At 69.6% G+C, this 54,282-nt stretch carries 56 protein-coding genes, 1 pseudogene and 1 riboswitch (1 of these 58 only partly in view); of the genes and pseudogenes, 24 read left to right on the plus strand and 33 right to left on the minus strand.

The genetic code is table 11. The annotated features are described in order from the left end of the window. From GA0111570_RS06760 to GA0111570_RS06770, 3 genes are all read left to right on the plus strand, one after another. Positions 1–310 (plus strand): transposase (locus GA0111570_RS06760; protein ID WP_139283169.1); only part of this gene is annotated, 310 nt, incomplete at its 5' end. A 40-nt stretch (positions 311–350) separates the two neighbouring features. Continuing rightward, positions 351–1,640 carry a rhamnosyltransferase WsaF family glycosyltransferase gene (locus tag GA0111570_RS17310; protein ID WP_139283170.1) on the plus strand — a complete coding sequence of 430 codons (1,290 nt, stop codon included), beginning with the start codon at positions 351–353 and terminating at the stop codon, positions 1,638–1,640. Next, positions 1,637–2,530: a glycosyltransferase gene (locus tag GA0111570_RS06770; RefSeq protein ID WP_092608321.1), complete on the plus strand. Its 894-nt coding sequence runs from the start codon at positions 1,637–1,639 to the stop codon at positions 2,528–2,530. The genes GA0111570_RS17310 and GA0111570_RS06770 overlap by 4 nt, the downstream gene beginning before the upstream one ends. A 61-nt stretch (positions 2,531–2,591) precedes the next feature. Here GA0111570_RS06770 and GA0111570_RS06775 read toward each other — a convergent pair whose 3' ends face one another. The 6 genes from GA0111570_RS06775 to GA0111570_RS06800 form a co-directional block, all read right to left on the minus strand. Further along, positions 2,592–3,641: an O-antigen ligase family protein gene (locus GA0111570_RS06775; RefSeq protein WP_139283171.1), complete on the minus strand. Its 1,050-nt coding sequence runs from the start codon at positions 3,639–3,641 to the stop codon at positions 2,592–2,594. Positions 3,642–3,934: 293 nt separating this feature from the next. Continuing rightward, positions 3,935–4,411, minus strand: coding sequence for a hypothetical protein (locus tag GA0111570_RS06780; protein WP_175557369.1), 477 nt, complete (start codon positions 4,409–4,411; stop codon positions 3,935–3,937). A gap of 176 nt (positions 4,412–4,587) precedes the next feature. Then, complete coding sequence (locus GA0111570_RS06785) at positions 4,588–5,391, minus strand: hypothetical protein (RefSeq protein WP_092608329.1); 804 nt, start codon at positions 5,389–5,391, stop codon at positions 4,588–4,590. Continuing rightward, on the minus strand, positions 5,388–6,386 hold the full coding sequence (locus tag GA0111570_RS06790) for a glycosyltransferase (protein WP_092608332.1): 999 nt from the start codon (positions 6,384–6,386) through the stop codon (positions 5,388–5,390). The genes GA0111570_RS06785 and GA0111570_RS06790 overlap by 4 nt, the downstream gene beginning before the upstream one ends. Then, a complete protein-coding gene (locus GA0111570_RS06795; RefSeq protein ID WP_092608335.1) occupies positions 6,383–9,283 on the minus strand; it encodes a WecB/TagA/CpsF family glycosyltransferase in 2,901 nt (966 codons plus the stop codon). The genes GA0111570_RS06790 and GA0111570_RS06795 overlap by 4 nt, the downstream gene beginning before the upstream one ends. Continuing rightward, positions 9,280–9,903, minus strand: a complete 624-nt coding sequence (locus GA0111570_RS06800; RefSeq protein ID WP_092608338.1) for an acyltransferase — start codon at positions 9,901–9,903, stop codon at positions 9,280–9,282. The genes GA0111570_RS06795 and GA0111570_RS06800 overlap by 4 nt, the downstream gene beginning before the upstream one ends. Before the next feature lie 420 nt (positions 9,904–10,323). Here GA0111570_RS06800 and GA0111570_RS06805 point away from each other — a divergent pair, with 420 nt between their 5' ends. Further along, positions 10,324–10,608 (plus strand): hypothetical protein, encoded by a 285-nt coding sequence (locus tag GA0111570_RS06805; protein ID WP_139283172.1) that lies wholly within the window; start codon positions 10,324–10,326, stop codon positions 10,606–10,608. An 88-nt stretch (positions 10,609–10,696) separates the two neighbouring features. Here the strand turns inward: GA0111570_RS06805 and GA0111570_RS06810 are convergent, their stop codons facing one another. From GA0111570_RS06810 to GA0111570_RS17645, 9 genes are all read right to left on the minus strand, one after another. Beyond that, a complete protein-coding gene (locus GA0111570_RS06810) occupies positions 10,697–11,524 on the minus strand; it encodes a ZIP family metal transporter (protein ID WP_092608344.1) in 828 nt (275 codons plus the stop codon). 219 nt (positions 11,525–11,743) lie between these two features. Beyond that, positions 11,744–11,920, minus strand: a complete 177-nt coding sequence (locus GA0111570_RS17640) for a hypothetical protein (RefSeq protein WP_175557370.1) — start codon at positions 11,918–11,920, stop codon at positions 11,744–11,746. 142 nt (positions 11,921–12,062) lie between these two features. Beyond that, positions 12,063–12,839: a sulfite exporter TauE/SafE family protein gene (locus GA0111570_RS06815; RefSeq protein WP_092608347.1), complete on the minus strand. Its 777-nt coding sequence runs from the start codon at positions 12,837–12,839 to the stop codon at positions 12,063–12,065. Next, the gene (locus GA0111570_RS06820; RefSeq protein ID WP_092608350.1) at positions 12,839–13,156 is read right to left on the minus strand and encodes a rhodanese-like domain-containing protein; all 318 of its coding nucleotides are present in this window, start codon (positions 13,154–13,156) and stop codon (positions 12,839–12,841) included. Before GA0111570_RS06820 ends, GA0111570_RS06815 begins: the two co-directional genes overlap by 1 nt. A gap of 18 nt (positions 13,157–13,174) precedes the next feature. After that, positions 13,175–14,551 (minus strand): MBL fold metallo-hydrolase, encoded by a 1,377-nt coding sequence (locus GA0111570_RS06825; RefSeq protein WP_092608353.1) that lies wholly within the window; start codon positions 14,549–14,551, stop codon positions 13,175–13,177. Positions 14,552–14,742: 191 nt separating this feature from the next. Further along, positions 14,743–15,894, minus strand: coding sequence for a 2-iminoacetate synthase ThiH (thiH, locus tag GA0111570_RS06830; protein ID WP_092608356.1), 1,152 nt, complete (start codon positions 15,892–15,894; stop codon positions 14,743–14,745). Continuing rightward, positions 15,891–16,679, minus strand: a complete 789-nt coding sequence (locus tag GA0111570_RS06835; RefSeq protein WP_092608359.1) for a thiazole synthase — start codon at positions 16,677–16,679, stop codon at positions 15,891–15,893. The genes thiH and GA0111570_RS06835 overlap by 4 nt, the downstream gene beginning before the upstream one ends. Further along, a riboswitch (TPP riboswitch) is annotated at positions 16,678–16,782 on the minus strand. Its footprint overlaps the gene before it by 2 nt. A gap of 47 nt (positions 16,783–16,829) precedes the next feature. Continuing rightward, complete coding sequence (locus GA0111570_RS06840; protein WP_092608362.1) at positions 16,830–17,423, minus strand: SOUL family heme-binding protein; 594 nt, start codon at positions 17,421–17,423, stop codon at positions 16,830–16,832. 50 nt (positions 17,424–17,473) lie between these two features. Next, positions 17,474–18,088: a hypothetical protein gene (locus GA0111570_RS17645; protein ID WP_175557371.1), complete on the minus strand. Its 615-nt coding sequence runs from the start codon at positions 18,086–18,088 to the stop codon at positions 17,474–17,476. A 117-nt stretch (positions 18,089–18,205) separates the two neighbouring features. Between GA0111570_RS17645 and GA0111570_RS06850 the strand changes: the two genes are divergently transcribed. The 3 genes from GA0111570_RS06850 to GA0111570_RS06860 all read left to right on the plus strand — a co-directional run bounded on the left by GA0111570_RS06850 (position 18,206) and on the right by GA0111570_RS06860 (position 20,864). Continuing rightward, positions 18,206–18,556 carry a DUF3024 domain-containing protein gene (locus tag GA0111570_RS06850; RefSeq protein WP_092608365.1) on the plus strand — a complete coding sequence of 117 codons (351 nt, stop codon included), beginning with the start codon at positions 18,206–18,208 and terminating at the stop codon, positions 18,554–18,556. Positions 18,557–18,731: 175 nt separating this feature from the next. Then, positions 18,732–20,114, plus strand: coding sequence for an Nramp family divalent metal transporter (locus GA0111570_RS06855; protein WP_217634062.1), 1,383 nt, complete (start codon positions 18,732–18,734; stop codon positions 20,112–20,114). A gap of 144 nt (positions 20,115–20,258) precedes the next feature. Beyond that, a complete protein-coding gene (locus GA0111570_RS06860; protein WP_092608368.1) occupies positions 20,259–20,864 on the plus strand; it encodes a hypothetical protein in 606 nt (201 codons plus the stop codon). Positions 20,865–20,933: 69 nt separating this feature from the next. Here the strand turns inward: GA0111570_RS06860 and GA0111570_RS06865 are convergent, their stop codons facing one another. From GA0111570_RS06865 to GA0111570_RS06890, 6 genes are all read right to left on the minus strand, one after another. After that, positions 20,934–21,164 carry a DUF5652 family protein gene (locus tag GA0111570_RS06865; protein WP_217634063.1) on the minus strand — a complete coding sequence of 77 codons (231 nt, stop codon included), beginning with the start codon at positions 21,162–21,164 and terminating at the stop codon, positions 20,934–20,936. Positions 21,165–21,275: 111 nt separating this feature from the next. After that, positions 21,276–22,928 (minus strand): ABC transporter permease, encoded by a 1,653-nt coding sequence (locus GA0111570_RS06870; protein ID WP_139283173.1) that lies wholly within the window; start codon positions 22,926–22,928, stop codon positions 21,276–21,278. Next, positions 22,925–23,854: an ABC transporter ATP-binding protein gene (locus tag GA0111570_RS06875; RefSeq protein ID WP_092608371.1), complete on the minus strand. Its 930-nt coding sequence runs from the start codon at positions 23,852–23,854 to the stop codon at positions 22,925–22,927. Before GA0111570_RS06875 ends, GA0111570_RS06870 begins: the two co-directional genes overlap by 4 nt. Before the next feature lie 355 nt (positions 23,855–24,209). After that, the gene (locus GA0111570_RS06880; protein WP_092608374.1) at positions 24,210–24,800 is read right to left on the minus strand and encodes a YdeI/OmpD-associated family protein; all 591 of its coding nucleotides are present in this window, start codon (positions 24,798–24,800) and stop codon (positions 24,210–24,212) included. A gap of 47 nt (positions 24,801–24,847) precedes the next feature. Continuing rightward, a complete protein-coding gene (locus GA0111570_RS06885) occupies positions 24,848–25,273 on the minus strand; it encodes an HIT family protein (RefSeq protein ID WP_092608377.1) in 426 nt (141 codons plus the stop codon). Beyond that, positions 25,270–25,635 carry a winged helix-turn-helix transcriptional regulator gene (locus GA0111570_RS06890; protein WP_092608380.1) on the minus strand — a complete coding sequence of 122 codons (366 nt, stop codon included), beginning with the start codon at positions 25,633–25,635 and terminating at the stop codon, positions 25,270–25,272. Before GA0111570_RS06890 ends, GA0111570_RS06885 begins: the two co-directional genes overlap by 4 nt. A 95-nt stretch (positions 25,636–25,730) precedes the next feature. Between GA0111570_RS06890 and GA0111570_RS06895 the strand changes: the two genes are divergently transcribed. The 5 genes from GA0111570_RS06895 (at position 25,731) to GA0111570_RS06915 (ending at position 30,125) form a co-directional block, all read left to right on the plus strand. Continuing rightward, on the plus strand, positions 25,731–26,579 hold the full coding sequence (locus GA0111570_RS06895) for an NAD(P)H-binding protein (protein ID WP_092608383.1): 849 nt from the start codon (positions 25,731–25,733) through the stop codon (positions 26,577–26,579). An 87-nt stretch (positions 26,580–26,666) separates the two neighbouring features. Continuing rightward, positions 26,667–27,269, plus strand: coding sequence for an aminoacyl-tRNA hydrolase (locus GA0111570_RS06900; protein WP_092608386.1), 603 nt, complete (start codon positions 26,667–26,669; stop codon positions 27,267–27,269). 66 nt (positions 27,270–27,335) lie between these two features. After that, positions 27,336–28,199, plus strand: a complete 864-nt coding sequence (locus tag GA0111570_RS06905; protein ID WP_092608389.1) for an alpha/beta fold hydrolase — start codon at positions 27,336–27,338, stop codon at positions 28,197–28,199. Positions 28,200–28,468: 269 nt separating this feature from the next. Next, complete coding sequence (locus GA0111570_RS06910) at positions 28,469–28,942, plus strand: SRPBCC family protein (RefSeq protein ID WP_092608392.1); 474 nt, start codon at positions 28,469–28,471, stop codon at positions 28,940–28,942. A 1-nt stretch (position 28,943) separates the two neighbouring features. Then, on the plus strand, positions 28,944–30,125 hold the full coding sequence (locus tag GA0111570_RS06915; RefSeq protein ID WP_092608395.1) for an alcohol dehydrogenase catalytic domain-containing protein: 1,182 nt from the start codon (positions 28,944–28,946) through the stop codon (positions 30,123–30,125). A 39-nt stretch (positions 30,126–30,164) separates the two neighbouring features. Here the strand turns inward: GA0111570_RS06915 and GA0111570_RS06920 are convergent, their stop codons facing one another. The 6 genes from GA0111570_RS06920 to GA0111570_RS06945 all read right to left on the minus strand — a co-directional run bounded on the left by GA0111570_RS06920 (position 30,165) and on the right by GA0111570_RS06945 (position 34,222). Then, positions 30,165–30,662 carry a DUF427 domain-containing protein gene (locus tag GA0111570_RS06920; protein WP_092608398.1) on the minus strand — a complete coding sequence of 166 codons (498 nt, stop codon included), beginning with the start codon at positions 30,660–30,662 and terminating at the stop codon, positions 30,165–30,167. A 67-nt stretch (positions 30,663–30,729) separates the two neighbouring features. Continuing rightward, positions 30,730–31,353 (minus strand): DNA-3-methyladenine glycosylase I, encoded by a 624-nt coding sequence (locus GA0111570_RS06925; protein ID WP_092608401.1) that lies wholly within the window; start codon positions 31,351–31,353, stop codon positions 30,730–30,732. Positions 31,354–31,391: 38 nt separating this feature from the next. Beyond that, positions 31,392–31,955: a methylated-DNA--[protein]-cysteine S-methyltransferase gene (locus tag GA0111570_RS06930; RefSeq protein ID WP_092608404.1), complete on the minus strand. Its 564-nt coding sequence runs from the start codon at positions 31,953–31,955 to the stop codon at positions 31,392–31,394. A gap of 24 nt (positions 31,956–31,979) precedes the next feature. Further along, a complete protein-coding gene (locus tag GA0111570_RS06935) occupies positions 31,980–32,183 on the minus strand; it encodes a CDGSH iron-sulfur domain-containing protein (protein WP_092608407.1) in 204 nt (67 codons plus the stop codon). Beyond that, a complete protein-coding gene (locus GA0111570_RS06940; RefSeq protein WP_092608410.1) occupies positions 32,176–33,147 on the minus strand; it encodes a glycosyltransferase family 2 protein in 972 nt (323 codons plus the stop codon). Before GA0111570_RS06940 ends, GA0111570_RS06935 begins: the two co-directional genes overlap by 8 nt. Further along, complete coding sequence (locus tag GA0111570_RS06945; protein WP_092608413.1) at positions 33,134–34,222, minus strand: iron-containing redox enzyme family protein; 1,089 nt, start codon at positions 34,220–34,222, stop codon at positions 33,134–33,136. The genes GA0111570_RS06940 and GA0111570_RS06945 overlap by 14 nt, the downstream gene beginning before the upstream one ends. 188 nt (positions 34,223–34,410) lie before the next feature. Here GA0111570_RS06945 and GA0111570_RS06950 point away from each other — a divergent pair, with 188 nt between their 5' ends. The 7 genes from GA0111570_RS06950 to GA0111570_RS06980 all read left to right on the plus strand — a co-directional run bounded on the left by GA0111570_RS06950 (position 34,411) and on the right by GA0111570_RS06980 (position 41,883). Further along, positions 34,411–35,415 carry an alpha/beta hydrolase gene (locus tag GA0111570_RS06950; RefSeq protein WP_092608416.1) on the plus strand — a complete coding sequence of 335 codons (1,005 nt, stop codon included), beginning with the start codon at positions 34,411–34,413 and terminating at the stop codon, positions 35,413–35,415. Next, positions 35,412–36,902, plus strand: coding sequence for a condensation domain-containing protein (locus tag GA0111570_RS06955; protein WP_217634064.1), 1,491 nt, complete (start codon positions 35,412–35,414; stop codon positions 36,900–36,902). Before GA0111570_RS06950 ends, GA0111570_RS06955 begins: the two co-directional genes overlap by 4 nt. After that, positions 36,899–37,588 (plus strand): DUF6320 domain-containing protein, encoded by a 690-nt coding sequence (locus GA0111570_RS06960; protein ID WP_092608418.1) that lies wholly within the window; start codon positions 36,899–36,901, stop codon positions 37,586–37,588. Before GA0111570_RS06955 ends, GA0111570_RS06960 begins: the two co-directional genes overlap by 4 nt. 127 nt (positions 37,589–37,715) lie before the next feature. Beyond that, positions 37,716–39,785 (plus strand): multicopper oxidase family protein, encoded by a 2,070-nt coding sequence (locus tag GA0111570_RS06965; protein ID WP_092609203.1) that lies wholly within the window; start codon positions 37,716–37,718, stop codon positions 39,783–39,785. Between the two features lie 3 nt (positions 39,786–39,788). Beyond that, positions 39,789–40,304 (plus strand): methyltransferase family protein, encoded by a 516-nt coding sequence (locus GA0111570_RS06970; protein WP_092608421.1) that lies wholly within the window; start codon positions 39,789–39,791, stop codon positions 40,302–40,304. Between the two features lie 79 nt (positions 40,305–40,383). Then, positions 40,384–41,253 (plus strand): 4,5-DOPA-extradiol-dioxygenase, encoded by an 870-nt coding sequence (gene ygiD / locus GA0111570_RS06975; RefSeq protein ID WP_217634065.1) that lies wholly within the window; start codon positions 40,384–40,386, stop codon positions 41,251–41,253. Between the two features lie 105 nt (positions 41,254–41,358). Next, entirely contained in the window at positions 41,359–41,883 is a 525-nt protein-coding gene (locus GA0111570_RS06980; RefSeq protein WP_092608424.1) for a 2'-5' RNA ligase family protein, read from the plus strand. 39 nt (positions 41,884–41,922) lie between these two features. Here the strand turns inward: GA0111570_RS06980 and GA0111570_RS18260 are convergent, their stop codons facing one another. From GA0111570_RS18260 to GA0111570_RS07000, 4 genes are read right to left on the minus strand one after another with little or no spacing between them, the layout of a single operon-like run. Then, on the minus strand, positions 41,923–43,902 hold the full coding sequence (locus GA0111570_RS18260; RefSeq protein WP_092608427.1) for a permuted SH3 domain-containing protein: 1,980 nt from the start codon (positions 43,900–43,902) through the stop codon (positions 41,923–41,925). Between the two features lie 54 nt (positions 43,903–43,956). Further along, a complete protein-coding gene (locus tag GA0111570_RS06990; protein ID WP_092608430.1) occupies positions 43,957–45,183 on the minus strand; it encodes an ABC transporter permease in 1,227 nt (408 codons plus the stop codon). After that, positions 45,183–45,872: an ABC transporter ATP-binding protein gene (locus tag GA0111570_RS06995; protein WP_092608433.1), complete on the minus strand. Its 690-nt coding sequence runs from the start codon at positions 45,870–45,872 to the stop codon at positions 45,183–45,185. Before GA0111570_RS06995 ends, GA0111570_RS06990 begins: the two co-directional genes overlap by 1 nt. After that, positions 45,869–47,101, minus strand: coding sequence for an efflux RND transporter periplasmic adaptor subunit (locus GA0111570_RS07000; RefSeq protein WP_175557372.1), 1,233 nt, complete (start codon positions 47,099–47,101; stop codon positions 45,869–45,871). The genes GA0111570_RS06995 and GA0111570_RS07000 overlap by 4 nt, the downstream gene beginning before the upstream one ends. A 213-nt stretch (positions 47,102–47,314) precedes the next feature. Between GA0111570_RS07000 and GA0111570_RS07005 the strand changes: the two genes are divergently transcribed. Beyond that, positions 47,315–48,847: a molybdopterin-dependent oxidoreductase gene (locus GA0111570_RS07005; protein ID WP_092608439.1), complete on the plus strand. Its 1,533-nt coding sequence runs from the start codon at positions 47,315–47,317 to the stop codon at positions 48,845–48,847. A 213-nt stretch (positions 48,848–49,060) separates the two neighbouring features. Beyond that, positions 49,061–49,684, plus strand: a complete 624-nt coding sequence (locus tag GA0111570_RS07010) for an NADPH-dependent F420 reductase (RefSeq protein ID WP_092608442.1) — start codon at positions 49,061–49,063, stop codon at positions 49,682–49,684. A 96-nt stretch (positions 49,685–49,780) separates the two neighbouring features. On the opposite strand, the gene GA0111570_RS07015 is transcribed toward GA0111570_RS07010, so the two are convergent. Continuing rightward, positions 49,781–51,001: an NAD(P)/FAD-dependent oxidoreductase gene (locus tag GA0111570_RS07015; RefSeq protein WP_092608445.1), complete on the minus strand. Its 1,221-nt coding sequence runs from the start codon at positions 50,999–51,001 to the stop codon at positions 49,781–49,783. Between the two features lie 100 nt (positions 51,002–51,101). After that, complete coding sequence (locus tag GA0111570_RS07020; RefSeq protein ID WP_092608448.1) at positions 51,102–52,199, minus strand: hypothetical protein; 1,098 nt, start codon at positions 52,197–52,199, stop codon at positions 51,102–51,104. A 405-nt stretch (positions 52,200–52,604) separates the two neighbouring features. Between GA0111570_RS07020 and GA0111570_RS18400 the strand changes: the two are divergent. The 3 genes and pseudogenes from GA0111570_RS18400 to GA0111570_RS07030 all read left to right on the plus strand — a co-directional run. Then, positions 52,605–53,306: pseudogene (locus GA0111570_RS18400) on the plus strand (HNH endonuclease family protein); the annotation flags it as partial. Positions 53,307–53,333: 27 nt separating this feature from the next. After that, the gene (locus tag GA0111570_RS18405) at positions 53,334–53,537 is read left to right on the plus strand and encodes an excalibur calcium-binding domain-containing protein (RefSeq protein WP_425438614.1); all 204 of its coding nucleotides are present in this window, start codon (positions 53,334–53,336) and stop codon (positions 53,535–53,537) included. A gap of 49 nt (positions 53,538–53,586) precedes the next feature. Beyond that, positions 53,587–54,282: the 5' portion of a competence/damage-inducible protein A gene (locus tag GA0111570_RS07030; RefSeq protein ID WP_092608454.1), read on the plus strand. It continues 36 nt past the right edge of the window; 696 of the gene's 732 nt are visible here — the first part of the coding sequence; its start codon is at positions 53,587–53,589; its stop codon lies off the right edge, out of view.

Below are 54,282 nucleotides of genomic sequence, written 5' to 3' on the forward strand. Positions count from 1 at the left end.
CGCCTACCGGCAGCCGTCACGGGCCGAGGGCAAGAACATGTTGGATGCGCTGATCGCCTCGATCTCCAGCGGGGTCCCGAAGGTGCTGGGTGAGGTGATCACGCTGGGACGGACACTGAAACGCCGCCGCACCGACGTCCTGGCCTACTTCGACCACCCCGGAACCTCGAACGGTCCCACCGAGGCGATCAATGGCCGGCTGGAACACCTCCGCGGCACCGCCCTCGGCTTCCGGAACCTGGTCCACTACCGGCTACGAGCACTCCTGGACACCGGCGGATTCAGACCCCGACTCCACTCTCTTCTGTGAAGAGCCCGTCATCTCGGCCGGTCCGGAGAAAGGGACAAGAATGACCAGCTGGGACAACTTACAGAAGCTCCGCCGGAAGCTCCGAGAGGAGGGGACGGGCACGACCGCTCGCCGCCTTGGCCACCGTGCGGCGCAGTGGCTCGACAGCCGAGTCGACGCCGAATCGTTGGCATTTCCACTGCTGACCGAGGACATTCGGTGGGAGAACGGCCGAACCGAGACCCTCACCCGGCCCCAGCGCGTGCCCGTCGCGCCTGACGGTGCCGCAGGCCTGCATCTCGGTTGGGTCTGCGTGCCGCCTGCCCTAGGGTCAGGTGGCCACACGACATTGTTTCGAATGGTGCGGATGGCAGAACGACTGGGATATCGGTGCACCCTGTTCCTTTACGACACGACAGGTACCTCGGTAGATCACCACGCGGCCGTAATTCGGCGCGGTTGGCCCGACCTGCGTGCAGACGTCAAGAGCGCCCGTCCGGCCATCTCAGGAGTCGATGCCGTCGTGGCCGGGTCATGGGAAACTGCCCATGTCGTTGTCAGCCGTTCGCCCGAGTCCATTCCGAAGTTCTACTTCATCCAAGATTACGAACCCTTCTTCTACGCGCGTGGTCCGCTATGGACGTTGGCCGAGCATAGCTACCATCTCGGATTGACGACGATCGCGCTGGGCCAGATGGTCGCCGGTTCCTTGCGCACCTTCGCCGAAGTGGAGCCGCATCTCGTCGTGCCGTTCGGCTGCGATACCGACACGTATCGACTGCGGACAGGGGACGAAGAGCCTCGTGCACGTGAGGGGATCGTCTTCTACGCCAAGCCGGGCGCCGCGCGGCGGGGCTTCTCCCTTGGTCGGGACGCGCTGAGGCACTTCCATCGCGAGCATCCCGACGTGCCCATCCATGCAGTAGGGGATACGCCATCCGGCTCGCTCGGTTTTGACGTCATCTCCCATGGATCGCTCGCGCCGTCGGACCTGAATGAGCTGTACAACAGCGTCCAGGCAGGACTCGCCCTGTCGTTCACGAACATCTCGCTGGTCGCCGAGGAGATGCTGGCGGCCGGGGTCGTTCCGGTCGTCAATGAATCGGCGATGGCCCGTGCGGACCTGCCCCAATCCGGCCCCGTGTGGGCGATACCCACGCCCCAGGGTATATCAGATTCCTTGTGGACGACAGTGAGCACGCCACGGTCGGATGCGGATATTCGCTTCCTTTCACAGAACGCCCGGCAGGGGTGGGATGCGACGGCTAGTCGTGTCGTCGAATTCATTGCCGGCTCCGTTGATCCCTCGGTTCGACCACTTCTTTGCGCAAGTGTTGGAGGAGACCGATGATCCTCGACAATGCCGTCCACAAGGCGGGAGACGCCGAGCCGACCGGTCCTGTGACCATGCCGGATCCCGCACGTTATGACCACTTCCTCGTAACACGGTTCAACGTGCGTAGTTTCTATCATTCAGGAGAACCGACCGAGGCATGGCTGCGAGAGCGCCTGGAGCTGTTCCTGACCTTCTGCCTGCCTTCCGTCGCAGGACAATCCTCCGGAAGATTCACGTGGCTGGTCTTCTTCGACGACCAGACGCCGGCCTGGTTCCGGGAGCTTGTCGAAGCGAGGTCAGGGAAGGTATTCGAGGCTGTATACGTGACCGGCTACTTCGATCACCACACGGTGTCTCGAGAGGTCGGTCTCAGGGCAACTGCACCGTTCATCATCACTACCCGACTGGACAACGACGATGCTCTCTCACGGGACTTCATCAGTGTGATCCAGCAGCAGTTCGCCGAACAGGACTTCCAGTTCATCAATCTCACGAGCGGGGCGCAGTTCGCGGATGGTCGCTACTACCTGCGGCCGTATACCAAGAATCCCTTCCTCAGCCTGATCGAACGTAACGAGGGCGATCTGCGGACGGTCATGGTGGAGCACCATTACCGGATCGACCAAGCCGGTCCGGTGCGTAACGTGAGGACTTGGCATCCGCAATGGCTGCAGATTGTGCATGGTGGCAACGTGCTGAACGAGATCGTTGGGCTCCGTGTTCCTGCCCGGTCCGTGACGCCGTACTTCTGCGGCGACCTGCCACAGCAGGATGCCTGGGGCGACTTGCTGACCGGGATGCTTGCCACCTCTCTACGCATAGCGCTGCGCCTCCTGCGGAAACCGCAGAGGCTTCGAGAGTTGGTCTCAGTGATCAGGGCACACGCAGTACCGTCCGGCCGATGACGTCCGCTCGGCGCCCCCGCCGAAGCGTTCCGCTCACGCCCGCCGTCGTCCGCAACGACGTTCATCTTTGGGCCGGAGCCGCAGCCTGCGGGGGGATCGCAGTATCGCTGGCCGGTAAGGCGCTCAGGGTCCCAGCTAATCCGATGTAGAGGAAGAGGAAGCCTCCGGGCATGATGAAAGCGAGGCCATCGAAGAAGAAGAGGAGCGTGACATTGGCACCGATTCCGGCAGCGAGTGCCGCACCGATCAACCTCGCCTCGGGGTCGTTTCGGCACCGTAGGGGCCGGAAGCCTTCGACCATTGCGGCCAGCACCACCAAGCCCAGAGCGAAGAGGCCGAGGAGGCCGAGCTCGATGAGCACCAGTAGGAACTGATTGTCCAGGATCAAATTGTTCGGCAAAAAGGTTCCGAAGCCTCGGCCAACCAGGAGATCCCGGCTCGCGATGTGCAAGGCGGGTAGCAGGCTCGCCGACCGGGACTTGGTACTCGGGTCGTTGAGGGCGCCGAACACCAGCCCTCGGATTGTGCCCAACATGCCTGGGACCGTGAAAGCGATCGCTACAGTCACGCCGGCACCGGAGAGCATCGCCATGATCCTCGCCCGGGGCGGCAGACTGGGCAGTATTAGCAGTACGCCGACCGCCAGCCCAATGAGAGCAGAACGTGATACAGACACCATGAGTGCGGCCACGATCGCCACCGGCGGGATGAGGGAGCGCAGAGGACGGCGAGCGAAGCGTGGAAGCACAGCTGCGATAGCCAGCGGCAGTGTCGCCGACAGGACAACGGCGTACTCGAGTGGATGTGCAGCAGTGCCCGCCGCTCGCGAGAATCCCGCTCTGGTCTGAACGGATGCGAACTCGCCACTGACAACGAATCCCGGCAGGGACAAGCGATCCACAACAGGGTCACCGGTCACGAACTGCACCAGCCCCAAGGCAGCCATCGCGACACCCAGGACGGCAATCCGGTGCACCAGAGTCCGCAGCTGGTCACGGGTACGGACGCCATCGAGGGCCACCAGGGCGATTCCCAGCCAGCTGCACATCCGGAGGATGCCGGAATCTGCAACGGTGACCTCCTGGGGAGGAATGCCCTGGAGGACATTCACTCCGTAGCTCAGTAGAACGGCCCCGCCGACCGCTGCGATCCCGGCCCGGATCCTAGGTGATCCGGTGCAGACGTCATCGGCCGCTTGCAGGCGGTGGAAGAGCCACCATAGGAATCCGGCGAGGCCCCACACCGTTGAGGGGCGCCCTAGGGATCCCAAGGCCGGAATGGTGAGGAATGAGGGGATAGCGCACAGGAGGAGGAGGTAGATCGTCAAGAAGGTGACCGCGTCGAAGCGGGGGAGGAGCCCCGGCGAGCGCGGCGGCGGGTCGTCCGCCCTGCGACCCGCCGCCGTCATGACCGGCGTCTCTCGCGGTGGGGGCGGAGGCGTTCCATGGCGACGGACAAGCTCATGCCTGCGACACCTCCAACCAGTAGCACAGCCATGCCGCCCTTCAGGGCTCCGGATCGCGTAGGTCCGAATGAGTCCACCGCCGCGTTCTCGACCGGGGCCTCCATCGTGATGAAGTCTTTCGGATCGGCTCCGACAGATCGCTGCAGATCCTCCGTGATAAGGGTCAGATCCGTTGCCAGCGAGACCAGGCGAGCCTTGACCGCCTCGGGACTCGTATCGATGACCTGGACCACCAGCACCGGCCGATTGAACGACACCTGCCACTGGTTCCCGGCATCGGCGAGCATGACGGATACGCCCTCGCGGATGTTGTTTCCTTGGAGAGTGGCGGTGGGGGAGGACACATCGACCACGTCATGTTCGGCTGCATATCGCCTCTGGACAGCTCCAGTGAAGTTGATGAGGGTGGCTGCCATGCCATCTTGTAGCCCGGAGACCGCTGCACTACCGGGGGCAAGGAAGACGAACTCCGTCCGCGCGGTGTAGTACCGCGGACTGGATGCCAAGGAGACAGTGAGACCGGCTGCCAGAAGGGGCGGGACGACGGCAATGTACCACCATCGCCAGAGGATCCGAGCGATATTCGCGACGGTCATGAGAGGGAGCCCTTGCCGGCGGTCACGGGAGCCTCCAAAGCCCCTGGCATCTCCGATCCAGGCGGGCTGCTCCGAACATCGGCCGGGGCCGGGCTCTGGGGGACGATGTTCTCCCCGTCCATACCCCGCTCCACCGCCTGGGCTCCGAGATCCGAACGCCTGATGTCAGGTACGGGTGAACCGGGAAGAGCCGCTCGACGCGGGCGGCGCCGCAGGATGACCCCGTCCAGCATGCTGGTCATGATGAGGGTGCCAACGCCTCCCGCGCCTGCCACCACCAGAGCCATGCGCAGGCGCGCCTTCGTGTCCATGGAGGGTTCTGGATCTGCGACCAGGAGCATGGTTCGAATCTTGAGACCGTCAGACAAGCCAACCTTGTTTTGCATGGCAGCCAGAGTGGTCTCGACACTTGTCAGCGCCTCGGACTGCATCGAGGAGACTTCGTGCGGGTCGCCACCGGTCACCACGATGTGTACCACTGGAGCACTTGTGGTCCGGTCGGGCTCGACGGAATACTCGCTGCCGGGATGCCGGTGAGTTATGGGATCGACGACGTCGGCCGCTGAGGAGAGCTGGGTGAGAACATCCAAGGCCTGCCCCATGCCGCCCAAGTAGAGAAACGGGTTCCCATTCTTTCCCACGGACTCCGAAGGCGGCATCAGGAGCACGCGCGCCTCCGAGGTGAACCGCGGTGGTATCGCTTGGTAGGTCAGGTAGGTGCCCGTCATGGTGACAAGGAGGCCTATCAGAACGATGTACCACCGTCGCAGGAGGACCCGCATGGAGTCCTCGAAGTTCATCGTCCCCTCCGTGTCTGATCGGGAGCCTGCTCTGGGGCCCGGGGAATCCGGGGAGTGGAGCCCTCCGGACGCGGAACAGAGAAGTGCCATCCGCGGTGCTTCCAATGCTCAAGGTGGTCCTTGGCCGTGGTCAGTCCTTCAGTGCCGGCCAACGCGAGCACAGCCCTCTTGGCCACGCCACGAGCCATCTCACGCAGCACTCGTACGGGCCGCCCCACGGCGATATCCCGGGCAAGGACGGCGGGCCCAGGAGAAGTCAGGTCATCCAGTAGCCCGGGAAAACGCGTTCGATGACCGTGCGGTGATACAAGGCTTCCCTGAACGCGGTTGCTGACGTTCGTGCCATGGATCACCTGCAGCCAGCCGGCCGGGGAACCGACGAATCCTTCATCCATCGTCAGGTGAAGACGGTTGTGCCAATCCGTCCAGCAGGTGACAGGGTCTGTCCACTCCTCCAGGACTGAGCAGAACGCGTTACGAGGGTCGTGCCGCCTGTAGACCAGATCGCCCTGGCGGATGAGTCCGTTGGGAACGTACATGGCGATTCTTCGAGCCTCGTTGTCGTCCTGGGTCCAAGAAGATTGGATAGTGGCGGCTGCGCGCTGGAGATGATCAACGAAGTCGACGGCCAGTGCGTCGTCGTTGTCCAGATTGGTGGTGAGCAATGCGGCTCGCGTTGGTCCTGAAATGATCTCGCGGAGATCAGTGCGCAGGTCCTCCGCCGAGATCTTGGTGCGCAAGATGGGATGGAACAGGCCATCGCGTCCCCAGTCGTGCAGCCAGCTCAGTAGCCAGGACGGGCTCTCTGGATCGAAGTAGACGATCCAATGGAAATTCCGGTTGTCCTGGTATGCGACCGATGGTTGGCAGAAGCGCTCGAACAGCGCCACACGCTGCAGGAGCCACCCATCCTGCGCGCGGATGAGGCTCTCCGGGCCGGGCGTAGGCACGTTGAACCGGGTCAGCAGGACGTGGTCGACGCACGATCCGTTCATAGCCTGCCTCGTTCTGTGGGCTGGGGCCGCCGGGTGCTGTCGTCCCGCTCCCACTCGGTGACCGGCCCATCGGGGCCATTGTTACGCTGGCGGACCCGAGGAACTGCGGCCAGAACCGCATACGCCAGCGCCTCGCAGCCACTGACCGGGCCATGGACCGATCGCAGCAACTCCCATGTCGTCGATGTCACGGTGTCGAGAGGGGGCGGAACATCCCTAGCTTCGTCACGGCGAGTGTCTGCCTTCTGCTGCGTCCACAGCTCTGCCGGCCCCCGTTGGTTGCGCCGCAGCACCTTCAGCAGGGACGCCACGTCCTGCGGTGTCCGTACGGGAACGGGGGGAGCGGGGACGATCATCTTCTCGTCATCCTCGAAGGACTGGTCAACGAAGTAGTCGTCGGCCGTGACCTCCGGGAACTCCCCGAAGCGGGCATGTCCCTCCTCGCTCAGCCCGAAGACCCCGGCGCCCCAAAGCGCCTGGTTCGTGCTGGGCAGCCGGCGGCGTGCCCGGTAGTAGGAGCGGACCGGCCAGCTCGCCGTCCCCACGTCGTAGCGGAAGGCCGGTCGGGCGGCGAGTACAGGCCCGCGGAGGTGCTCGAGAAGCGTGCGCAGCGTCGTCGGAGTGATCTCGGTGTCGGCGTCCAGGTAGACGCGGGGCCAAAGGGTTGCATGGGAATCTCCCACGTTCAGGGCGGTTGTTTTGGAGGGCACGTCGATCTCGATCACCCGGACGCCCGGCACGGCAGCGGCGAGGGCCGCGGTGTCGTCGGTGCATCCGTTGCAGACGACGATCACCTCGACCAGGCCGGTGCGAACCACCGGTTCGATCGAGGACAGGGTCCGGCTGATCACGGCGGACTCGTTGTGGGCCGGGATGATCACGGAGCCGTGGGGGAAGTCGGTGAGGACGTGCACCGGTTCGGTGCTCGCCGTGGGGCCGGGCAACGTGTCCCAGCGGCCCTCGTCGGCCACCACGGCCAGGACGCCGCGACGGTCCCGCCGGTGGACCCGCAGGGTCTCACCCAGGACCACGCCCGCCCAAATGGCCGCGGGGACCCGGCCACCATGGTACTTGCGGGCATAGCGGACCACGTTAACCGCCATCAGCGCCGTCAACTCGGGGGAGGTGCCCGAGCCCGACCCGAGGTGCACCATCGTGGCTTTTGGCTCGTACCAGGCGACGAACCCGAGGTCACGGGCGCGGCGGAAGTAGTCGGTCTCCTCCGAGTACAGGAAGAACCGCTCGTCCCACTCGCCGATCCGGCGGGCGGCAGCTGCGCGGACCATCACCGCTGCCCCTGTTGCCCAATCGATCTCGTGGCCGAACTGGTAGCTCTCCGGCGCCAGGTCCGTGCCGGCCAAGGCCGCGGGCCGTTGCCTCCACCTCCTGCCGAACGCGGCGTCCCCCATGATGGTCCCCGGGCTCGGCTCGCGGTACAGGGACGGCTGGACGTTCCCGTCGCCATCGACCAGGCGGGGGACCACCAGGTCCGCCATACCGGACCGAATGACCGACAGCAGCGCTGCGATCGCGCCGGGCAGCACCTGCAGGTCGGGATTGAGGACCAGGAGCGCCTCGGCCTCACCGGCGGCGCGGGCCGCGACATTGATGCCCGCTGCATACCCGAGGTTGCCTCCGGTGGGGGTGACGATGACGTCCGAGTGCCTACCCAGCACCTGCAGGGTCGCGTCGGTGGACGCGTTGTCCGCCACGACCACCCGGAGCCGTAGGCCGGTGGCCTCCCGACGGAGGCTCTCGAGCAGGGCATCGATGTGGTCGGCGCTGTTGAAAGTGACCACCAGGACCGCGACGTCGGCCGCCAGGCCGGGCGCGGCGAACGTCCCGTCCGGCCTGGGCGGCTCGGTCGTTGGCGACCCACCGACCGCTGCGGCCTCCGGTCGCCGAGCGGATCGGGGGGGATCCGGGGTAACGGGGGGTGGCGAGACGGCCGGTGGATCGGTCTGGGGGAGCAGCGCGCTGTGGCGCCGCAACTGGAGCAGCCCAGGCGGGTCGTCCAGGAGATACCGCTTCGCGAGCCGGCGGGGCTCGCGGGCGAGTCGCCATGCCCACTCCAGACCGTGGTCGCTGGCGACCCGCGGAGCGCGCTGGATGGCGTCGGCGAGGAAGTCGACGACCGCTCCGAAGGCGAGCAGGACGTTCGCCCCGGTCGCCGGGCCGTAGCGGGAGATCCACAGTTCCTGGCGCGGTTTGCCCAGGCCGACGATCAGCAGTTGCGGCCCGGCGGCGGCAATGGCGGAGGCGAGCCGCAGCGAGGCCGCGTCATCGGCCAGCTCGGACCTGTCGGGGGACCACATGCCGGCGACGACGAGCCCGGGACGGGTCCGCGTCAGTCGGCGGGACAGCAGGCGCTGGACCACGTACGAGCCGCCGACGAACCCCACCGAGACACCTGCCTGTTCGGCCGCGTCGAGGAGGGGCTCGGCCAGGTCGCTGCCCGCCAGCCGCGGCCAGGGACGGCCGCTCAGACGTGATGACTGCGCGACCAGTGGTGCCCCGTCGAGCAAGGTCAGCCACTCGAGGGGACGGCGGGCGCCGTCCACGTCGGTGCTGGTGGGATGCAGGGAATCGCCCAGCACATGGCGCCACCGGCCGGTCTCCCCGAACTGCACGATGTGGTCCAGGTTGGCCGAGATCACGGCCAACGGTGGGTCCACCAGGGCGCGCGACGGACGGTCGGCCGCAGCGGGCTGGGCCGCCCGCTGGACGATGGTCGCGACGGCGTCGGCCTGGTCCATCAGGTCGACCACGACGCCGGCCAGTTCCACCCGCGGGTGGGTACGGGCCCGGTCCGCCCGGGTCCCGTCGTCCTCGGGGGTCTCAGTGCCCGGCCGCACGTCTCGCGTGGCCGCCGGGCGCTCACGTACGGTCGTCGTCATGCCGTCGGCTCCAAGCCGTTCCCGGTCTCGCGGTAGAGCCGGCCGGTCGCGGGGCAGCGCCAGCCGTCCTCCTCCTGGACCAGGGGGTGTCCGGCTTCGCCGACCCAGCCGACCTGCCGGGCGGGGACGCCGACCACGATCGCGTACGGGCGGACATCACGGGTCACCACGGCTCCGGCCGCCACCATGGCCCAGGCCCCGATCGTGACCGGTGCCACGCACACCGCCCGCGCGCCGATGGAGGCACCGGTGTCGATCGTGACGGCCACCTCCGACCAGTCATCGGCGGACTTCAGGCTGCCGTCAGTGTTGACCGCCCGGGGGAACAGGTCATTGGTCAGTACCGCCGCCGGGCCGATGAACACACCGTCACCCAGCCGCGCGGGCTCGTAGACGAGGGCGTAGTTCTGCAGCTTGCAGTTGCGACCCAGGACCACCCCCGGTCCGACGTACGCCCCCCGGCCGACCGTGCAGCCGGCGCCGAGGACGGCGCCCTCGCGGATCTGCGCCAGGTGCCAGATCACCACGTCGGGGCCGAGGTCGGCATCCGGCGCCACGTCAGCACTCGGCTCGATCCGCGCCCCGACGTACGGTGCGCGCTCCGTCTCCACTGATGTCATCAGTCACTCCCGGGCTGTCCCGATCCAGCTGGGGTCCTCGCCAGTCCCATGCTCGGAGCGGCGGGCCAGATGGTGATTTCAACGTAGGTCCGGGCCGAGGCGGGGGCAACGGAAAACGGAGCCGGGAAGCCGAATCGGGGGGTGAACGAGTACCGCACGAGCAGGACCACGTAGGCGCTGCCGGGCAAGTGCGCGTGGACCACGCGGACAGGGGCGACCGGCGGTGCCGAGGCAGGGAAAGACCTCTCTGGCAGTGCCGTTGCCAGCGCCCTAGCCTGATGGCGGATGGGAATCACGGGCGCCGGGGCGTGTCCCACCCCCTGACACGTCCCGGCGACCACACCGGTCAGGGCACGGCCAAGCTCGCGAGCACTGTCGAACGCGGGTCGGCCGGCCTCGTGACCGGGAGAGGAAATCGTGATGCGCATCCTGACGAGAAGTCTTCGGTACGCCCTGGGAACAGTTGCAGTCGGGGCCGCGATGCTGGCGTCGACGGCGGTGGCCCATGCCCAGCCGTTCGCCGGGGGCTATCCGGGCACCTGGGGCCAGGAGGTCAAGGCGTGCAACCTGAGCGCCTGCTATCCCGGCGGCACCGACCGGGGAGACTACGTCAACTCACAGGCCCGTGATGATTCCGGCCGTGGCTACGCGCAGGAGATCCAGGACCTGGCCAATCCGGGTCGCGCGCTTCCCTCGCCGTTCTGACACGCGTTGGCGCCGCTCCCCTAGGCTTGGTTCTCATCGTCCTGACCACCTGACAGTTCGGGCGCGGTCATCGCCGAGGGTGTGGCGCTCAGGCTCCGGCGAGGGTCACGACCGCATCGGTGGCGAAGCCGAGGAGCAGTCCCACGAGAACGCCCCAGGTGGTGGTGATCTTCATGTTCTGGCGACGCGCGACGGCGAGCAGTTCGATCACGACGTAGAGGATGGATCCCGCGGCCAGCGAGAGGAACCCGACGCTGACCAGGTCGTTGGAGAACTGCTGGCCGACGATCGTGCCGAAGAACGTCGGACCACCGCCGATCAGGCCCAGCAGGGCGAGGTACTTCCAGGAGGGACGTTCGTGCTGGGCGGCCATCGGGGCGACGATCCCGAAGCCCTCGGTGCCGTTGTGGATGGCGAAGCCGATGACCAACAGGATCGCCAACTGGGTCGCGCCGGTTGCGGCGCTGTTGCCGATCGCCAGCCCCTCGGCGAAGTTGTGCAGGCCGATCCCCACGGCGATCATCAGCGAGAGCGTGTGGGCCGTGGAGAGGGGCGCAGCGGCGACCCCGGACGCGGTCGCGGCACCGGGACCCTCGGGACGTGGGACGGGCCTCGCCCGTCGGGCCACCCAGCGGTCGAAGTGGACCAGGCCGACCAACCCGGCGGCGAGCCCGATCGCGAAGACGGCCGAGGATCCGACGACGGCGGTGACGTCCTTGTCCCCGAGGCCCTTGTCGATGGGCTCCCAGGCGTGCGCCAGCACGTCCCACAACAGGAACAACAGGATGCCGACCGCCAAGGCGTTCAACCAGACCCGGGTCCTGGGTAGCGCAGCCCTGATCCGTCCCAGGGGAAGTCCGAGGAAGATGGTCAGTCCGGCGATCAGGCCGAGCACAACCACGTGGGTGGCGCTCATCAGGCATCCTTTCGAGAAGGTCAGTTGAGCCAACCTATCCGTCGAGGCGGGCCAGGTCCATGGCAGCCCAGGGATCAGCCCACCCGCCACTGGGTACACCGGCAGGATCCCGCCCACGAGACTTTCGTGGACGGGATCCTGTGCGCAGGACCGAGGCCGAACGCCGAGGTCGTGCGCGTGGTCCGGGCGCCCCTCGTGCAGCGGAGGGGCGAACGGCGCTCAGCCGAAGATGCGACCGAAGATGCCGGTCGGCCTGGCCGCGGCGATCTCCTCGGCCGTGTGCTGGCCGTTGCACCACTGGCCCTTCGGCACCGAGGCCTTGACCTGGGCGACGTGCTGGCCGCAGCCGGCCCAGGTGGTCTTGCCGCAGACCTTGCAGCTGACGGGACGACACATGGTGGTACCTCTTCCTTCTTCTGTGGAACCGCCCGAGGGCGGTGCAGGGACCGGGCGCCGGTGGCGCTCGGAGTCGTGGTGATCGGGTGGGTGGGCAGTGGTGGGTGCTCGAGCCGGCGGTCCCGACTCGGGCTGGGGATGGTCAGCTGAGAAGCGTGGGCACGTTCATCGCCCCGATGTAGCCGGCGAGGGCCACCAGCATGACGATGAAAGCGCGGGTGAGCGTACGGGCGGGGACTCTGGACGTGATCCGCGAGCCCAGCAGTGAGCCGACCACCGCGAAGACGGTGAAGCCGCCGATGACGACCCAGTCAAGCTCGACCCCGTTGCCCAACCGGAAGGCCAGGGCGGTGCCACTGTTGATCGCGATCACCAGCAGGGAGGTGCCGACGGCCGCCGGCATCGCCAGGCCCATCGCCAGCACCAGGGCGGGGACGACGGCGAAACCGCCGCCGATGCCGAAGAAGCCGGTGAGCAGGCCCACCCCGCTGGCCGCGAGCACCAGGCGCAGGGGCCGGGGCCGCGGCTCGACGGCTGCGGCGGCCGATGTCCCGGTGCGGCGGTGGCGCCGCCACATCAGCAACGCCACCACCAGCATCAGTACGGCGAAAGCCGACATCAGCACGGCCGAGGGGAGGCCGACCGCCAGCTTGGCCCCCAGGAACGAGCCGAGGACGCCGAGGATGCCGAAGATGACGCCGCGGCCCAGCCGTACGTTGCCCTTGCGCTGGTGGGGAACCAACCCGACCAGTGAGGTCAGACCGATGATGATCAGCGAGGCCGTGGTCGCGGTCGTGGGGGACTGGCCGAGCAGGTAGACCAGGCCCGGGACGGCGAGGATGGACCCGCCGGCGCCCAGACTGCCGAGAGCGGTGCCGATCAGCAGGCCCAGCGGGATGACCCAGAGCAGTTCCGTCATCAGCGGCTTCGCGGTCCGGTGACGTACTCGCGACCCTCGGCGATCCACCCGCTGGTTCCGCCGTCGACGCTGACCGCGTCGAAGCCTGCCGCCTGGAGGATCGAAGCGCCCGACAGGCTGCGCTTGCCGCTGGCACAGATCACGTACACCGGGCCGCGCCGCGGCAGCTCGTCGGTACGTCGGGTGAGCTCGCCGAGCGGGATGAGCACGGCCCCGGGCACGTGGCCCTGCTCGTACTCGTGCGGTTCGCGGACGTCGATCAGGGTGGCCCCGGTGGCGTACGCCCCGGCCAGGTGGGAGTAGTCGCAGGTCTTCATGGTCGTGCTCCTCTCGGGTCAGGCGTTCGCGGTCGCGGTCTCGATGGCACCCCAGCCGCCGAGGACGTCGGAGACGTCCTCGTAGCCGCGCTGGCGCAGCCAGCTGGCGCCCACACTGGAGCGATAGCCGCCGGCGCAGTGCAGCAGGACCGGGCGCTGCGGGTCCAGCTCGCGGTAGCGCTTGGGCAGTTCGGCGAGCGGGATGTGGCGGGCGCCGTCGACGGTGCCGTTGACCAGCTCGCCGACATTGCGGATGTCGACCAGCTGCACCTCGGGATCCTTGATCGCCTCGAACATCTGGATAGCGGTCAGTCGGCTGGACTGCTCGGCGGACTGAGGGTGCTCGACCAGGTAGGTCTCGACGTCGGGGAGGTAGCCCACGCAGCGGTCGAAGCCGATCCGTGCCATCCGCAGGGCGGTCGCCTGCTCCTGGCCGGGATCGGCGACGACCACGAACTCGCGCTCGTGGTCGATCACCATGCCGGCAGTCTCCGCCATCCGGCCGCCGAAGCCGACGTTGACCGAGCCTGCCAGGTGCCCGGCCGCGAAGTCCATCGGGTCGCGCGAGTCGAGCACGGCAGCGCCCGACGCGATCACGGCGGCCAGCTCCTCGGCATCCAGGGGCCGGATCTCGGCGCCCAGGTCACGTACGGGCCGCTGCGAGCGATTGACGATGGCGTCGTGCACGAAGTACGCCGGCGCGGACGGCTGGTCGTCGGTGACCAGGGCGGCGAACTCCTGCTCGCTCATCGGCCGGCAGGCATAGTTGAACAGCCGCTGCTGGCCGATGGTGGAAGACCGCTCGGTCGACAGGTTCTTGCCGCACGCCGAGCCTGCCCCGTGGGCAGGGAAGACTCGGACCTGGTCCGGCAGGCCCATCAGCTTGTGCTGGACCGAGTCGTAGAGCTTGGTGACCAGCTCCTCCTGGGAGACACCGATGGAGGCCAGCAGGTCGGGGCGGCCGACGTCGCCGATGAACAGCGCGTCGCCGGTGAGGACACCGTACGGCACCTCGTCTGTGGCGTGCTCGTAGACCAGGACACTGATCGACTCCGGGGTGTGGCCAGGGGTGCTCATGATCTCCAGCTCGAGCTCGCCGAGGCTGATGCGCTCACCGTCGGCCAGCGGGCGGAAGTCGAAGTCCGGCCGGGCGACCTCGCCGTAGCCGATCCAGGCGCCGGTCGCGCGGGCGAGCTCCAGGTGGCCCGACACGAAGTCGGCGTGGAAGTGGGTGAGGATGACGCCCTCGATGGCCAGACCGGCCGCCTTGGCGTCGGCGAGGTACTCCTCCACGTCACGGCGAGGGTCGACGACGACCGCCCGGCCGGTGGTCGGGTCCCCGACCAGGTAGGAGGCGTGCGAGAGGCAGTCCAGGTAGTACTGGGTGAAGTGCATGGGATGGTCTCCTTCGGTGAGGGGGCTCACACTCGTGCGCTGACGTCACCCAACATACATACCCCCTGGGGTATCTATCAAGCCCCGCGTTCCGAGAGAACGCGGAGCTGTCTGCTGCGGGGCCAGATCCCCGCCCCGAACAGGGCCGAACCGGTCAGACGACGCCGTGCCGGCGGACTGGGGAGGGCGCCTCAGACGAGCACGTGGTCGGTCATCACCGGTTGCAGTCCGCGCGCCCGGACGGCGTCACACACCTCGGCGACGCTGCGACCGTCGGCGATCTCGAACTGAGCGTCCCCGGAGTCCACTCCCTCGGCGTGGTCGCCCACCCCGGTGCTGACCCCGGCCGACACCTTGGTCGCCACCACGCCGATCACGTTGTCGCGGAAGATCGCCCGCTCGCGGGTGGACACGGTGATGGAGGCGTACGGCAGGAACAGCCGGTAGGCGCACAGGATCTGGAACAGCTGGTGCTCGTGCACGTCGCGCGGGTTGACGCTGGCGTCCGCAACGGTCGGGCGCAGCCGCGGACAGGACAGGCTGATCTCTGCGGCGGGGTACGCCTGCTGCACCAGGGCGGCGTGCAGGCCGGTGGCCAGGGCATCGGCGTGCCAGTCGTCCAGGCCGAGCAGGGCGCCGAAGCCGACACTTCGCATGCCGCCCCGAAGTGCCCGCTCCTGGGACTGGAACCGGTACGGGAAGCTGCGCTTGCGCCCACCCGGGTGCAGCGGGTCGTACGCGACGGGGTTGTAGGTCTCCTGGTACACCGAGACGGCGTCGGCGCCCGCCCCGTGCAGCGTGCGGTAGTCCTCGGTGTTGACCGGCTGGATCTCCAGGCCGACGGTCCGGAAGTGGCGCGCGGCTCGGCGGACGGCGTCGGCGATGTAGGCGGTGTCGGAGAACTTGGGGCTCTCGCCGGTGAGCAGGAGGATCTCCTCCAGGCCGGTGGCGGCGATCGCCCGCAGTTCGGCGTCGATGCCCTCAGGGGTGAGTCGCATCCGATGGATGCGGTTGTCGGCAGCGAACCCGCAGTAGGTGCACAGGTTGGCGCAGTAGTTGGCGATGTACAGCGGTGTGAAGAGCTGGATCGAGGTGCCGAAGTGGTCACGGGTCTCGCGCTTCGCGGCGAGGGCCAGGTCCTCCAGCAGGGGCGCGGCGGCAGGAGACAGGAGCGCGGCGAAGTCGCCAGGCGTACGGGTCCGGTGGGCCAGCGCTGCCCTGACGTCGCGGGTGGTGAACACGGAGAAGTCCGTGGTTGCCACCTGCCCGAGCACCTGCTGCATCAGGGGTGACTCGAGCTGTTCCTGGCGGGGAAAGAAGCCCATGTGGTCGGTGTGCCTCATGCGACGACCTCGTCCATGCCCATCCCGTCGAGGAACGCGGTCAGCGGATCGGAGGCCTCGCCGCCTCGTTCCAGGATGCGTCCGGGGCCGGCGAGGTGGCCGGCGCGGCCGGCCTCGATGGCCAGCCGGAACGCCCGGGCCATGGCCGGGACGTCGGAGGCGGTCGCGATCGCGGTGTTGGCCATGATCGCTGTGGCGCCCATCTCCATGGCCTCGCAGGCCTGCGACGGCCGCCCGATGCCGGCGTCGACGATGATCGGTAGGTCGATCTCGTCGATCAGGATCTGGAGGAAGTCCCTGGTGGCCAGCCCGCGGTTCGAGCCGATCGGGGCGGCCAGCGGCATCACGGCCGCGGCCCCGGCGCTGACCAGGTCACGGGCCACGTTCAGGTCGGGGTGCATGTACGGCAGCACGACGAACCCCTCGGCGGCAAGCGTCTCGGTCGCCCGGATGGTCTCGTGGTTGTCCGGCAGCAGGTACTTCGTGTCGCGGATCACCTCGACCTTGACGAAGTCGCCGCAGCCCAGTTCCCTGGCCAGCAGGGCGATCCGGACCGCCTCGTCGGCGGTCCGAGCCCCGGAGGTGTTGGGCAGTAGTGTGACGCCCTCGGGGATGTGGTCCAGGATGCTCTCGGTGTCGGTGTTCGCCCGCCGCAGCGCGAGCGTGATGATCTGCGCGCCGGCCTCCTCGACGGCTGCCCGGATGAGGTCCAGGTTGTACTTGCCCGACCCGAGGATGAAGCGCGACGTGAACTCGCGCCCGCCGAGGCAGAAGGTGTCAGCCATGTGTTGTGTACTCGCTTCCTACGCCGGCATGACCCGGACAGGTTCGACGGTTCAAGCGCGTAGCTTGATCTCAGCCCCTGCTGGGGCGCCCGTGGGATGCGACCACGCTATACCCGGCCGTTCTCCGGCCGGCAGCGGGATGGCGGATGCTCACGCCGGGCGGTCATCCGACTCCTCAGGAGCATCGGCCGACACCGGGAGCACGACCTCGTTGTGACGCAGGAACCATGGCGTCCAGGGTGGGTCGAACCGTGCGAACCGGGGTGGCCCGCTGATCTCGAGCCCCGCCTGCTCCACGGCGCTGCGCAGTTCCGCTAGCTGCTCCTGGTAGATCCGCTCCGACCACCTGCCGGTGAAGGCCCTGGCGGCCGCCACTTGGGGCGGGACCTCCCGGACCCTGACGCGGGGGTCGGAGGGGATCGGCAACGTGTCGAGGGAGAAGCCGGCCGGCATGACGAAGCCGACCACGTGCCGGCCCGGATCGATGCCGGAGCGCTGGACCACGGGTGAGGTCATCGCGATCCTCGTCGGGGCGGGCTCCTGGACCACCGGCGCTGTCATCGCGACCTTGGTGCTCGTCCCGTTGGCGCCCGAGATGAAGCCCGCGAGGAGCCCGAAGGCCCGGTTGCCCGCCTCGGTGAACGAGCACTCCACCTCGACCTCGGCCACCAGATGGGCGCGATAGTGGCGCACCTCGAAGCCGGTGAACCGATCCAGGACCTCGTACGGCTGCTGCTCGGCCATGCCACCAGTCTGGCACGGCCGGACGCCACTGGTACGTCGGGCGATCCCTCTCAGCCGATCGGCACCGCGGGCCCGACCAGCGCGATCCTGCCGCGGTCGCGGATGCCCTCGAAGCGGTAGTCGCCCCAGCGGACGGTCCCGGAGCGCTGGTGCGCCACGCGAGTCCAGTCCCAGCCGTCGATGACGGGGGAGTCCGGTCCGCACCGGGGCGGGTAGGACGCCATCACCACCGTGCAGTGGCGCGGCCCCTGGCCGGCATCGACCACCGCACCGGCGAACTGCCGCGGGACCGGCCCGGCCAGGGCCACCACGAACGTCAGTGCCACCAGCACCACGCTGACCGGCACCATCACGAGCCGTTGGGGCCGGGAGCGGGACAGGGCGTTCAGCACCACGCCTAGGGGCAGCAGGTCGGCCGCCACCCAGATGCCGACGTGGGACAGCTTGTTCGGCAGCAGGTCGAGCGCCCCGGCCAGGTCGAGGGCCAGCCCGGCGATCACCGCATACACCAGCGCCGACGCCGCGGACACGATCCGCAGGCCGACCGGCAGGGCTCCGGCGCTTCCTCCCCAGGCAAAGCGGCCCCATGGGGCACCGAGCGCCAGCGCCACCTGGAACAGGACCAGGACGACGAGGGCACCGGTCAGGACCAGGGCGACCACCATGGGCACCAGCGTGGCACAGCCGCGCACCGGTGTACCCCGTTGTTGCGTACGACCCGCAGCGGTCCACGGATCCTGCAGGTCGTCGGGCCGATCCCCTGCTGGGGCAGACTTTCGGACATGGCAGAGGTGGGTGGTCTTCCGGAGCTCGATGTGGCGCGGGTACGCCGTTGGTGCCGGGTCAGGGTCCCCGACCAGCTCCGGGACGAGGTCCGGGTGGAGTGCGAGGTCGCTGCTAGGCACCTGACGATCCTCGAGTGCCGGCCGCGGTGGATGGCCGCCAGGGCAGCCGACTGGAGCCGCCTGCCGGTCGCCAGGCTGCGCTACACCAAGTCCCGCCAGGAATGGACGCTCTACTGGCACGACAGCAACGAGGTGTTCCACCGCTTCGACCCGGCCCCGCCGAGCCGCCACGTCGAGGCGCTGCTGACCGTGCTGGACCGGGATCCCACCTGCATCTTCTGGGGCTGAGCCGCGCCCGTGCCGGTCCTCGTGGCGGGCTCGCCGCGAACGGGTGCCGCCAATTAGGTGCAACAAGCGGCGCAGAATTTCTCCGTGTGAAGGTAGCGCTACTAGGTTCCTCAGCGAGAACTCAGTCGGCCCCGAGTCGTACGTCTTCGCTGCAGCGCAGCAGTCAGGAACCACCATGAGTCAGTCCACCGCAGTCCTCATAGACGATGTGCACGACGATCCGTACGTCATGGATCGCAAGAAGATCCAGGAACCGCCCGAGGGCTGGGTAGCCAGCCTGCGGTTCCTCGGCCCCGGCATGATCACGAGTGCAGCCGTGGTCGGCTCCGGTGAGCTGATCACCGCCACCACCCTGGGGGCCAAGGTCGGCTTCATGCTGCTCTGGCTGGTCTTCGTCTCCACCTTCGTGAAGGTGGCCGTTCAGATCGAGATCGCCCGCTGGTCCATCTCCACCGGCCGCCCCGCCATCGAGGGCTACGACCGGGTGCCTCCGAGGATCGGCGGCCGTGGCTGGGCCTCCTACCTCGCGGTGCTGATGTTCCTGCAGTTCGTCACCAGCCAGGCCGGCGTGCTCGGTGCTGCAGCACTGGCGCTGACCCTGCTGGTGCCGGCGGTCAGTGCGGCCTGGTGGGTGGCGCTGATGGTCGTGGTTGCGATCGCCATCCACCTCGCGAACCGATACAACATCGTGGAGACGATCTCGACCACCCTGGTGGTGGTCGTGACGGTCATGGTGATGGTGATGGTCCTCGGCCTGCAGGCCACTCCGTTCGCCTGGACCGGAGCGGACCTCGGTAGCGGCATGACCTTCCGGATCGCCGCCGGCTCGATGGGCGTCGCGCTGTCGATGTTCGGCCTGACCGGCGTTGGCGCCGGCGAGATCTCCAGCTACAGCTTCTGGTGCGTGGAGAAGGGCTACGCCGCCTGGACCGGCCCGAACGATGGCTCCAAGGAGTGGGTCGCCCGCGCCCGTGGCTGGATCTCGGTGATGAAGAAGGACGCCTGGGTCTCCTGGGTCATCTACACCGCCTCCACCGCCTCGTTCTACGTCCTCGGCGCGGCCGTCCTGAACCCGCAGGGCCTGGAGCCCACCGGCGGGGACGTGATCAAGACAATCTCCAGCATCTTCACCACGACCGTCGGCCAGTGGGCGGGACCGGTGTTCCTGGTCTTCGCGGCGATCGCCCTGTTCAAGACCATCCTGGCCAATGTTCCCAGCCTGAGCCGGCAGACCGCGAACGCGCTGTCCGTGTTCGGCGCGTTCACCTGGCGCGACAAGCCCGTCCGGGACAAGTGGATGCGCGGCCTGATGGTCTTCATGCCGGTGGTGTGGGGACTGCTCGCCGTGGTTTTCTCCTCCCCGCTGCAGATGGTCATCCTCGGCGGTATCCTCAACGCGCTGTACCTGATGGCCGTCGCGGTCTGCACCGTCTACCTGTCGATGCGCGACACCGATCCGCGGATCAAGGACGGCGCCCCGTTCATGGTCTACCTGATCGTCTCCGGCATCGCGGTGTTCGCGGTCGGCACCATTTCCCTGGTCGACATGATCTTCTGATCCCCTCATCCTTGATGACGTACGGCCCGGCGGAGTGACCCGCCGGGCCGTACGCATTCCCGGACTGACGCCCGCTATCCCTATCCCGGCAGTCGCCCCGGATCTACCCTTGATGGACAGGGATCAATGACTATGGGGGCAGTCATGTACAGCAGGGAAACGACGACCCAGGGGTCCTATGACCCCGCAGCGCTGGTCGAACAGATCAACAACACGATCCTCCCGGGAATCTCGCATCGGAACGGCTTCCGCGGAATCAATGTGAGCGGTGATCCCAGCACCGGCACCGCCTGGATCCTCACCAACTGGGACACCGTCGAGGACCTCGTCGCGAGCCGTCAGGACGCCGACCAGCTTCGCCGGCAGGCCACCCAGGCGCTCGGCGGCACGGTCCTCGGGGTCCGGGAGTGGGATCTCCCGGTGGTCCACGTCTCCGACCGGCCTCCGACACCAGGCCTGCCGATCAACGTCAATCGCCACTTCTACGACCCGACCCAGCTCCACGAGGTGGTGTCCTTCTTCGCCTGGGTGGCAGAGCCGATGTACCGGTCCTCACCCGGGTACCGGTCCGTGCGGATGCTGGTCGACCGCACGACCGGTGAGGTTCTGGTCGGATCCGTCTGGGACGACGAGGCGTCGCTCGAGGAGGGCTTCTCCCGCCTCGAACCGATCCGGGACCGCGCCGTCGAGAAGGGCATGAAGTTCGTCGAACGCACGCGCCGGGAGGTCATCTTCTACCTGGCCCAGTAGCCGGCACGCGAGCGAGGGGCGGGGATCCTGGTCGGGATCCCCGCCCCTCGCTTGCTGTCGGCAGGTAGGTCAGTCCTTGCGTCCCCAGACCAGGTAGATGATCGGGACGATGCCGACGCTGTTGATGACCGACAGGGCGGCGGCCCACAGGGACTTGTTGCCCTGGACCTGCTTCTGCGGGCGCTTCACCAGGTCGACAATCGCCCACGTACGCAGCCCCAGGTCGACGACGGCGCCGACGGTGATGGCGCGTCGGGTTGCCGGCGACAGATCGCGCCAGTGCTTCTTGCTTCCACGCATGAGACCCAGCCTCCTTGTTGCTGTTGCCCTCAGGCTAGTCCTGCGCGGGCGCCCGGTGGGCCGGCCTGCGCGAGGTAGGGGTGTGACGTCGGTCCGCCCTTCAGCCGGCCGTCACCGGGCCAGGTCCCGTCGACGGAAGCCGGCGATGCCGACCCCGAGGAACACCAGCGTGACCAGGGAGATGTAGACCACGCCGATCCGGTCCGGCTCGGGGGCCGAGACGATCGGGACGTGCCAGAACGGGCTCACCGCCAGCGCCCAGTTCGGGAGCTTGAAGCTGGGGCCGAGCAGGGTGAGCCCGAAGGAGGCGAGCACTCCGGCCCAAGCCACCAGGCTGACCAGTGGACGGGCGCCGACCACTGCTGCCGACAGCGAGATCACCGTCCAGACGGCCGGCACCGTCGCGACCGCCTGGAGCAGGCCGTCGCCGAACCCGATCCCGATACCGGCGCTGGAGGCGAGCAGCGCGATGATCGTCCCGGCGATGAGCACGTACACCGCCGGCGCGAGGAGGGCGACAGCCATGTTGCTGGCGTAGTAGCGCTGCCGGCGCACGGCGGCGGCCATGATCGGCTCCACCCTCTCCTCCAACTCCTCCGACCGGACCCGCAGCATCGTCTGCACGCCGGGGACGGCGGCGATGATCCCGACCAGGCCGAGCACGGTGTGCAGGAAGGCTGCGACGAGCGCCTCGTGGGTGGTCGCCCCGGCAGCGAGGATCTGCGTCACCGCACTCTCCGAGCCGAGGATGTCGCTGATGGACCGGGTGAAGTAGCCGAACATGAAGCCCAGGGCCAGGAACGCGATGGTCCAGGTGAGGAACGATCCGCGGTTCAGGCGGATCGCGAGCGCCCAGGTGCCGTGCAGGCGGCCGCGAGCCGGGCCGGGACGTGGGGAGATCGCGCCCTGGCCGAAGTCGCGCCGACCCTGCAGGGCGAAGGCGACCACGAGCATGACCACCGTGAGGACCACGGCGAGGGTGAGCGGCCACCAGTGGTTCCCGGTGGCCGGGCGGGTCTCGGCCGGCCAGCCCAGCGGGTTGGCCCAGACGGTCCACTCCGGGGCCTTGGTCGAGGTCAGGAAGCCTCGGAGCAGGAACAACGTCCCCAGCGTCCCGACCGCCATCGAGTTGGCGGTCCGGGCATCCGAGCCGATCTGGGCGGCCACGGCAGCGATCGCGGCGCACATCCAGCCGGTGGCGGTGAACGATGCCCCCAGCAGCAGGGAGGCGTCCCAGCCGCCGCCGGACAGGACGGTCACCAGGGCCGCCACGATGCCGGCGACCAGGGAACCGACCAGCGCCAGCCCTACCGCGGCCAGCAGCCGGCTGTACCGGCCGAGGACGCCGGAAGCCAGCAATTCGGCCTGGCCGGAGTCCTCCTGGCCGCGGGTGGCGCGGGTCACCGCGAGGATCGCGCCCAGCCCGACCAGGAACCCGCCGAGGGCCAGGCTGCGCCAGGCGTTGAAGCCGTCGACGGTGCCCAGGTCCCGGGCCGGGCCGAAGATCAGTCCCAGCGCCGGATTCGCCCCGATCGCCGCGGCCAGGCCCGCCCGGTCCCGGGCGGTGGGAAAGATGTACGGGTAGACCAGCACCGAGGACGACGACAGCACGGTCGCCAGCAGCACCCAGGGGGCGAACAGCCGACCCTCGTGCCGGACCAGTGTCCGCAGCAGCGGGCCAGCCCCCGTGAGGGCGCTGTCACCCGCCGCGCGCTGTTCCAGCGCATGGGCCGGCCTGCTCCGGGTCGTACGGACGGCACTCATCGCGTGATCCCTGCCCCGGCCTGGCCGGTCATGCCGGCCTCCTCCTCGTACATCTGCAGGAACAGGCTCTCCAGCGATGGCGGGGCCACGGTCAGTGAGGCCAGGCCGTACGGCGCCAGTGCGGACATCGCCGCCCCGACGTGGGTCGCGTCGACCGCGGCGGACAGGTGGTTGCCGTCCAGGTGGACGTCGTGGAAGAGGGCGAGGACCCGCTGGTCCGGGACACGGTCCAGCAGGGCGTGGATCGAGGTGCGGGCATGGCCGCGCAGCTGCGCCAGGGTGCCGGTCCGGGCGATCCGGCCGTCCCGGATGATGCTCAGCCGGTCGGCCAGCGTCTCGACCTCGGCCAGGATGTGACTGCTGAGCAGGACGGTGGTGCCGCGCTGCTTGGCCTCGCCGATGACCTCCTGGAACACGTTCTCCATCAGCGGGTCCAGCCCGCTGGTCGGCTCGTCCAGGACCAGCAGCTCGACGTCGGAGGCGAGCGCGGCGACGATCGCGACCTTCTGCTTGTTGCCCTTGGAGTACTGCCGGCCGCGCTTGGTCGGGTCCAGCTCGAACCTCTCGACCAGCTCGGCCCGGCGCGGCTCGTCCAGGCCGCCACGCAGCGAACCGAGAAGGTCGATCGCCTCCCCGCCGGTCATCCCCGGCCACAGCGAGACCTCGCCGGGCACGTACGCCAGGCGCCGGTGCAGTTCGACCACGTCGCGCCAGGGATCGCGGCCCAGCAGCCGGACCGTGCCGGAGTCGGCCTTCAGCAGACCAAGCAGCACCCGGATGGTGGTGGACTTGCCCGCGCCGTTGGGTCCGAGGAACCCGTACACCTCCCCGCGTTCGACCCGCAGGTCGAGGCCCCGCAGCGCCGGGAACCTGCCGTACGACTTGGTCAGACCCTCGACCTCGATCACTGCCTCGGTTGTGCTCATCGGTCCTTCTCCTGGCACCGGTTCCGCCGACCGGCGGATGCGTTCGGGTCGATGGGTCCCCGCGAGGACCTTGCCCCTGGATAAGCGTCCCACCGGTCACCGGATCCGGACAGCGGAGTCGGGTCGAGGAGTAACCCCGAGGAGTACCCAGAGCCGCTTCGCCTTCAGTTAGCCGCTGCGCGTCGACGCGGCGCGGCTAACCGAAGGCGTAGCGGCTGGTCGAGCACCTGCGAACCGGTCCTCCAGGTCGGGCTGCTCGTGCCCGAACACCTGGCGCCACAGCCAGTAGCGAGGGATGGCGGCCTCACCCTCGATGGTGACGAACACCGGCCGGCCGGGCGACGAGGACCGGCCGCTAGGGCCGCTTCTTCTGCGGATAGATCGACTCGTGCCGGGCGAGCATGGCCACGTACTCGGCGATCCTGCGTGCCCTGGTCTCGGCCTTCCTGACCGAGATGGTGCGGTAGACCATGGCGTATCGGTTGGTCGAGGTCAGCACGTCGAACATCGCCTGGGCCTCCGGTACCGCCGCGATCGCCGCGGCCAGGTCGGCCGGTACCTCGGCGGTCGCGGCCCCGGCGTACGTCATCTCCCAGCGGCCGTTGGCCTTGGCGGCCTCGACCACGGCGCGCCCGGCATCCGTCATCCGACCCTCGGCCTCCAGTCGACCGACGCGGTCCACGTTGGACTGTGACCACTGGCTGCTCCGGGTCCGCGGGGTGAAGCGGATGGCCGAACTCCCCGCGTCACGTGTCCGCAACTGGCCGTCGATCCATCCGAAGCACAGCGCCTCCTCGACAGCCGGCTCGTACGTCAGGGCGGTCACGTCACCGCCCTTCTTGTGCACCACCAGCCACACGCCGCGACTGTCGGCGTGGTGGGCCTCCAACCAGTCCCGCCAGGCGCGGGCATCGGGGACGAGGAGTTCGGGCAGCTCGACGGCCATGTGCCAACGGTACGGCGGCAGGAGGTCCGCGGCTGACGGGTTCTGTCTCAGTCCTCGGCCAGGGCGGCGCGCAGCCGGTCGGCGTACGTGCCGGCCTCGCCCACGGCGTACGTGGTCCGGGGCCAGAAGAAACCGCGCAGTCCGTCGCCCTTGGTACGCGGCACGACGTGGACGTGCAGGTGCGGGACCGACTGGCTCACGACGTTGTTCATCGCGACGAACGAGCCCTGCGCGCCCAGGGCGGTCGTCATGGCGCCGGCGACCGACCGAGCGGCGGTGAAGAGCGGGACCACGAGGTCGTCGGGCAGGTCGACCAGGGTGGCGACATGGTCGCGCGGCACGACCAGGACGTGGCCCTTGAAGACCGGCCGGGTGTCCAGGAAGGCGACGATGCGTTCGGTCCACAGGACGATCTCCGCGGTCGACCCGCCGGCGACCACCTGGCAGAAGGAGCAGGTGGGGGAGGACGTCATGACAGCACCGGGGTCGGGGCCTGCTGGGCGCGGGCCGCCATCACGTCGGGCATCACCTCGTAGATGGCCCCGACCAGTCCCTCCATGGCCGTCGCGACGCGGCGACCGGGGGACGTGAGGGAGTACTCGACCCGCTGGCCGGGCTGCTCGCTCCTGGTGACCAGTCCGTCGGCGGTGAGCGTCGCCAGGGTCCGCGAGAGCATGCGGTCGCTGATCCCGCCGACGGCGCGCGCCGTCTCGGAGAACCGGTGCGGGCTGTCGAGGAGGGCGACCACCACCAGGGCGCCCCAGCGGTCGATCACGTGGTCGACCAGCTCGCGGGACGGACACGTGGGGTCGAAGACGTCGAAGGGTTGGGCCATGGTCCCGTCCTCCTTCCATTCGGGCGTGCGTTTGCGGCATCTACTTACCTGAGTATAGTACTTACCAATCGTAAGTCCTTAGGAAGGATCTCCCCATGTCCCTCGCAGTCACCGGAGCAACCGGCAACCTCGGCGGCCTCGTGATCGACCACCTGATCGAGCGGGGGACCCCGGCCGACCAGGTCGTCGCCCTGGTCCGTGACGTGGCCAAGGCGGCCGACCTCGTCGAGCGCGGCGTCGAGGTACGCACCTTCGACTACGACCGTCCCGCCACCTCCGCCCTCGCCGGCGTCGACTCCCTGCTACTGGTCTCCGGCACGGATCTGGGACGGCGCCAGGCCCAGCACCGCGCCGTCATCGATGCCGCCGCGGCCGCCGGGGTCGGCCGCGTCGTCTACACCAGCGCCCCGCACGCCGAGGCGTCGATCAACCCGGTCGCCCCGGACCACAAGGCCACGGAGGAGTATCTGGCCGCCTCCGGCCTGGGCCACGTCAACCTGCGCAACGGCTGGTACCACGAGAACTTCCTCGGTGACCTGGCCGCCGCCCGGCAGACCGGCCAGGTGCTCACCGCCGCCGGCCACGGTCGGGTCGCCAGCGCCTCGCGCAGCGACCTCGCCGATGCCGCGGCCGTCGTGCTCGCCGGCAGCGAGACCGACCGGACGTACAAGCTGACCGGCGACGAGGCCTGGCGCTTCGATGACCTCGCCGCTGACCTGGCCGAGGTCCTGCACCGCGAGGTGGTCGCCGCCCATGTGAGCCCCGCCGAGAAGTCGGAGGCCCTCGAGGGGATGGGTCTGGATGCCGGTCTGGTCGGCTTCCTGGTCGGTGTCGACGAGGCGATCGCCGCCGGCGAGCTCGGCGACACCAGCGGAGAGCTGGCCGGGCTGATCGGGCGCCCGACCTCGCCGATCATCGACACCCTGCGCACCGTCCAGGGCTGACCTGCACCGTTCCGCCCGCGTGCTGCGGGTGGAGCAGTCAGCACCGGCACCGGCCCTATAGTGGCGCTCGACCCCGGGAGGCCAGGCATGCGCGACGAACTCGTCCAGTACATCGTGGTGGGACCCCATGCCACCCATGAGGAGGTCGTCGCCGACGTGATGTACGCCTCGGTCGGCCGGATGCTGGCCACCGGGACCGACCACGGGACCTGGCCTGACTTCCTGGACGAGGCCATCGCCAAGCGGGTCAAGCGGTGCAATCGGACCAAGTGGGGCCAGGTCGCCGCGCTGCCAGGGGCGTACGTGCACGGCTGCGCGATCGCGTTCGACCCGATGCTGGGCGACGACGTCCCCGACCTCGTCCACAAGGCCGCGGCCTCGCACTTCGACCGGGAGCGCGCCGGAGGGCCCGCGGCACCGCTCGCGCCGGGCCGGTGGGTGATCGCGGACGCCGGTCTGGGGATGACCACCGGCAAGACGGCGGCCCAGGCCGCGCACGCGCTGATGCTCGCGGTCCTGGAGGACGTGGCGGGGCCCGACCCGGTCGGCCACGTACGTTTCGTCGACCTGGCCTCGGACGACTTCCGCGCCACGATCGACGGCTCGTCGACGGTGGTGGAGGTCGAGGACGCCGGTCGCAGTGAGGTCGAGCCGGGGGCGAACACTGCCTGTTTCGTCGTGGTCGACTGACGGTCGTTTCCCCGAACCGGTCTCCTGCTGCTGGCGACGCCACGGCCCCCGGCGTAGCGTTGTGCCATGGGGGCATCGAGGGTGATCCAGACCTCACGGCTGGAGATGAACGTTGCCGTATCGGGGGTCGCAGGACGACCTGTCGTCCTGCTCCTGCATGGTTTCCCGCAGCACGCGGGGGAGTGGGACGGGATCTCCGAAGCACTTGCCGACACGTTTCACGTCGTGGCACCAGACCTGCGCGGCATGGGGGCGACCGCTGCTCCTGCCGAGGGTTATGACGCGGAGTCCCAGTGCCAGGACGTCCTGGCCCTGATCGATGCCTTGGGTGTCGGTCCGGTGCATCTGGTCAGTCATGACTACGGAGCGGTCATCGGACAGTTGCTGGCGCTGCAACATCCCGCCCTGTTCAGTACGCACCTGATCCTTGCGACCCCCCACGTCTGGCTGCGTCCCTCACTGCCGATGCTGTCCCAGGCCTGGCGATTGTGGTTCCAGCCGGTGATCGCCTCCCCGCTCGGACCGCGACTCATCGGCACGGGCAACCAGTCACTCCTGCGTCATCTCCTGACGGCGTTCGCCTTCCGGACCATGCCCCCGGAACGGGTCGAGTCCTACCTGGCGCCATGGCGGGACCCCGCTCGGGCCCGAGCCGGGTCGCTGGTCTACCGGCACCTCGTGCTGCCCATGCTGGGCCGAATCGCCGCCGGCGCCTTCCGTAACGAGCACCTCAGCATTCCCACGCGCATCCTGTGTGGCGGCGAGGACAAGGGCATGCCGGCCTCGGTCGTCGACCAGGGGTACGCGGGACATGCCGATTCCCTCGAGGTGGTCACCGTCGAAGGAGCAGGGCACTACCTGGCGGATGACCGCCCGGACGCAGTGGTCGAACACATCGGGGACCTCACGTCCGGGGGGCATCGGGGCTGACCGGGCACTCCCGGTCAGCCCGTCACTCGGTCTCGACCGAGGCCCTGTCGTGCGGCATCCCGACCGGTCTGGACTCCGAGGAACCGCGCTGGCGCGGGTAGAGGGACAGCGTCACCATGCTGCGCCCGCGAGGAACTCCGACTGCCGGCTCAGAATCGGTGGGAAGGTGCTGCACCCGCGCGGGTGGGATCGCTGCGGTCTCCTTCACATCGCCGGAGGGCGCGGCTAGGGTGAATCGCAATGTCGATAACTAGACAAGAGGAGTTCGGATGAACACCGTGAGTAGTGACATCGACGTTGACGCGCCCGTCTCGACCGTCTACAACCAATGGATGCGGTTCGAGGAGTTCCCCGCCCTCATGGCCGGTGTGGAAGAGGTGACCCGACTCTCCGACCGGACGCAGCACTGGCGCGTCAAGGTCGGAGGCGTGGAGCGTGAGTTCGACGCCGAGATCACCGAGCAGCTGCCGGACGAGCGGATCGCCTGGCGCACCGTCGACGGGCCCACCCAGGCCGGCGTCGTCACCTTCCACCGTCTTGCCGGCGACACCACCCGCGTTCGGCAGCAGGTGGACTGGGAGCCGGAGGGGGCCGTGGAGAAGGCTGGTGCGGCCCTCCAGGTCGACGACGCCCAGGTGTCCAGGTCCCTGCATGACTTCGAGCGGCTGATCGAGTCGAACGGCTTCGAGAGCGGCGCGTGGCGGGGCCGGATCAACCGGCCCGGCGACGCGACGGGTCGCTGAGGTGCGAGCCCTCACCTGGCAGGGAACGGGCAGCGTCTCGGTGGAGACGGTGCCCGACCCGACCATCCAGGAGCCCACCGACGCCATCATCAAGGTGACGTCCACAGCCATCTGCGGATCGGACCTGCACCTCTACGACGTCCTCGGACCCTTCCTGCACAAGGGCGACATCCTCGGGCACGAGCCGATGGGCATCGTCACCGAGGTCGGCGGTGGGGTCACCGACCTCGCCGTCGGGGACCGGGTGGTGGTCCCGTTCGTGATCGCCTGTGGCGAGTGCGAACTCTGCCGGACCGGGCTGAGTACCCAGTGCGAGACCACCCAGAACCGTGCCCACGGGACCGGGGCCACCCTCTACGGCTACACCGAGCTGTACGGTGCGGTCCCCGGCGGCCAGGCCGAGTACCTGCGTGTCCTGCGCGCCGACAGGAACGCGGTCAAGGTCGGCCACGAACTGCCCGACGAGCGCTACCTGTTCCTCAGCGACATCCTTCCCACCGCCTGGCAGGCCGTGCAGTACGCCGGCCTGCCGCCCCAGGGCACCCTCGGGGTGATCGGCCTGGGCCCGGTGGGCCAGTTCGTCGTCCGCATCGCGCGCCATCTGGGCCACCGCGTCGTCGCCTGCGATCCGGTCCCCGAGCGACGCCGACTGGCCGAGCGCTATGGCGCACACGCCTTCGACCTGGACGAGGCGACCCCGGACACGATGCGCGACGCCACGGAGGGGCGCGGCCCGCACGGCGTGGTCGATGCGGTCGGGATGGAGGCCCACGGCGACGCCGCGGTACGGCTGCTGCAGCGCGGCGTCGGGGTGCTTCCCAGCGCCCTGGGTCGTCCGATCATGCTGAAGGCCGGCATCGACCGGCTGTCCGCCCTGATGACCGCCATCGACGCGGTCCGTCGCGGTGGCACGGTCTCCCTCAGCGGCGTGTACGCCGGGATGGTGGACCCGATGCCGCTGATGACGATGTTCGACAAGCAGCTGACCGTACGGATGGGCCAGTGCAACGTGCAGCGATGGATCCCCGACCTGCTCCCGCTGGTCGAGGACCCCGACGACCCGCTGGGCACCGAGGACCTTGTCACCCACCGGGTCCCGCTGGAGGAGGCGGCACGGATGTACGACGTGTTCCGCAGCAAGTCCGATGGCTGCGTGAAGGTCGTGCTCAAGCCGGGCGGGTGAGCGCTGCGGGCGTGGCGGGCCGCCGACCAGGTAGAGCCGTCACCAGCCGGAGCTGCCCGGGACGCCCTTGAACGGCCCGGCGATCGACGCGGTGACCCAGCCCCCGTAGAACCCGCCGGGCTGGGGACGGACCTGTTCGTCGCCGACGAAGCACGCATCCATGGCCGCCGCGTACAGGGCCACGTGCCCGGCGATCGGCTCGAAGCCGGGGGAGGGATGCGGGTAGGTCCAGCCCGCGCGCGCAGCGGTCCGGCCGCCGCCGTGGACGTCGAGGTAGCTGGCCATGCCCTTCCACTCACAGAACGAGGAGCCGTCCGCGGGACCGAGTGCTCCCTGCCGGAAGGACTCGCGCGGCAGGTAGTAGGTAGGTGGGTGGCTCGTCTCCAGGACCTGCCAGGCGCCGGGGGCATCGCAGATCGTCTCCCCACCGAGCACCACCCGGATGCGCTCGGTGCACCGGCGCAACGCGGGCGGCCGGGGGTAGTCCCAGACCGATTCCTGTCCGGGGAGGAGGGGATCACGCTGAGGACGCGTCATGGCAGGAGTCTAGTCGCCGCCCTCCGGGGCGGCGGTCCGTGTTTCCCGGGTCCCGGTGCGGACGGGATCAGGACTGCCAGACCCCTGAGGATCCCCGCCGATGGGAGCCGACCAGGTGGGTGTCGACGATGCCGATCGCCTCCATCAGGGCGAACATCGTGGTCGGCCCGACGAACGTGAACCCCTCCTTGCGGAGCGCCTTGGACAGTGCCACGGACTCCGGCGAGGTGGAGGGGACATCGCCGAGGGTCCGGGGCGCAGGGGTGTGTTCGGGCCGGAAGGACCAGACGAACGGGCCCAGGCCTCCCTTGTCCCGCAACCGGATCGTCGCCTGGGCGTTGGTGATGGTCGCGTTGATCTTCGCCCGGTTCCGGACGATAGCCGCGTCCGCCATCAGCCGGGCCACGTCGGCCTCGTCGTACCGGGCTACGACATCGGGGTCGAACCCGGCGAACGCTGACCGGAACGCGGGCCGCTTGCGCAGGATCGTGGCCCATGACAGGCCGGACTGGAACGCCTCCAGGCTGAGCCGCTCGTACACCCCGGACTCGTCGCGCACCGGCAGCCCCCACTCGGTGTCGTAGTAGTCCCGCAGCAGCGGGTCGGTCGTAGCCCAGGCGGGACGGGCAAGGCCATCGCCACCGACCACGAGCCCGGGAGCGGCGACGGGCTGGTCAGGAGTGGCTTTCATGGACCCCGATGCTAGGCGCTGTGGGGGCTGGGGGCGGCTCACGCGCCCTCGGCGACGTACTCCCGCTCCATCGCCAGCAGCACCTGTTTGGTCTCCAGGCCACCGGAGTAGCCGCCCAGGCTACCGTCGCTGCGCAGCACCCGGTGGCACGGCACCAGGATCGGCAGCGGGTTGGTGGCGCAGGACGAGCCCACCGCCCGGACGGCACCGGGGTTGCCGACCTCCCGGGCGACCTCGGTGTAGGTCAGCGTCCGCCCGTAGCCGATCTGTGGCAGGAACTCCTGGACCGTACGGCGGAAGCCGGTGGAGAGCCGCAGGTCCAGAGGGATCTGGAAGACCTGCCGGACGCCCGCGAAGTACTCCTCGAGCTCACGCACGGCGGCATCCAGGATCGGTGAGGGTGCCCCGGAGGCGGGACCGACCTGGGACGCGAGGACCTCGAGGACCTGGTCGAACCCCTCATGCGCGAACGCCAGGCGCACCAGCCCGACATCGGTCGCGGCCAGCAGCAGTGGTCCGATCGGGGAGTCGACGATGAGGTAGGCGACACTGGTCGTCGATGCCGGCGCTCCTGCCGGGGGGACTGGCTGCGGTCGGTCCATGCACCGATTCTAGGCCGGTGACCCTCAGTCGGCCCGGAACCTGCTGTGCTTGTGCGACCCGTCGCAGAATGGCTTGGTGCGGGAGTGCCCGCAGCGGCACAGGGCCACGGTGCCGGACCGCTGCGGGATCACCTGCCCCTCCACGGTGCGCAGCTCGACCTGGCCGCGGATGACCAGGGGGCCGTCCGGATAGGTCGTGATCGTCGGTGGCTCGGGGATGTCAGGCATCGATCGTCCTCTCGGCGCGTAGGGAACTCCGCCGGCGGCGGGGCGTGGCCGCATGGACGATCCGGCCGTCGCCGTACCGCACGCCGCCGGTCAGCCGCCGGCCGATGGCCAGCCAGACGCACACGGCCCGCTCGGCGAACCATACCGGCGCCCACCAGGCGCTGCTGGCCGGGAACCGGGAGGTGCCCCCGGCGCGCCGGCGTCCCGCCTCGGCGACCAGCACCGCGGCCAGCGCCAGGCCGACCAGGGCCCGCGGGCGGCGCAGGCACAGGACCAGCAGTAGGGGCAGCAGGCCGGCCTCGGTGGCCAGGCGCCCGGGTTGGGCGAAGTCGTCGTACGCCTGGCGTACGCGCTGGGACCAGAAGTGCGCAGCCGAGGGCGGTCGCCGCCCGACGTAGAGCCACGGGGCCCGGCGGACCACGCCGCCGCGATCCTTGATCGTGCGGATCAGTTCCAGGTTCTCGAACAGCACGTCGCCCTCGTACCCGTCGGGGGCCAGCCGGTCGCGGCGGACGACCAGGGTGCCGGGGTAGTCGCCCGGTCCGGCGCGGTTGACCAACTGGCGAGCGGTGTCCCAGCGGGCGTGCCAGGGCCAGGAGGTGAAGACGTTCTGTGGCACCAGCAGGTCGACGCCCTCCATCAGGCCGGGCAGCCGGTCCAGCTCATCCGGTGCCCAGCGCACGTCGTCGTCGGCGACCACGACCAGAGGGTGGCGGGCGAGCCGTACCCCGGAGACCACGTTGCGGACCTTTCCGTTGCGGCCCGGCCAGGGCTGGGGTCGGACATGGCGGACTGTGCCGGCCCAGGCCTCGTGGTGTCGCCGGAAGGCCTCGGGGTCCGAGCCGTCGACGACGGTGACGTCGATGCTGCGGGCCAGTTCGGCCAGGTAGCCGGTCAGGTCGGCCAGGTCCGCGTCGGCGGACCAGCGCAGCGGCAGCACGTACTCCAGGTCAGGCCGCGACATCGACCGGCTTCCGCAGCGCGCTGTCGCCCGCCTCCCAACGCGTCAGGACGTGGGCGGCGACCAGTCCGTCCATCAGCAGGGAGGCCGCCGCACCGAACATGATGTCCGGCACCCGGGCCGGCTCGGCCTGGGCCAGCCCCCCGGCCAGGTCGTACGCCGCTACCTGTTCGTGGACGGCATCGGCCTGGACGTGTTCGGTGAAGTAGGCGGTGACGTCGGCACCGAAGCCGGCCCGGGTGTACGCGTCCCGGTAGCGGGCGTTCGGTAGGGAGGAGGTCATCTCGAACGCGGCGAGGTGGCCGACCAGGGCACCCAGGAGTCGGCGGTTCAGCCCGAACAACGACATGGTGTTGTGCGTGGCGAGGGTGAGGGCCGGCACCACGTCCAGGTGGTCCAGCTGGCCGTCCGGGAGTCCTGCGCCGCGCATCGCGGCCGCGTACAGGGTGGAGTGCATCCGGTCGAACCGGCCCCCGCCGTACTCGTCGGACTGGATCTCCACCAGGGCTGCCTTGGCCGGTCCGGCCAGCCGGGGGAGCGCCCAGGAGTGCGGGTCGGCCTCGCGGAGCGTGTACACACTTCGCAGCACCAGCAGCTCGCGCAGCTGCCCGGCGCTCGCGTGCCGCAGGGCGTAGTGCGACAGTCCCGGGCCCTGGTCGGCGGCGGTCAGCTCGAAGAGTGCCTCGGCCACCCCGCGCATGTCAGGGGCCGGCTGCGGCAGGGGACCGTTGAGAACCCGCCGCCGCAATTCCGCCTCGTGCAGGGTCTCCAGGTGCTGGCGGACCCGCAGCAGCCCGAGGTCCCACTCCAGCGCGTCTGAGGAGGGTCCCAGGGATCCGTACGCCAGCGCGTACAGCAGGAACAGCGTGAGCTGGAGGTCGTCGTCGTGCAGCACCGAGGGGGACGGCTCCAGGTCGCGGCAGGCCGCTGCCAGGGCCTCGAAACCGGTGGGGTCGGCCCGCCCGGGCCCGAGGACCTGCAGCAGTGCGCCGCTGAGCGGACCACGCCCGGTCGCCGGCAACCCTGGGACGGGTCCGGATCGCTGGGACTGTGCCTCGAGGGCTATGTGCGTGGCCATAAGTCGACAATGACTACTCGGGGAGGCCACGTCAAGTATCCCCAGGGCTGGTCTTCGGCCTCCTGCTGCTCGGCCGGGCGACTCACTCCGGTATCCGCGGGTGACTCCGTCGCCCCGTTGCGCGTGTCGGCGTCCTCCTTCGCCCGGCCCTGCCGCCGGACATGACCGGCCGGCCGTACCCTTGCCCCATGACCAGACCGGGCAGTCCGGGGCAACCGCCCGTCAACCGCCTGACCAGCGCCGTGCTCAGCCTGTTCGCCGCGCCGCGGATCGACATGCGGGCGGACTACGAGAAGGTGCGGCGCGCCCAGCGGGCGCTGTCACGTACGCCTCGGGACCCGTACCGGTTCCTGGACCAGGCGGTGCGCGGCGAGGACGGCCACGAGATCCCGGTCCGGCTGTTCTTCCCCCGGACCCTCACCAAGCCCGGGGTGCTGCTGTTCTTCCACGGCGGTGGCTGGGTCACCGGGGACATCGATACCTATACCTCGACATGTCTGACCATGGCGGACCTGACCGGCCGGATCGTCTGCTCGGTGGACTACCGGCTGGCCCCGGAGCACCCCTACCCGGCCGGCCTGCAGGACTGCCTCCGGGTGACCGAGACGCTGCTCGAGCGGCCCTACCTTGCCGGCGGCGCGGACCCCGAGGACATCACCCTGGTCGGCGACTCGGCCGGGGCGAACCTCGCCGCAGCGGTCTCCCTCGACCTGCACAGGCGGGGGGTGACCCTGCCCGGGGCCCAGGTGCTGCTCTACCCGGTGGTCCAGTGGGACCACGACCCGCGGACCTCCCCGTACGATTCCGTGCGGGCGTACGGCACCGGCCTGCGGCTCACCGCGCTCGAGGTCCGTGACTACATGGCGATGTACCAGCCCGATCCGGCCCTGCGGGCGACGGAGCTGGTCTCCCCACTGGCCGCCGAGGACCTCACCGGCCAGCCGCGTACGCTCGTGGTCACCGCCGAGCTGGACCTGCTGCGCGACGAGGGCGAGGCGTACGGCCGGGCCCTGCGTGCCGCCGGCACCCCGACCCGGATCGAACGGGTCGACGGGGCCCTTCACGGGTTCATCATCCTGCCGCGGTTCTCCCGTGCGCTGGCCCGCGCCTATGACCACATCATCTCCTTCCTGGAGGGGGACATGGCCGACAGCCGCCCGCTGGAGGCGACCACCGACGGGGCCGACCGGTGAGTGCCCGCAGCTCGGGAGCGTCCCGACACAGGTCCTGGGTCCGCCTCGACAATGCGGCGAACATCTTCCTGGCCGCCCGCACCGAGCTGGACACCAAGGTGTTCCGGCTCTCCGCCGAGCTGGACGAACAGGTCGACCCGGACGTCCTGCAGCGGGCGCTGGACCGGGTCTTCGTGCAGTACCCACTGTTCCGGGCCGTCCTGCGGCGCGGCTTCTTCTGGTACTACCTGCTGGAGTCCGACCGCAGCCCGGTCGTCGCCGAGGACACGGCGGCGCCCGTCTCGCACCTCTACAGTTTCGACGGCCGCGAGCTGTTGTTCCGGGTCCTGTACCGCGGCCGGCGCGTCTCGCTGGAGATCTTCCACGCCCTGACCGACGGCACCGGCGCGCTGTGGTTCTTCCAGGACCTGCTGACCGAGTACGTCGGCCTGCGCCATCCCGACGAGTTCGCCGCGGTCGCCCCACCGGTCGGGACCGCGGTCAAGCAGGAGTTCACCGTCGATGCCTTCACCCACTGGTTCGCCTCCGGAACCGGCAAGGTGCCCTTCATCGACGAGGCCAGCCCGGCCGTGGAGTCAGCCTCGACGCACCTGCCCGACGCCGCCCCGCCCGGTCCCGTCGGCCCGATCGCGCGGCACCGGCACCCTCGCAGCGGCGTGGTCCGGGTCCATGGCACCCACGCCCCCGACCTGCGCACCCGCGTGGTCGAGCTGTCCATGCCGGTCAAACCAGTGCTCGGCCTGGCCCGCGCCGAGGGCGTCTCGCTGACCATCTACCTGGTCGCACTGTTCTTCGAGTCGCTGCGCGCCACCAGGGAGGTGAGCGGCAGGGAACGGACCATGACCGTGTCGGTACCGGTCAACCTGCGCCAGTTCTTCCCCTCCGAGTCGGGCCGCAATTTCTTCGCCACCACGCGTCTGGAGCACACGTACGGGACCGACCCGGAGGCCGACACCCTCGGAGCCGTCTGCCGCGACCTGGACACCCAGTTCCGGCGCCAGCTCACCCACGAGAGCCTGGAGCGCAAGATCCGCCGGCTGATCAGTTTCGAGCGGCACCCGGTGCTGCGGTTCTTCCCGCGCCCGCTGAAGGACCTCGTGCTCGGAATGGTGAACAGGTCCGACAGCCGCGGGATCACCGTGGCGATCACCAACCTGGGCCGGGTCACCTTGCCGACACCGGCCGACCGCCACGTCGGGCGGCTCTACCTGCACGTCTCGGCGGCGCGCCCGCAGTTCAGTGCGATGAGCCACGGCGACCGGCTGACGGTCTCGTTCACCAGTCCGTTCGTGGAGACCGACCACCACGCCGCCTTCGTCCGCCACCTCACCGCCCGGGGCGTCACGGTGGGAGTGGAGGCCGCTAGGGTGACCGCCCAGGAGATCGCGGGCGAGGAGGGAGCCGTCCCCGTGGTGAAGAGGGGCCGCCGAGCTGCCAGACGAGGGCTCGGCGCCCCGGCCGGCCCCGCGACCAAGGAAGGGCGATGATGACCAGATGCTCCTCGTGCGGGGGTGAGATCGAGGGCACCTGGCGGATCTGCCCGCTGTGCCGGGTGCCGCTGGAGCCTGAGCAACCGGCGGGGGAGGCCCGCGAGGCCCGGGAGGCCCGGGAGGCGTACCCCACCGCCGCGCTGCGCTTCGACCGGCGCCGGGTCTGGGCAGTCCTCGTGCCGTTGTCGGTCGCGGCGGTTGCCGGCTCGTTCGCCGCCCAGGCGCTCGTACCGCAGCTGATGGCACCGGTCCGCACGGTCTGGCTGTCGCTGGCGACCCTGTGGCTGGTCGTGCTGGCGGCCATCCATCGGCGCAACAACGTCAGCAGCCTGGTCGTCTGGCTCGTCGTGCTGCTGTCGCTGTCCGCGGTGCTGTGGGAACGGAGCACCGGCGGAACGTCCTGGGCAACCACCTGGGCGATTCCGGCGATCTGTACCTTCGCGAACCTTGCACTCGGGATCGTGGTCCGGGTGGTCCGCCTGGAGCTGGCCGAGCATATCGCGAAGGCCGCCCTGGTGATGCTCTTCGGCCTCGTGCCGGGCGTCTTCGTGCTGCTCGGCTGGGTGAGTGTTGTGGCACCCTCTCTGGTGTGCGTCTGGTTCAGCCTTCTCCTGCTGCTGGTGATGGCGCTGTCCCGCCCCGGTGAGCTGCGGGCGGCGCTGCACCGGCGCTTCCAGGCCTGAACCGGCTGCCCGGCTCAACATCTTCCCAACCGGAATCCCCCGGGGTATTGCGGCCGGTCATCGCCGGAAGGAGACTTGTTGACTACGGGTGTACGCCCCGCGCACGCCCTTCTCCCGGGGGGGGAACATGCTGACACGTCGTGCTTTTCTCGCCTACACCGGAGCCGGTGTACTCACGCTCTATGTCACGTCTGCGGCTGGCGTCACGGAGGCGGTCGCCGCCGTCCCGGGTGGGACGCTGAACCCGAAGAAGGTCAAGAAGTACGTCACCCCGCTCCTGGTCCCGCCCGCCATGTCGCGGTCCTCCGACGGTCCGGTGGGGGTCGACTACTACGAGATTGCCCTATCCCAGATCGACCAGCAGATCCTCCCGGCCGGCCTGCCCCCCACCCCGGTGTGGGGCTATGGCACAGAGATCGGGCTCACCAATGCCCCCTCATACTCGATCGAGGCCACCACCGGCCGGCCGGTACGGATCAAGTGGATCAACAAACTGGTGAACGAGAACGGCACGTACCTGCCGCACCTGCTGCCCGTCGATCCGACCCTGCACTGGGCCAATCCCGGCGGCGGCCCAGGGGGGACGGATACCCGACCGGACTTCACCGGCCGTACGTTCGTGCCCCTCGAGCAGTTCCGCGATCCGGAGGAGCAGTACACGACCTACCAGGGCCCGGTCCCGATGGTGGTGCACCTGCACGGCGCAGTCGGGGTGGGCGACGAGAGCGACGGCTACCCGGAGGCCTGGACCCTGCCGGACGCGAGCGACATCCCAGAGGGGTACGCCACCGGCGGACGCTGGCGCGACTTCTTCAGGACCGCCGCCAAGGACCGGCTCGGCCTCGAGTGGGCAGACGGCTACGCCGTCGTGCAGTACCCGAACGCCCAGCGCCCGGCGACCTTGTGGTTCCACGACCACACACTGGGCATGACCCGGGTGAACGTCTACGCCGGCCCGGCCGGATTCTTCCTGCTGCGTGACCCGCGCGGGGACCACGGCACGATCACCGTACGACGAAGCGGCGCGCCGGCCGTGCTCCCGGGCCCGGCACCCCAGCGGGGAGATCCGGAAGGGAGGACCTACTACGAGATCCCGCTGGCGATCCAGGACCGCTCGTTCAACGCCGACGGCTCGCTGTTCTATCCGGACACCAGGGCCTTCTTCGACGGGACCACCGGTCCGTACATCCCCGACGGCGACATCTCACCGGTCTTCAACCCCGAGGTCTTCGGGAACATGATCATGGTCAACGGCCGGACCTGGCCCTACCACCAGGTCGAGCAGCGCCGCTACCGGCTCCGGCTCCTCAACGGGTGCGACGCCCGGACACTGATCGTGGACTTCTCCGGCATCCCCGAGGTCGACGTATGGCAGATCGGCAACGACGGAGGACTGCTCCCGGCCCCGGTGCACCTGACCACCGCGACCAAGAACAAGGCCCTCCTCGCCCCGGCCGAACGAGCCGACCTGATCGTCGACTTCACCGGCGTACCGGTCGGCAGCCACCAGTTGCGCAACGTCGGCCCCGACGCCCCGTACGGCTCGGGCCGGTTCAAGGCCGCCGATCCCTCCACCACCGGCCGGATCATGCAGTTCCGGGTCGTGCCCGCGACCACCCGCGACCCGTCGACGCCGCCCGCCGACCTGGTGCTGCCCCCTGTCGAGCCACTGCCCACAGCGACGAGCACCCGCAAACTGTCCCTGACCGAGCAGACGTCCGAGACCGCGGACATCCCCGTCACCGCGATGCTGGGGACCGTGGACGACAAGGGCGAGACCCACCACCTCGAATGGTCCGCACCCGTCGAGGTCAATCCCGCGGCCACGGCCACCGAGGTCTGGGAGATCTACAACACCACCATGGACGCCCACCCCATCCACGTCCACGAGGTCACCTTCGAGGTCGTGAACCGGCAGCCGATCAGCGTCACGGAACCCACCGAGGAGGGGCACTCCCCGATGGTCGCCGTGCCGTCCGGGACGGTCCCCAAGCCCCCGCAGGTCTGGGAACTCGGTCGCAAGGAGACAGTGATCGCCTACCCCGGTGAGGTGACCCGGATCCGGCTGCACTTCCCCGACACCGGCGGCCAGTTCGTCTGGCACTGCCACATCCTGGAGCACGAGGACAACGAGATGATGCTGCCGCTGCGGATCGGCCTGGATGACACGTACGGACCGGGTAGCGCGGAGGCGTGAGCCGTGCAGCGCTCTCGTGCGGCGGCGATCAGCATCGCGTTCTTCGTCGCAGCCCCCGGGACCCTGGTGGGGCTGGTGCCCTGGCTGATCACCCGCTGGCGGTTGCGTACGCCGCTGCCCGGCTGGGGCCTGCTGCGGGTGCCGGGGGCACTGATGGTCGTGACGGGAACGGTGCCGGTCGTCGCGGCGTTCCGGGAGTTCGTGCGGGCCGGAGGCACTCCGCTCCCGGTGGCGCCGACCGAGCACCTGGTCGTCACCGGGGCCAATGGCTACGTCCGCAACCCGATGTACGTGGGCCTGTTCGGGGCGCTCCTCGGCCAGGTCCTGCTGTTCGGCAACCTCCGCCTGCTGGCGTACGCCGCTGCCACCGCGACCGCACCGGTGGCGTTCGTGCACTGGTACGAGGAGCCGACTCTCCTGCGCCGCTATGGTGCCGAGTACGAGGCCTACCGGCGCGCCGTTCCCGGCTGGTGGCCACGGCGCCACCCCTGGTCGCCGCCGGCGGGCGGGGCGGCATGATGGTCCTGTCCGGCGACGCGGCCGGGCTGCCGGACCGGTGCGCCGACCCGACAACGACGGACGATCCAGGAGCACCCGCATGAGCACAGAGGCGACCCCCCAGGTGATGCCGGCGGCCTTCCTCGGCCACGGCAGCCCGATGAACGCCCTGGAACAGAACCGGTACACCGAGGCCTGGGCGGCGTTCGGGAGGGCCGTGCCGAGGCCGCGGGCGGTGCTGGTGGTCTCCGCCCACTGGTACATCCAGGCAACGGCTGTGACGGCGATGCCCCGTCCCCGGACCATCCACGACTTCTTCGGCTTCCCCCGGGCCCTGTTCGAGGTCGAGTACCCGGCGCCGGGCCTGCCCGAGCTGGCCGAGGAGGTCAGCGACGCGGTCCATCCGATGTGGCTGGGTGCGGACAAGGACTCCTGGGGCATCGACCATGGGGCCTGGTCGGTCCTGGTGCACGCCTTCCCCGATGCCGACATCCCGGTCGTGCAGCTGAGTGTCAACGCCGGCAAGCCGATGGACTACCACGTCGAGCTCGGCGCCCGGCTGGCGGCGCTGCGCACCAGTGGCGTCCTGGTGCTGGCCAGCGGCAACGTCGTACACAACCTGCGCGGCGTGGACTGGAAGCAGCCCGAGCACGGCTTCGACTGGGCCCGGCGGTTCGACGAGGATGCCCGTGCCCTGATGCTGGAGGCGCCCACCGAGATCGCGGGGCTCACGGGCCACCGTGATTTCGCCGAGGCAGTGCCGACCCCGGACCACTTCCTGCCCCTGTTGTACGTCGCGGGTCTGGCCGGCGCCGCCGGCACGGGGGCGGACGTCCTGGTCGACGGGTACTCCTTCGGCTCGCTGTCGATGACCGCGTACACCCTCGGGCTGTCCTGCGACGTCGACCAGGACCTGCCTGGGGGGCAGACGATGTCGGACGAGGCTCCCGCCGACGGGACCAACCTCTGACGGCGACCTCCGACGGCCCCCTACCGACCCGGGTCCACCGGCGAGGCGGGGCCGGGTCAGCGCGAGCCCCTGTCCCCGCGGCGGATCGCGGGACATGATGGGGGCATGTCGTTGGCCGTCTGCCTGCTCTTCGATCGCGAGGGTGACCGTGTCATCCGCGAGATCTGGGCCAGGCTGGAGTCCGATGGCATTCCCACCCTGCTGACCCACACCCATCGTCGTCACCGTCCCCACCTGTCGTACGTGGTGGCGCTGCGCTGGGACCTGGCACAGGTGCGCGAGGCGCTGGAGGCACTTCCCGCTGCCGGCGGCTTCCCGCTCGACTTCCAGGGCATGCTGGCCTTCAACCGGGGTCGGGCCGCGCTCGCGGCCTCGGTCACGGCCGACGTCGCGCGCCGCCAGGAACAGGTCGCCGAGGCCGTCGCCGGCACGGGCGCCGAACTCCACCACCACTACCAGCGGGGCTCCTGGCTCCCGCACGTCTCGCTGGCCACTCGGGCCAAGGAGTCGCAGCTGCCCCTCGTCGCACGCGCGGTCTCCGACGCGCTTCCGCTACGGGTCCGGGTGGTCCGAGCCGAGCTGATCAACAGTGGCACTGGTGAGAGCTGGCCGATCTCGCTCATCCCCTGACCCGGACCGTGGCCGGGTCCGGGTCGGCGACGATGCGGGTCAGCCGCGCGGTCCGGACGCGGTGGAAGGCGCCGAACCGGCCCTGCTGGCCGTGCCGGTGCCCGGTTGCTGCTGGCCACCGGAACCGCCGCCGAACGCCTGGCGGGCGCTGCCGAGGTTCGTGCTGGGGAGGGGGGCCTTCAGATCGGCGAGCACCACCTCGTCGGTCCCGGTGATCCCGCTGAGCACCTGCACCCTGCCCTGGCCACGCGCCCCTACCGAGACGTCGACCGTACGCGGCGACCCGTTGCCCAGCACGGTGACCTGGGTCGTCCCGGACGCCAGGGTGGTCAATGCGGACGACGGGATCAGAAGCGCGCCGGTGAGCGAGGTCGAGACGATCGAGGCGGTCGACGTGGCACCGTCGGGAATGCCGTCGGCTCCCCGCGGGACGTTGATCACCACCGGGTAGCTGGGCGTGGACCCGGCCGTGCTCGTCGAGGTCGGCAGCGCGCCGATGGCCGTCACCGTGCCATCGAGGGTGGCATCCGACCCCACGGTCCGGACCTGGACGTGGTTGCCGACCGCAATGTGCTGGACGTCGGACAGGGATGCGGCGGCATCCACTTCGGCGGCTCCCGTGCCGATGATGACGATGCCGCGCGAGACAGCCGCACGATTCCCGACCGACAGGTCGACAGCGCCGACGACGCCGGTGATCGGGGCAGAAAGACTGGCCGCGTCAAGATTGTCCTGCGCCACTGTCTGTTGCTGCTGGGCGACGGCCAGGGTGCCCTGGTCGGCGAGAAGCTTGGCGGCCGGGGTGAGCGAGCCGCCTCCCTGCTGGCCCGCACCCGCTGCCGAGACGCCGACGGAACTCGCGGTCGTGGCCGTGCGACCGGCGGTGCCCGACGCGGATCCCGTTCCGGTGGCGCTGGTCGAGATCCCGCTCCGGTTGCCGGTTGCCGTGGTCCCGGTGGCCGTGGTCCCGGTGGCCGTGGTCCCGCTCGGGGTCCCGGCCGTGGTGCCGCCGGTGTGCGCGCCGGTCGTACGGGAGGCGGTGGCGGCCATGGTCAGCGCGCCGGCAGCCTGGTGCTCAGCCCTGCTCAGGCCGTCGAGTGCGACGATGCACCGCTGGATCAGGGCGGCGTCGGTGGTCGGCCGGGACTGCAGGCTCACCGGGGCCGTCGTGATGGTGGGGGCTGGTGTGCCCACCGGCGTCGCGGACGACTCGGCGGTCGGGGTCTCCGATGGTGTCGGGGACTGGCTGGGTGTCGGTGATTCGCTGGGGGTCTCCGATGGTGTCGGGGACTGGCTGGGCGTCGGTGATTCGCTGGGGCTGGGTGTCGTACTGGGAGTCGGTGATTCGCTGGGGCTGGGTGTCGTACTGGGAGTCGGCTGCTGGGAGGGCTGGACAGTGGCGAGGCCGGCCAGAACACTCGAGCACTGGGCGCCGACCTGGTCCTGCGCCTTGGCCACAGCGGCGAGGGCCTTCTGGACAGCAGCCTGGGACTGCGCGGTGGCCTGGGACTGCGCCGACGTCCGTGTCCCCGATGCTGTGCCACTCGCGGCCGCCCGTGCCGCGGTCGAACCGGTACTGGGGGTCGTCCGCGACGGCGAGGAGCCTGCCGCCGCCGATGCGCCGATCGACGGCGACGCACCCGACGTGCTGGACGCGTTGAGCTGGTCCTGTTCGATGGCCATCTCGGCCTGGGCCACGGAGGCCTTGGCATCCAGCAGGGCGGCGTGCAGGGGGGTGGTGTCCATCGTCGCCAGGACATCGCCGGCCTGCACAGTCTGGCCGGCGTGCACCAGCACTGATGTCACGAGGCCGGACGTCGGGAAGGTGGCGGTCACCTGGTTGACATGCGTGAGTGATCCGCTCAGGGCCACGACTTCCTGCAGGTCTCCCCGGGCCGGCGTCGTGGTCCGGTAGTCCGCGGCCGCGGCTGTGCCTCCGGAGGTGACGGCGTACGTGGTCACCGCAGCGGCCACCACCACCGTGACGGCTCCCGCCACGACCATCCGTCGCCGCTTCATCGCTCGACCCTCGTCTGCTTCATCGCCCGTCCGTGCTTCATCACAGTCGTCCTGTCATTCGGTTCGAAGCGCGTCGATGGGCGCGAGCTTCGCGGCGCGGGACGCGGGGTAGACCCCGGCGACCACGCCGATCAGTAGGGACACGACCAGGGCCACCAGGGTGGCGGGCCAGGAGGGTTGCACCTGGAAGGACAGCAGTTTCGTCAACACGACGGATCCGAGCAGGCCCAGACCCACGCCGAGGAGGCCGCCGATCAGTCCGAGCATGCTCGCCTCGGTGAGGAACTGCTGGCGGATGGCCACCGGGGTGGCACCCAGAGCCTTGCGCAGCCCGATCTCGCGGGTGCGTTCGGTGACCGAGACGAGCATGATGTTCATCACCCCGATGCCGCCGACCAGCAACGAGATGGCCGCGACGCTTCCCAGTAGTGCCGTCAGCGTCTGGGTGGTCGTGGCGATGGTGTTCACCAGCGTCTGCTGGGAGTTGACGGTGAAGTCCTGGGTGTCGCTCGTGGTCCCGTGCGCGGTGTTGAGGGCGGCGCTGGACTCCTGGTAGGCCGCGGAGAGCGTGTCCTGGCTCGTGGCGGACAGGTAGATCGAAGCCACCGACAGCCCGGAGCCACCGGAGATGCGTTGGGTGAAGGTGGCGATCGGTACCACGACCGTGTCGTCCTGGTCGCCCGTGATGGAGCTCCCGGCCGAGTTGAGCTCGCCGATGACGGTGAGCGTCACCCCCTTCACCTGGATGGTCTGGCCGACAGGTGAGCGGTTCCCGAACAGGTTGCTGGCAGTCGTCGTGCCGATCACCGCCACAGGTGCCTGGGCGGCATTCTCCGCCGCTGTGAAGAAGCGTCCCTGGGTGATGGTTCGCGCGCGGACCGTGGTCCAGTCAGGGGTGCTGCCGACGACCATCGTGGTCCAGTTCGAATCCGCGCTGACGACGGAGGCGGAGCTCTGGAGGACAGGTGCCACCGCCTCGACGTCGGGAGCGACGGTCCGGTCGGCGAGCATGGCGGCATCGTTCAGGGTGAGCGTCGTGGCGCTGCCGACCCCACCCCGGATGCCAGAGCTGGAGGTGGTGCTCCCCGGGGAGACGATCAGCAGGTTCGAGCCCAGCGCATTGATCCGGCCGGTGATCTCGGCCTGGGCGCCCTGCCCGAGACCCACGGTCAGCATCACCGCGGCGATGCCGATCAGGATGCCGAGCATGGTCAGCGCCGACCTCAGCTTGCGCCCGAGGATGGCGGTGATCGCCGTACGTACGGTCTCGCGGAAGTCCATCAGAGCGTGCTCCCGTCGAGGGTGCTGAGCAGGCCGTCGCGGATGGCGTACGTCCGGGAGGCCTGTAGCGCGACGTCGTGTTCGTGGGTGATCAGGACGATGGTGCGCCCCCGCTCGTGCAACCCGGCCAACAGGCGAAGGACGTCCTCGGTGGAGACGGAGTCGAGGTTGCCGGTCGGTTCGTCGGCCAGGATCAGGTCGGGGTTGTTGACCAGGGCCCGAGCCACCGACACCCGCTGCTGCTGGCCGCCGGACAGTTCTCCTGGTCGGTGCGCCATCCGGTCGCCCAGCCCGACGGCCTCCAGGACCTCGGCGGCCCGCCGAGCGCGCTCGATCCGCGAAACCCCCGCGTAGACGAGGGGGAGCTCGACGTTCTGCTGGGCCGTCAGGCTCGGCAGCAGGTTGAACTGCTGGAAGACGAAGCCGATCGACTTGTTCCGGACGACGGCGAGCTGCTTCTCCGACATGGTGCTCACGTCCTGCCCGGCGAGCTCGTAGCGACCTGACGTGGCGATGTCGAGGCAACCGATGATGTGCATCAGGGTCGACTTGCCTGACCCGGACGGCCCCATGATGGCCAGGTAGTCGCCCTCGTCGACGTCCAGGTCGATGCCGCGCAGCGCCTCCAGGGAGATCGAGCCGTTGGAGTACGTCTTGTGGATGTCCCGTAGGGAAAGGATCGGTGTCATCCGCGGCCACCCCGGCCGAACACACTGCCGAAGCCGCCGCCGCTTCGGGCCGCACCTGCCGACGGGCTGGCAGTGGCGACTGCGTTGCTGAAAGTGGGCACCTGGACCCGGTCGCCCGCCGACAGGCCCTTGGTGATCTCGGTCTGCTGCCCGATGACCCTCCCGACGGTGACCGGGGTGTCGGTGACAGTCCCGCCGGTCACCAACCGGACGGCCGGACCCCCGTCGACCTGGGTGATTGCGCGGGTCGGCACGGCCAGGACGTTGTCCAGCCGCTGGGTGGTGATCGACACGGTCGTGGAACTACCGATGAACAACTGGGCCTGGTGGGGTTCGGTGACCGCCACCACCACCGGGAAGGTCGCCACGGTGCTGCTCGCCGTGGTGGTGCTAGCCACCTGGCCGACGCTCTGCACCGTGCCGTTCACCGTGGTCCTCCCATCGGGCGCCAGCATGGTCGCGGCCTGGCCTGCCTTCAGCGACGGCAGATCGGCAGCCGTCACCTGCGTGTCGACCAGCCATCCCGAGGTGTCGACCACGACGACGTCGCCGGAGGTCGAGGTGCTGTTCTGGGCGCTGCTGATACCCGCTGCGGCGCCACCCGACCCGCCGGAGCCGTTCGCACCACTCGACTGGCCGGCGCTCCCACTGCCGACACCGCTACCGCCGGACGTGCCACTGGCCACGCCGCCGGTGCTGATGTCCACCTTGGCGACGATCCCACTGATGGGGGAGGTCAGGGTGGTGCCGTCGTAGTTGGACTGTGCCTGGGCGAGCTTGGCCTGGTCCGCCGCCAGCGTGGCCTGGGCGGAGGTGAGCTGGGCGTTCGTCGTGGCCGAGGAGGAGGATAGCGTGTTCAGCTGGGACTGGGCCGAACTCACGGCGGCACGGGCGCTCTGCAGCGAGGCGGCCAGGGCTGCCGAGTCCTCGGTCGCCAGCACCTGGCCCTTCGTCACCCGGTCCCCGACAGCGACCTTGACGGCGGTGACGGTTCCGCCGGCCGGAAAACTGGCCGACAATTGCTGGGCGGGCTGGAAGGTCCCGGTGGCCGTCACGGCCTGGGTGAGCGACGTGGTCCTGACCTCGTACGTCGTGGTCTGCTGGGACGGGGTCCTGGCCGAGCCGGCGCGCGACAGCAGGATCACCGCAGTGACCACCAGGATTGCCACCACGACCGCGGCGACCACGATGATGGTCGTACGGTTTCGGCGATGTCGACGCGGTCGCATCAGGTTCGCGGGTGACTCGTCAACAGGGCCGACAGCCATGGCATTCACGCCTTCCTTCGCACCGCGGAGATGCGGGGCACATCGCAGGATCGTCGCGTTCCTTGTGCCCATTCTGTCCTACGGCTGTGAGTCGGCTAGGAACGTGGGAGGGGTCGGCAACCCGTGGTCTGCCGCCGGCTTTCGAAGGCTAGGGGGTGATCGTACTCTGGAGGCGTGCAACGTGTGACGGCTGTCACGGCAGGGATCACCTCGGCGGCGCTCGGCGTCGCAGTGGGGCACCTGTTGGCGGGACTGGTCAGCCGGTCGGCGTCGCCTGTCGTCGCCGTGGGCGCCGTAGTGGTCGACCTGGTCCCGTTGCCGCTGAAGGAGTTCGCGGCCCGCGTCTTCGGCGTGGCCGACAAGGCCGTGCTGCTCACTGTCGTCATGGTGGGCTTGGCGGCACTGGCCGGGCTGGTCGGGCTGCTGGGCGTACGGTCCCGGCCGGCCGCGCTGGCCTCGATGGCCCTGCTCGGATCGATCGGCACCGTTGCGGGCGTGGGCAGGGCCGTGACGACCACGGTTGCGGGGGTCGGGCCGCGGGTGTTGGCGTCCGCCGCGCTTCCCGGCCTGGTGGCGACACTGGTCGCCTGCCTGGTGCTGGCCGCCCAGTATCGCCGGTTGGAGGACTCCGGGCCCACCAGCATGGCAGGCGCTCAGGCTGCGCGGAGTCGCCGTGCGTTCCTCATGGGCAGTCTGGGCCTGCTGGCAGGCGCCGGTGCGCTCGGTTGGCTCGGCTCCAGGATCCGGCCGGTGGCGGGCAGCCCGGTCGTCCTACCGCCCGTCCCCTCCCCGCGACCGCCCGTACCGGCCGGGCTGGAGGGGCAGGTGCCCGGGCTGACTCCGCTGCGCACCCCGGTGGCCGACTTCTACCGGATCGACACCGCCCTGGTGGTGCCGCACCCCGACCTGGAGCGGTGGCGGCTGGTGGTCGACGGAATGGTCGGACGACCCTACGAGCTCACCCTCGACGACCTGTTGGCCATGCCGCTGGTGGAGCGTGACATCACCCTCACCTGCGTCTCCAACCCTGTCGGCGGCAACCTCTGCGGCAGCACCCGCTGGACCGGGGTCCTGGTCGCCGACCTGCTCCGCCGGGCCGCGCCCGCTGCCGGCGCGGACATGGTGCTGAGCCGCTCAACCGACGGCTTCACGGCCTCGACGCCGCTCGAGGTGCTCCTCGACGGCCGGGACGCGATGATCGCACTGGCGATGGACGGCCGACCGCTGACCCCGAAGCACGGAGCCCCGGCCCGGTTGCTCACCCCGGGGTTGTACGGCTACGTCGGGGCCACGAAATGGCTCACTCGGCTGACCCTCACGACCTTCGCGGCCGACCAGGCCTACTGGACGGTCCGCGGCTGGGCGGAACGTGGCCCGGTGAAGACCGAGGCCCGGATCGACACCCCGCACGGCCGGGTCGCCGAGGGCAACGTCCCGATCGCCGGCGTGGCCTGGGCGACCCACCGGGGGATCGGGCGGGTGGAGGTCCAGGTCGACGGCGGTCCCTGGCAGCAGGCGGTTCTCGGACCTGACGTGGGACTGGACTACTGGCGGCAGTGGTACCTGCCCTGGCGGGCGACCCGCGGCTCCCACACGCTCGTCGCCCGTGCCTACGACGCGTCCGGAGTGGTGCAGACCGACCGGGTGGCCGATGTCGCCCCGGACGGGGCCAGCGGCTATCCGCGGGTCAATGTCACGGTCGCGTGATCGCGCCGGTGTCGGTCACAGAGAGCATGAACATCGGCTCGACGAGGTCAGGAGCCGTGAGGCCGATGTCAGGGGGAACGCACTGGCGCGAGCCCGGCTGGGAGGAGGCTGAAGATCCGGATCAATTGATTTACATTTCAATTTCTTTGGGTATGGTTGTTCACAACGGCAGGCAGAGCACCTGCCGGGATCGAGCAGAGCGGGAAGTATTCCATGAGCACTGTCACTGTTATCGGAAGTGGAAACGTCGGCACGGCCGTCGCCGGCCTGATGGCCAAGGCGGGTGCGAGCCTGCAGATCGTCGACCGTGATGCGGAGAAGGCGGCCGGACTCGCCGGCCAGGTGAAGGGCACCTCCGCCACCTTCGGTGAGCCGATCACCGGCGATGTCGTCGTCCTCGCACTGCCGTTCCCGGCCCTCGAGTCCATCGCGGTCACCTACAAGGACCAGTTGGCCGGCAAGGTCGTGGTGGATGTCACCAACCCGGTCGACTTCGCCACGTTCGACTCCTTGGTGGTGCCGGCGGACTCCTCGGCGGCCGCCGAGCTGGCCAGTGTGCTGCCGGGTGCGAAGGTGCTGAAGGCCTTCAACACGACCTTCGCCGGCGTGGTCGCCAGCGGCGCCCTGGGCGCCAATGACGTGGCGGTCCTGGTCGCCGGTGACGACGCGGACGCCAAGAAGACCCTGATCGACCTGGTTGACGCCGGTGGCCTGCGCGGCGTGGACGCCGGCAGCCTCAAGCGGGCTCGAGAGATGGAGGCGATGGCCTTCCTGCAGATGGCTCTGGCCGCCGCCGGGACCATCAGCTGGACCGGCGGCTTCGCGCTGGTCGACTGACCTGCTGCACGACCCGTGGCCCCTGGGGTGTCCTGGTCGCTGCCTCGACCGGCTCGTGCGATGGTGTAGCCGTCCCGCGAGCCGGTCGTCCGCCATTCAGGCCTTCGGGACCAGGTCCGTCAGCTCCACGGAGGTGTCGGCCAGGCGTTCAGCCTCGACCGGGTGACCGACGATCTCGCGCAGGGTGTCGTTGACGTCCCAGACGTTCACGTTCATCGAAGCGGTGACCATGCCGTCGCGGTGCCAGAAGACGATGAACTCCCCGGAGTCCATGGACCCGCGGACAAGCGTCTCGTCGTCTGGGGAGTTGTTGCCGACGTACTCCATGCCCAGGTCAAACTGGTCGGTGAAGAAGTAGGGCAGCCAGTCGTACGTGCCGCCACGGCCCATGATCGTACGGGCGGCGAGGGCGCCCTGGCGCAGGGCGTTGTCCCAGTGCTCGCGGCGGAGCCGCTGGCCCAGCAGCGTGTTCTGGGCGTTCGCGATGTCGCCGATGGCCAGGATCGCCGGGTCGGCGGTGCGCAGCTTCTCATCCACCAGCACACCGTTGTCGACCTCCAGGCCGGCCGCCCGGGCGAGGTCGAGGCGGGGGGCCGCTCCGACGGCCAGCAGGACGAGGTTCGCCTCGATGTCGCCGTGGTCGGTCCGGATCCCGTTGGCGCGGCCGTCCAGCTCCAGGACCGACTCGACTCCCACCTCCATCCGTACGTCCACCCCGTTGCGCCGGTGCAGGTCGGCGAAGTAGGCACCGATCCGTTCGCCGAGGATGTTGGACAACGGCTGTGGCACCGGCGCGACCACTGTCACGTCCATGCCGGCCATCCGGGCCGCGGCGGCCACCTCGAGCCCGATCCAGCCTGCCCCGATGACGGCCAGTCGGCCACCCCGGGCGAACTCCTCGCGGAGGGCGTCCGACTCGGCCAGTTCCCGAAGCGTCCGAACGCCGGGAAGATCCTCACCGGGCATGTGCAGGTGGCGCGACTCGGCGCCGGTGGCCAGGACCAGGTGGCCGTACGGCAGGGTCTCACCCGACGCGAGGAGCACGGTGTGTCCGGTCCGGTCGATGCTGTCGACCCGTTCACCGATGATCAGGCGAACACCCTGCTGCTCGTACCAGTCGCGCCGGTGCAGGCAGATCTCGTCGCGACCCAGCTTGCCCTGAAGGTACTCCTTGGAGAGCTTGGGGCGGTCGTAGGGGAGTTCGGGCTCGGCGCCGACGAGGGTGACGTCCCCGGAGAAACCTTCCTCCCGCAGGGTCTGCACCACTTGGGCACCGCCCAGGCCGGCTCCGACCACGACGACGTTGTGTTCGGACATCTCTGCTCCCGTCCCGTGCCGGGAACGACCCCGGCCCTCGGTCCATCGTAGGACCGGAGGGCCGGGGCCGAACAGGGGTCGAGCGGTCGCGCGCGGGACTTCAGGCCTGGGCGAGGCTCCCGTTCGCAGGTTCGGTCTCGGGCTCCGCTCCGCCCCGGGCCAGGGGCCAGAGCTGGAAGAAGTCACCGTAGAAGGCCAGGAACGGGAAGGTCACTGCCAGCAGCGCGTTGGCGAGCCAGAGCTCGGCGTCGAACGTGGGCGGTCCGGCCGGCATGTCTCCGGTGACCAGCGGCATCAGGGCGCGGTACAGCAGGGCCAGCAGGCTTCCGACGACGGCGGCGACGACCGCACTGGCCACGCCCTTGGCAGGCTGGGGCAGCTTGGCGAAGGCGGATCCCTGCAGCATGTTGAGCATGACCACCGAACCGAAGATGAAGGGGATCGGCACGCTGACCAGGAAGGCGGGGGGAGTCATACCGAGGCCGCGGATGCCCAGCTGGTAGAGCGGCACGGCCAGCACCAGGGCGCCCAGGGTCCAGACCACGCCAAGGACCGGCTGCTTCATCAGGCCGGCGGACCTGGTCAGCGGCCACAGGTCGAAGTGCAGGACCAGGAACATCAAGGCCAGCGCGGTGACCGCAACGACGATCACGCCCCAGGCATCGAACGGACCCTGGGGGTCCAGATCGGCGCGGTAGATCGGCGCCCCCTTGAGGAAGTCGAAGTTCGCCAGCAGGACGAACAGGCCGATCGCCACCACGTACACGCCGACGAGGAGCGCCAGACCCGCGGCCAGACGATTCGGGATGAGGGAGAACGGCCAGCCGCCGAACACGATGACCATGAAGAACGAGACGGTGACCGACAGGATCGTCGCCATCGACAGCATCGGCAGCGGCGGGCCGACGCGTCCACCGACCGTGGACCACAGCAACAGGGCGACGATGGCCCCGATGACGGCGGCGGTGAGGAGGTAGGCGATGCCGCGCACCGGCTGGCGGAGGCGGGCCAGCGGCGCGGGCTCCTCACCATGCCAGAACGCGCCCACGACGATGGCGAACGGGATCATGCACATCAGCACGAACGCCAGCCACCCGCCGAAGAACCCGGCGGAGAAGGGGGAGATGAACACGAGGGACAGGACGATGATCAGGACGCTGGCAGCAATGCCCAGCCATGGTTGCCGCAATGCGGGCATAGCGGTTCCTTTCGATGGAAACGTGTCGGCGCTGGCTCCGGGAAGATGTCAGGTCGGCGGCAGCTGATCGACTTTCCCACAGATCACGGTTCGCGGCCGGGGATATGCCGCATGGTGCCGCGGGGAGGAACCATCGGGTCGCTGTCACCTCTGCCGACACACGTCCGTGGGGCCCGATCGGTCGCCGTGCTTCGGATGCTCGTGGTCCTGGTGGGTCGGTGCTTCCGGACGCGCGACCGACTTGTCAGCGCCACGGCGTAGCGTCGCAGGGAACCTGAGGAGGACGACGTGGCGGAGGCAGGACGACGATCCACGGCAGCGCGGCTGCTGGGATCGGGGATGGTTGTCGTGGCCATGCTGGCCGGCTGCACGGTGACGACCGATCTGGCATCCCCGAGCACCCGGATCCAGCACACACCCGTGCCCGGACCCTCATCGACCACGGCTGCTTCCAGCGCCGCCCCCTCCAGCTCGCCACCCTCCAGCACGCCTGCTACCAGCACGCCTGCTACCAGCACGGCTCGACCCGCCACCGCCTCCGTAACGCAGGGGAGTGCCAACGCCGCTTTGGCGAGCCTGGTGGTCAAGGGACGCGCGCCGAAGACCGGCTATACCCGCGACCAGTTCGGGCAGGCCTGGGCCGATGTCGACCACAATGGCTGCGACACCCGCAATGACATCCTGCGCCGCGACTCCACCCGGGTCACCACCAGTTCCGGGACGTCCGGCTGCCGGGTTGCCTCCGCCGTGCTCCAGGACCGTTACTCAGGCACGGCAGTCGCGTTCACCCGCGGCGACGGCCAGGTGGAGATCGACCATGTCGTTGCGCTCTCGGATGCCTGGCAGAAGGGCGCCCAGCAGTGGTCGAGCGATCGGCGCACGGCCTTCGCCAACGACCCCCTCAACCTGGTGGCCACCCGCGCCGATCTGAACCAGCAGAAGAGTGACGCCGATGCGGCGACCTGGCTGCCGCCGTACCGGGCTGCTCGCTGCGACTACGTGGCTCGCCAGATCGCGGTCAAGCGCGCGTACGCCCTGTGGGTGACCCAGGCCGAGAAGGATGCGATGGGCCGGGTCCTGGCCGGTTGCCCGGCGCAGGTCCTGCCGACCGGTCACGAGGCGCCGCCCGCAACCGTGAGCACGGCGGCCCCCGCGACCCGCACCACCACCCCGGTCCCGACCGCAGGTCCTCACCAGGCTGCGACCGGGGGAAGCGGCACCGTCTACTACGCCTCCTGCGCGGCCGCCCGGGCGGCCGGGGCTGCGCCGTTGCACCGCGGGGAGGACGGCTACCGCTCGGGACTCGACCGGGACTCGGACGGCGTCGCCTGCGAGTGAGCCGGCGTCGTCTGCGAGTGAGTCGGTGGTGTCGGACTACGATCGCCCTGTGTCAACTCCCAATCCCACCGCAGCCATCCTGGTGATCGGCGACGAGATCCTGTCCGGGCGTACGCGCGATGAGAACATGTACCACCTCGCCGGGGTCCTCACTGCCCACGGCATCGACCTGCGCGAGGTACGCATCGTCCCGGACGACCAGGCCGCGATCGTGGGAGCCGTGAACGTGCTGCGACGGGCATACGACCATGTCTTCACCTCCGGGGGCATCGGACCCACGCACGACGACATCACCGCCGACGCGATCGGTGCGGCCTTCGGAGTGCCGGTCGTGGTCGACCCCGAGGCGGACCGGCGGGTGCGGGCTTTCAGTGAGGTCCGCGGAATGTCGTACAACAGCGACCAGCAGCGGATGGCACGGGTGCCGCAGGGGGCAACCCTGATCGACAACCCGATCTCGGCGGCGCCCGGCTTCACCCTCGAGAACGTGCACGTGATGGCCGGGGTGCCGGTGATCTTCCGGGTGATGGTGGAGAGCATCCTGCCCGCCCTCGCGCAGGGCCGGCCGGTGGTGTCCGGGGAGTACCGGATCTGGCGGCCCGAGGGCGACATCGCCCATGACCTGCGCGGGCTGGCGGCCAAGTACGACGATCTGGCCCTCGGTTCCTACCCTTCCATGCAGGACGGCCGCGGCGGCACCACGATCGTCGTACGTGGCACCGATCCGCAACGGGTCGAGACGGCC

This window comes from Raineyella antarctica, from assembly GCF_900092135.1.
Taxonomy (GTDB): Bacteria; Actinomycetota; Actinomycetes; order Propionibacteriales; family Propionibacteriaceae; genus Raineyella; species Raineyella antarctica.

What these genes read in the sequence shown, in the direction of transcription:
- GA0111570_RS06780 (WP_175557369.1), bottom strand. Translation starts at nt 4,411, where the DNA reads ATGGCAGCCACCCTCATCAACTTCACTGGAGCTGTCCAGAGGCGATAT.
- GA0111570_RS06935 (WP_092608407.1), bottom strand. Translation starts at nt 32,183, where the DNA reads ATGCCTGACATCCCCGAGCCACCGACGATCACGACCTATCCGGACGGC.
- GA0111570_RS06990 (WP_092608430.1), bottom strand. Translation starts at nt 45,183, where the DNA reads ATGGACTTCCGCGAGACCGTACGTACGGCGATCACCGCCATCCTCGGG.
- GA0111570_RS06835 (WP_092608359.1), bottom strand. Translation starts at nt 16,679, where the DNA reads ATGGCTGACACCTTCTGCCTCGGCGGGCGCGAGTTCACGTCGCGCTTC.
- GA0111570_RS06790 (WP_092608332.1), bottom strand. Translation starts at nt 6,386, where the DNA reads ATGAACGGATCGTGCGTCGACCACGTCCTGCTGACCCGGTTCAACGTG.
- GA0111570_RS06850 (WP_092608365.1), top strand. Translation starts at nt 18,206, where the DNA reads ATGGCAGAGGTGGGTGGTCTTCCGGAGCTCGATGTGGCGCGGGTACGC.
- GA0111570_RS06940 (WP_092608410.1), bottom strand. Translation starts at nt 33,147, where the DNA reads ATGTCGCGGCCTGACCTGGAGTACGTGCTGCCGCTGCGCTGGTCCGCC.
- GA0111570_RS06880 (WP_092608374.1), bottom strand. Translation starts at nt 24,800, where the DNA reads ATGGCCGTCGAGCTGCCCGAACTCCTCGTCCCCGATGCCCGCGCCTGG.
- GA0111570_RS06840 (WP_092608362.1), bottom strand. Translation starts at nt 17,423, where the DNA reads ATGGCCGAGCAGCAGCCGTACGAGGTCCTGGATCGGTTCACCGGCTTC.
- GA0111570_RS06965 (WP_092609203.1), top strand. Translation starts at nt 37,716, where the DNA reads ATGCTGACACGTCGTGCTTTTCTCGCCTACACCGGAGCCGGTGTACTC.
- GA0111570_RS18260 (WP_092608427.1), bottom strand. Translation starts at nt 43,902, where the DNA reads ATGAAGCGGCGACGGATGGTCGTGGCGGGAGCCGTCACGGTGGTGGTG.
- GA0111570_RS06900 (WP_092608386.1), top strand. Translation starts at nt 26,667, where the DNA reads ATGCGCGACGAACTCGTCCAGTACATCGTGGTGGGACCCCATGCCACC.
- GA0111570_RS07015 (WP_092608445.1), bottom strand. Translation starts at nt 51,001, where the DNA reads ATGTCCGAACACAACGTCGTCGTGGTCGGAGCCGGCCTGGGCGGTGCC.
- GA0111570_RS06805 (WP_139283172.1), top strand. Translation starts at nt 10,324, where the DNA reads ATGCGCATCCTGACGAGAAGTCTTCGGTACGCCCTGGGAACAGTTGCA.
- GA0111570_RS06815 (WP_092608347.1), bottom strand. Translation starts at nt 12,839, where the DNA reads ATGACGGAACTGCTCTGGGTCATCCCGCTGGGCCTGCTGATCGGCACC.
- GA0111570_RS06870 (WP_139283173.1), bottom strand. Translation starts at nt 22,928, where the DNA reads ATGAGTGCCGTCCGTACGACCCGGAGCAGGCCGGCCCATGCGCTGGAA.
- GA0111570_RS06905 (WP_092608389.1), top strand. Translation starts at nt 27,336, where the DNA reads ATGGGGGCATCGAGGGTGATCCAGACCTCACGGCTGGAGATGAACGTT.
- GA0111570_RS06810 (WP_092608344.1), bottom strand. Translation starts at nt 11,524, where the DNA reads ATGAGCGCCACCCACGTGGTTGTGCTCGGCCTGATCGCCGGACTGACC.
- GA0111570_RS06950 (WP_092608416.1), top strand. Translation starts at nt 34,411, where the DNA reads ATGACCAGACCGGGCAGTCCGGGGCAACCGCCCGTCAACCGCCTGACC.
- GA0111570_RS17645 (WP_175557371.1), bottom strand. Translation starts at nt 18,088, where the DNA reads ATGGTGGTCGCCCTGGTCCTGACCGGTGCCCTCGTCGTCCTGGTCCTG.
- GA0111570_RS07000 (WP_175557372.1), bottom strand. Translation starts at nt 47,101, where the DNA reads ATGCGACCGCGTCGACATCGCCGAAACCGTACGACCATCATCGTGGTC.
- GA0111570_RS07020 (WP_092608448.1), bottom strand. Translation starts at nt 52,199, where the DNA reads ATGCCCGCATTGCGGCAACCATGGCTGGGCATTGCTGCCAGCGTCCTG.
- GA0111570_RS06795 (WP_092608335.1), bottom strand. Translation starts at nt 9,283, where the DNA reads ATGACGACGACCGTACGTGAGCGCCCGGCGGCCACGCGAGACGTGCGG.
- GA0111570_RS17640 (WP_175557370.1), bottom strand. Translation starts at nt 11,920, where the DNA reads ATGTGTCGTCCCGTCAGCTGCAAGGTCTGCGGCAAGACCACCTGGGCC.
- GA0111570_RS06980 (WP_092608424.1), top strand. Translation starts at nt 41,359, where the DNA reads ATGTCGTTGGCCGTCTGCCTGCTCTTCGATCGCGAGGGTGACCGTGTC.
- GA0111570_RS06930 (WP_092608404.1), bottom strand. Translation starts at nt 31,955, where the DNA reads ATGGACCGACCGCAGCCAGTCCCCCCGGCAGGAGCGCCGGCATCGACG.
- GA0111570_RS17310 (WP_139283170.1), top strand. Translation starts at nt 351, where the DNA reads ATGACCAGCTGGGACAACTTACAGAAGCTCCGCCGGAAGCTCCGAGAG.
- GA0111570_RS06925 (WP_092608401.1), bottom strand. Translation starts at nt 31,353, where the DNA reads ATGAAAGCCACTCCTGACCAGCCCGTCGCCGCTCCCGGGCTCGTGGTC.
- GA0111570_RS06865 (WP_217634063.1), bottom strand. Translation starts at nt 21,164, where the DNA reads ATGCGTGGAAGCAAGAAGCACTGGCGCGATCTGTCGCCGGCAACCCGA.
- GA0111570_RS06895 (WP_092608383.1), top strand. Translation starts at nt 25,731, where the DNA reads ATGTCCCTCGCAGTCACCGGAGCAACCGGCAACCTCGGCGGCCTCGTG.
- GA0111570_RS06860 (WP_092608368.1), top strand. Translation starts at nt 20,259, where the DNA reads ATGTACAGCAGGGAAACGACGACCCAGGGGTCCTATGACCCCGCAGCG.
- GA0111570_RS06995 (WP_092608433.1), bottom strand. Translation starts at nt 45,872, where the DNA reads ATGACACCGATCCTTTCCCTACGGGACATCCACAAGACGTACTCCAAC.
- GA0111570_RS06800 (WP_092608338.1), bottom strand. Translation starts at nt 9,903, where the DNA reads ATGACATCAGTGGAGACGGAGCGCGCACCGTACGTCGGGGCGCGGATC.
- GA0111570_RS06825 (WP_092608353.1), bottom strand. Translation starts at nt 14,551, where the DNA reads ATGCACTTCACCCAGTACTACCTGGACTGCCTCTCGCACGCCTCCTAC.
- GA0111570_RS06945 (WP_092608413.1), bottom strand. Translation starts at nt 34,222, where the DNA reads ATGGCCACGCACATAGCCCTCGAGGCACAGTCCCAGCGATCCGGACCC.
- GA0111570_RS06910 (WP_092608392.1), top strand. Translation starts at nt 28,469, where the DNA reads ATGAACACCGTGAGTAGTGACATCGACGTTGACGCGCCCGTCTCGACC.
- GA0111570_RS06820 (WP_092608350.1), bottom strand. Translation starts at nt 13,156, where the DNA reads ATGAAGACCTGCGACTACTCCCACCTGGCCGGGGCGTACGCCACCGGG.
- GA0111570_RS06875 (WP_092608371.1), bottom strand. Translation starts at nt 23,854, where the DNA reads ATGAGCACAACCGAGGCAGTGATCGAGGTCGAGGGTCTGACCAAGTCG.
- GA0111570_RS06920 (WP_092608398.1), bottom strand. Translation starts at nt 30,662, where the DNA reads ATGACGCGTCCTCAGCGTGATCCCCTCCTCCCCGGACAGGAATCGGTC.
- ygiD (WP_217634065.1), top strand. Translation starts at nt 40,384, where the DNA reads ATGAGCACAGAGGCGACCCCCCAGGTGATGCCGGCGGCCTTCCTCGGC.
- GA0111570_RS06890 (WP_092608380.1), bottom strand. Translation starts at nt 25,635, where the DNA reads ATGGCCCAACCCTTCGACGTCTTCGACCCCACGTGTCCGTCCCGCGAG.
- GA0111570_RS07010 (WP_092608442.1), top strand. Translation starts at nt 49,061, where the DNA reads ATGAGCACTGTCACTGTTATCGGAAGTGGAAACGTCGGCACGGCCGTC.
- GA0111570_RS06770 (WP_092608321.1), top strand. Translation starts at nt 1,637, where the DNA reads ATGATCCTCGACAATGCCGTCCACAAGGCGGGAGACGCCGAGCCGACC.
- GA0111570_RS06960 (WP_092608418.1), top strand. Translation starts at nt 36,899, where the DNA reads ATGATGACCAGATGCTCCTCGTGCGGGGGTGAGATCGAGGGCACCTGG.
- GA0111570_RS06785 (WP_092608329.1), bottom strand. Translation starts at nt 5,391, where the DNA reads ATGAACTTCGAGGACTCCATGCGGGTCCTCCTGCGACGGTGGTACATC.
- thiH (WP_092608356.1), bottom strand. Translation starts at nt 15,894, where the DNA reads ATGAGGCACACCGACCACATGGGCTTCTTTCCCCGCCAGGAACAGCTC.
- GA0111570_RS06855 (WP_217634062.1), top strand. Translation starts at nt 18,732, where the DNA reads ATGAGTCAGTCCACCGCAGTCCTCATAGACGATGTGCACGACGATCCG.
- GA0111570_RS06885 (WP_092608377.1), bottom strand. Translation starts at nt 25,273, where the DNA reads ATGACGTCCTCCCCCACCTGCTCCTTCTGCCAGGTGGTCGCCGGCGGG.